Below are 48254 nucleotides of genomic sequence, written 5' to 3'. Positions count from 1 at the left end.
GCCGGGCGACAAATGGCCCCGATGGGCGTCACAGACGACCGCCTGCTTCTCGCTCTCGGAATGGGACGACCATGTGTTGCAGGACCTCGAGGAGGCCATCAAGGAAGCCAGGCGGCATAGCGAGGCAACCTAGCCGTCCATGGCTTTCGCGTCAAGCGGACGGGCGCCAGTGGCCCTGGGTCCGTTACGGTGTTAAAACTCTTCGCCGGGAGAGGACCCCATGAAGGCGAACCCCCCACTCGCTCTTCTGCTGGTCGCGGCTCTGCTGGCACCTGCCCCGGCCTCAACCCAAGGCGAAGGCTACGGCGAGACGCACTGGGGGATGACCCAGCAGGAAGTCAAGACCCTCTATCCCCAGGCCCAGCCCCTGCCGCGTAAGGTCGACGGCCTGACGCTGCTGACGAGCAAGGGGGCTCGCGTGGCGGGGCGTGAGGCGGACCTGGGGTTCTTCTTTCTCGACGATGATCGCCTCGCCCGGGTCATGGTGCGGTTCCCGAAGAAGCCCGCCCACGATAGCCAGTACATCACCGACTACGAAGAACTTCAGAAACTGCTCACGGAGAAGTACGGCCCTCCCGTGAAGGAGCGGACCATCTGGAAGGAAGACCTCTTTCGTGACGACCGCTCGCGGTGGCACATGGCGGTCGCCGCGGGCCATCTCGTCATGGGATCAGAATACGCGACCGCGGGCTCGAAGATCACGGTCCTGCTGTTCGGTCGGGAATTCAAGATCACCCTCACCCTCTCGTACGAGAGCAAGGAACTGGGCAAACTGATCGAAGCGGCCAGGGACGCTGAGAAGAGAAAGGGTCTGTAACGCGGGCGGACGCGTCTCCCTCCGGTGGACGAGCACGTTCGTGTTCTTCTTCGTGTTGTTCGACGCCGTCGAGGCTGTACGGGGATGTCTCCCACGCGCTCGCCGATCAGCCCAGCGGTATCCGCTTCAACAGGCGCTTGAGCGCCTCGACGTGGACCGGGCACAGGACCATGCCGCGGTCGGCGTGGAGCACCCCAGAGGGCTCCAGCAGCGAGTACTTCGACAGCCCCAGCGCCCGCCAGCCCGAGGGGAGCGGGATGTCGGCCCCGGTGTCGGGGTCTCGGATCGGCGCCGTTTCGTTGCAGTCCGACCATCCGCACATGGGGCCCGTGAGGTCAGGCATCGTACGATAGTCCGAGGTCAAGCAACGCTTGGTCCAGGGCTTGCTGAAACCGCTCCACATTGGGGATCGCCAACTCTAGCGTCACATGGAGGACCTTCACCCCTTCGCTGGACGGCTGTGCCAACGCCTCGTCAATGCCAGCGAGGACGCGGGGGCCCAGGCTTTCAATCTGTCCGATGATGCCATCTGCGAATCCAGCAAGTTCCGTGACGACGGCGGTGAGTCTCTCATCCACAGCCGCGCGTCGCACCATTTGCGCCCACTCCAACAGATGGCGATAGACGTCCCCAATGCGCCGGGCAACGAACACGATGGTCTCGGGATCTCCGTGTGTCCCCAGTGGGCCAAAGGCCTGCGGCGCGACCTCATTGACGAGGGTGACTGCGGCCGCGACCGTTCGCTTAAGCTCGGCCATTCGCGCCTGCATCCAAGGATGAAAATCCTCAAGCGCGAGATACTCTCCGAGACCGAGGACCACACCAAGCTGATAGTCCCGCTTGAGATCACACCAATTTTCAACTTCGTCGGCCAAGACCTGGCTGAAGAGGCGGTACTCCCAAGCCAGTGGACGTTCAAGGGCCAGGCGAAGCGATTCGCTCTTGAGCCGTTCGAGGATCCGCGATTCGCGAGAGCGCTGTCGCAGCTGTTGGCGCCATGAGAGGCCTTCGGTCATCAGGTACGCTAGCTGCATGCGCAGGGTGTCGATGATCTCCTGGGCGGTTTCGAACTCATGAGTCCACACTTGATCGACCGATCGAACCTGATCGATAAAGTGGAGAACGCGAGGATCGTCGACGATCCCGGTAAAGTTAGCATCGGGATTCTGGCGCCACACAGGTACCACGGCGAGCACTTTCTTCTCAACGAAGGCGTAGACGGGAATGCCCTTCGCGCGAGCGGTCAGATACTCAAGGTTGGTGACCGATCGGGCAGACTTGGAATCGACGGAGCCATATCGGCCTCCGACGATGAGAACCAAGATGTCGGCGTCTTCCTCGACCCTGCGGCGGCAGTTCTCGATCGTCGCGGCATCGGGGTCGACAGGAAACGAGTTGAGTTCAGACAGCAAGGGGACATACCCAAGGTCATCGACGATGAACGTGGTCAGGTCCGCCCTAATCTGCCGTAAGTCGTAGAATGTGGAACTCACCATGACCGCGGGCGCTCGGCTCGGCATGCTTCGCCCCTTGAGACCTGGAGGGTTTGGGCCCGCATCAAACTAACAAATCCGAGATGCGGGCGCCATCGCGCCGGATGCCGCCGGCCAGGGGAGGAGACGGGTCGGGGGCGTCGGCGACTCTCAGAGTCACTCTCAGAGGTCCCGTCCCAACGTCCCCCAATGAGCCCCAAAGGGGAGGGGACGTTAGGCGTACGATTTCAGGCAGTTCGTTGGGGGACGTTGGCAGGGGTCAGGGGCCCCGACCGATGTCAAACCGATTCGCTCGCTCGCCCGCTGGTGTTCGGGCTCAGCGGGCCAGGGAAACCACCACAGCCCGAACTTCGGCGGTGGGAACCTCGTACACCAGCCGGAATTCGCCGAGGCTCGGGGCCAGGACGAAGGGGACCCTCCCGTCCCGGGCCTTCTTGTCCCGTCCGATGGCGGCCAACACGGCATCGGCGTCGATGCCGGCGGCACGTGTCGGAAGCCCGACGGCGGCGAGCAGCTTTTCCTGGCGCTCCACCGTGGCCGGCTCGGCCATCCCGAGCCGCTCGGCCAGTCGAGCTTCGGCGACGATACCGAGCGCCACGGCCTCGCCGTGCGTCCAGCGCTCGTAGCTGGTCACCGCCTCCAGGGCGTGGCCGATGGTGTGTCCACAATTCAGCACATGGCGTAACTCCGCTTCGCGCTCGTCGCGCTCGACGATGGCGGCCTTGAGACGACAGGAGCCCCCGATGACGCGCTCTAGCGTCGGGAGATCACGGGCCAACAGCCCCGCGGCGCTGGCCTCGACCTCGTCGAAGTAGGCCGCGTCCAGGACCACGCCGTGTTTGACGATCTCGGCGAGGCCCGACCTGAATTCCCGCTCCGGCAGTGTAGCCAGCGTGGTGGGGTCGCTCAGCACGAGCCTCGGTTGGTGGAAGGCGCCGATCAGATTCTTGGCTCGGGGGTGGTCGATCGCCGTCTTGCCGCCGATGGAGGCGTCCACCTGGGCGAGCACCGTCGTGGGGAGGTGAACCAGGTGGATCCCCCGCATGTAGGTCGCCGCCACGAACCCGGCCAGGTCGCCCACCGCTCCTCCGCCCAACGCCACGACCGTCGAGGTGCGATCGAGCCCGGCCTCCAGGAGAGCGTTCCAACAATGCTCGGCGACTCCGAGCGTCTTGGCGGCCTCACCGTCGGGGACTTCGACCGGGACGGTCGTCAAGCCTGCCGCGTCGAGGCTCTCCACCGCCTGCTTGCCGTGCAGGCGGAGCACGCTGGAGGAGCTGACCAGCGCCACTCGTGATCCGACCCGGAGGCTGCGCAGGCGGACGCCCAGGGTCCCGAGCGCCCCCCGTTCGACGACCACGTCGTAAGCTCGTGCGCCGAGACGGACGGGGATGATCATGCGACCGTCGGTCCGGTTACCAGGTCTGGAGAGCGTCCAGATAGGCGCGGTAGTTGCGGCGAATCTCCTCCACGCTGTCGCCACCGAACTTCTCCAGGAAGACCTGGGCGATCACGATGGCCATCATGGCCTCACCGACGACGGCCGCCGCCGGCACCGCGCACACGTCGCTGCGTTCGACGACCGCCTCCACCGCTTGCTTGGTCGCCAGGTCCACGGACCTGAGCGGCGTGCGCAGCGTGGACAACGGCTTCATGGCCGCGCGAACGATCACCGGCTGCCCGTTGGTGACGCCGCCTTCCAGCCCGCCGGCGTTGTTGGATGACCGGCGAAAGCCACTGGCCGTGTCGAAGAGGATCTCGTCGTGCACGACGGAGCCTGGCCGGCGGGCAGTCTCGAAGCCGAGTCCCAGCTCGCAGCCCTTGATGGCCTGGATCGAGCAGAACGCCTGGGCAAGCCTGCCATCGAGGCGCCGGTCCCACTGCACGTACGAGCCGAGGCCGACGGGACAGCCGAGGGCCACGACCTCGAAGACACCGCCGAGCGTGTCTCCCTTGGTCTTGGCGTGGTCGATGGCCGCGATGATGGCGGCCTCGGTCTCGGGGTCCGCGCAGCGCACCTCAGACGCCTCCGCCCGCTGGGTCAGGTCGGCCCAGGGCAGGTCCAGGGTTTCCGGCACCCGCACGCCGCCGATCTCGACCACGTGGCTCAAGACCGTGATGCCGAATTCGCTCAGCAGGCGCTTGGCCACGCCGGCCACGGCCACCCGGGCCGTAGTCTCGCGGGCGCTGGAGCGCTCCAGCACGTTCCGGATGTCCCGGTGGTTGTATTTCATGGCCCCGGCCAGGTCCGCGTGTCCCGGGCGCGGCCGGGTGACTTCCTTCGGAGGGGAGGCCGGATCCGGAGGCGCCACCGACATCGTCCCCTTCCAGTTTTCCCAGTCCCGGTTGAGGATCTGCAGCGTGATGGGACTACCCAGCGTGACGCCCCAGCGGACGCCGGAAACGATGTGGACCTGGTCGCGCTCGATCTTCATCCGCCCGCCACGACCGTACCCGCGCTGGCGCCGAGCCAGATCCTCATTGATATCCGTCTCACGCAGGAGCAACCCGGCGGGCACGCCGTCGATGACGGCGGTGAGCGCCTCGCCGTGAGACTCGCCCGCAGTGAGGAAACGGAAGGCCTCGGGCATGGGCATCAGGGTATCACGACCGGGTCGGGACCCGGGGCCCGGTGCTGGCCCCCGGCCCCCGGGGGCTACTTGCGGGTGGGGACGGCGGAGGTGGCGCGCTCGGTGTTGTTACGGAAAACGGTGGGGGTCAGGAACACCACCAGCTCGCGGCCCGTTTCCGAGCGCTCACGCTGCTTGAAGAGCCAACCCAGCAACGGTATGTCTCCGAAGATCGGGACCTTGCGCGTCTCCTCGATGTCGACGTTCGTGGTGACTCCGCCGATGATCAGCCGTTCTCCCTCCCGCATCAGCACCTGGGTTTCGGCCTTTCGGCGGTTGATGGCAGGCGGAGCACCGGCGCTTCCCAGGTTCACCACCGCCCCCCGCGAATTGTTCTCGACCACGACGACCATCTTGATTTTGGTGATGTCGCCCTCGCGGATGACCGTTGGGGTGACCTCGAGCTTCAGCAACGCCTCTTTGAACTGGATCTGGGTGCCGGCCGAGCTGACCGTGGCGTAGGGAATCTCTTCACCCAGCGATATCACGGCCTTGGCATTCTCGACCGTCACCACCTCCGGACGGGCCAGCGTCCGGGTCTTGTTCTGCGTCGCCAACGCCTGCAGCGCGAGGTTGACGTTGAACCGGGTTCCGACGATACCGAAAGCGAGTCCGGCCGCGGGCAGCGCTCCGGTCGTAGGCAGGGCGCTGATAGGAAGATTCACCAGATTTCCACCGAGCGGGAGGCCCGTTGCGGCACTCACTGGAAGGGCGTTGGCAAGGGTCAGCCCCGTGTTGCCCGGCGTAAAGCCCTGAACAGGGATGCCGCCTGGGATCAGGGGTAACGCACCTGCCGTCTCCAGACCCCGGCCGACGACCGTCGTGGAATTCAGTGGCGCTGCAAAGGCCCCGCCCCACTGGATGCCGATCTGCTCCAGCGCGCTGCGATCGAGGATCTCCATGCGCGCCTCGATCTTGACCTGGGGTAGGGGGATGTCGAGGGACTCACGGATGAGCTGCTTCACTCGCTCGAGATCGGCCTGGTAGAGACGAAGGAACAGAGTGTTCGTCGGTTTGTGAGCCCTGATCGTCAACCCCTTGAAGAGCACTTCAGGGGGCGCCTGTGGCGCTGTCGCCCCCGGCGGGGGTGGCGGCGGTGGCGGGCCGTAGAGTTGTGAGAAGGGTGGCTCGGCAATGGGCCCGGCGATGGGGCCTCCGAGCCGGGCTACCCGAGCCCCTTCGGCCTCGATCCCGAGAATGCCTTGCAGGGTCTTGGCAACTTCTTCCGCGTCGGTGTAGTAGAGGCGGATCGTCTCTTCGCGCAGCGGCCCCCGCAGCTCGGGCTTTGCCGTGGACTCGGCAAGCTTGGCGGAAACGTCGCGCATCCTGATGGTCGCTTCGGCTTCCTTCGTCAGCTGCTCGCGGGTCGCGATCCGTAGAATGCCATCGCGTTGAATCGCCTCCAGGCCCCGGGCTTCGAGGATCGTCTGCAGTGCCAGCTCCCAGGGGACGTTCCGGAGCGAAATCGACATCTTGCCCTTGACGTCCTCTCCGATGACGATGTTCCGACCGGCTTCGGTGGCCAGAACGCGCAGCAAGCTGACGATGTCGGCGTCCTTGAACTCGAGCGTCACAGGAGGCCGCGTCGCGGGCCGCGCTGTGGCGGTCTGGGCAATCCGGACGGGGTTTGGGACGATGGGCGCCGGCACTTTGGCTGGCTCGGCGCTCGGTTGGGGGCGTGGGGCGACCGTCGGTTCCGGTTTGTCGGCCGTCTGTGGCTTGACTGCTTGCGGCTTGGCTGCTTCCTCGGTCGGCGGCTCCTGGACGCTGGGTCCCGGCTCTGGTGCGGCCGGCGCCGCTGCGTTGATCACGCGGAGGCCGTTCACGGATCCGTTGATAGGTACGATTCGCCCGATGCCGGCCGGTGCTGAGGAGACCGTGGGTACGACGATCACCAGGCCATCGTCATCCGCACGGACCACGTACCCCACCTTGCGCGTGAGCTCCACCACGACCCGCGCCACATCTTCTTGATACTGGCCCCCACGGACCCGACGAACCGGCTCCCGACCGACATTCAGCGGTGTCTTGCGCCAGGCGTAGATCGTGTCCTCGAGATCCACGACGAGACGATAAGGAGACTCGACCAGCTCCGCCCGGAACTTCGCCGGTCCCGCAGTTTTGACGCGGACGAGGACGGCGTCTTGCCGATCTACCACCGTCACGTCGTGAAGCCGCGGAGCGGGCGCCACTCGCGGGGCAGATAGGTCGGCCGCACCGAGAGTGACACCGGGGAACAGCACCATGGCCATCACCACCGCTGCGTGCACGATCCCCTCCGCCGTTCGTCGAGTCATTGTCACCCGCCAAGCTTCAAGACGACACGATGGTTGGTTGGCGCGTGTCGCGAGACGACGGTGAACACCGCCGTGCCCTGGCCGATCTCGACCAGGCGTCCATCGCCGAACGCGTCTCCGGGTTGCAATATGTAACCGAGTCCGTCCGGGGTCTCGATCAGAACCACGACGCGGCCGCCAGTACGAATGATGCCGGTGAGCTTCACCGATGCCACGGTGGTGCCGACAGAACCCTCGACCGCCTCGGGCAGCTCGAATGGGTCCCGCCGTCCCCCGGGCTCGTATTGCCGTTCGCCGCGAGGCGGAGACATCGCGTCCTTGCCACTCACGGCGGTAGCCACTTGCGGACCGGCGGTCGGCGGCTGCACGGGAGCGGCGATGGGCGTCCGGGGCGCCGAGGTTCCCGGAGCGGGCAGGGTTCCCGGTGTTGCCGACGTAGTGGGAGCCGTGGGGGGCGAGCCTCCACAGGCCGACAGGAGCACGACAAGACCCAGGCAACCGAGCGGGCCGATCTGCCTCATCGATTACCTCGGTGCTGCGGGCCGGGCGGCCGGCGCCGCGGGTTTCGCCGGCGCCGGCGAGCCCACAGGGCGGTACATGTACGTCGCAAGGATCAGGTCACCTTTGACATTCACGATCTCGCCCTTCTGCAGTCCGCTGAGCCGCCATTCGACGACGTTGACCACTCGCGGAAGGCCGGCCACCCGCTCGAAGAACTCGCCCAATTGGTGGTAGCCCCCCTCGACGTTCACCGCGATGGGAATCTCGGTGAAGTACTCACCGACCTTCAGATCTCTCGGCTGGAAGAGAGCGACGCCAAGCCCCGACTGAAAGGCGGCGTCCGAGAGCGTTCGGTAGAGGGGGGGGATGTCCTTCTCGGTCGGCAGCTTTTCCTTGGCGACGTCGATCTGTTGCTGCAGCTCAGCGATTTCGCGGCGGAAACGCTCCAGGTCGGCGACGATGCGGCGGCTTTCGACCAGCTCGCGCTGGAGCGAGGCCTGCTCGGCGCTAAGGAGGTCGATCCGATGTTCGATGGGAGAGATCAGGAACACGTAGGCGGCGCCCACGAGGGCGGCCACGCCCATAGCTCCCAGCAGCACCCGCTGCCAGCGAGGCGCGTTGAGGATCGGGTCGAAGTAGGGGGGGAGAGTCATTGGTCAGATCTCGAATCGACAGGTGACTTCGAAGGTCACCGGCCGAGGGTTCTTGGCGAGATCCTGCTTGGCGATGAGGATGTCGATGTCCTTGAAGCGTCCAGACCGGCGCAGGTTCGACATGAAGTCAGAGATCGCCGTAGGCGAGTGGGCGGTTCCCGAGACCCTCAGCGCCGCGCCCTTGTCCTCCAACGTGTTGATCCAGAGGTCCGGAGGGACCGTGTTGACGAAGGCATCGAGGAGCGCGATCGACCGGTGCTGATTCTTGCTCAGTTCGTCGATCGCCTGGAGGCGGGCCTTCAGCGCGGCGTGCTGCTCCTTGATCTTCGTTCCCTGACCGATCGTGGCCTTCAAGACGGATAGCTCCACCTTGTCCTTTTGCACCTGAGCCGTCAACCGGGACTCCGTCGCCGACCGCCACAGCCAGGTCACACCGATCCCAACGATGGCCAGAAGGTAGACGACCGCGAAGAGTACACCGAGGTTGAAGCTGGGCAGCTCAAGGGAGAGGCCGGCGCGACGGCGCCGTCTCTCAGGGGGGACCAGGTTAATCTTGATCACTGGTCTTTGTCTCCGGCGCGCCTCAACCCCAGTCCAACGGCGACGGCGAGCCCCGGCCCGGCCGTGGCCACGGTATCGGCGTAGGCGGAACCGACGTGGATGCGGTCGAAAGGCCGGGCGACCTCGACCCGGATGCCCCACGTCGACGAGAGGTAATCGACAAGGCCCGGCAATTGAGCGCAGCCGCCCGCCAAAACGATCTTGCCGATACGCTCGGATTCGGCGGTCGAGGCGAAGTAATCGAAGGTGCGCTGGATCTCGAGCGACAGCTCCCGAGAGACCGCCTCCAGAGCGCCGACGATCGAGTCCCAGGGGATCCCCACGTCCTTGCCGAGCTTGGCCGCTTCCGCCTGCTCAATCGAGACCCGCAACTGCTGGGCGATGGCCTGGGTGTAGTTCTTTCCCCCGAACGGGATGTCGCGGGCGAAGATCGAGGTTCCGTCCCGGACGACGTTGGTCTTCATCGCCGAGGCGCCGATGTCTACCAGGGCCACGGCCTCACCGTGCTCGTCGGGCTGATTCAGCTCGAACTGGTTGCCCAGCGCGAAGCCATCCACGTCGACGACCACAGGGTTGAGCCCCGCCGCCTCCACGACCGAGACGTACTCCGTTACCTTGGACTTTTTGACGGCGACGAGAATGAGATCCATCGTCTCCTCGGGCTTGCCCACGACGTGGTAGTCGAGATAGACCTCATCGATCGCGAAAGGGATGTGATGCTCGGCCTCGAGCTGCATGGCATCCTGGAGTTCCTTGGCCGGCACCGTCGGGATCTGAATCTTCTTGATGATAAGCTCACGGCCAGAGAGCGCGATGGCCGCGTCCTTCGTGCTGATACCCGCGCGGCTCACGGCCTCTTGGATGGCTTCGGTGACTACAGCCGGCTCCCTGATCGTGCCTTCCACGATCACGTCGGGCGGCAACGACGCGATGCCGAGCGCGGCCAGCTTGAACCCCCCACCATTCTGGCTGAGTTGAAGTGCCTTGATGGTGCTGGACCCAACGTCCAAGCCGAACGTGTTCCGCCGCTTCTGCAAGAACGGCATCTTGAACATGGCGTGGCTCCGCGTGCCCTCCGTCTTGAAACTAGTATAGAAAGCATCATGCCCTGGACCTAAGTTTTACGGAACGCCAATCCGGCCGCAGATATCCATTCCTGCTGTCTCCGGGTGCCCGATCCGGCGCGCTCGCACCCGTCGCCGTGGCCAGGCTGCCGGCCCCCCGGCGACCTGGCGCTCGGGAGGCGGTGTCATCAGCGCTCCCGCCAGCTGACGATCCGGGGCCGGCCCAGAATCCCCGGGCTTTCGGAGCCGCCCGCCAGGCTCACGGGGACGGGGCTCAGAGCGACCTCAACGATCCGCTGGGCGCCGTTCACCGTCCCGGTGCTCGTGAGGATGACGACCCCAGGGGTGGCGGCCGACGTAGCGGTAATCAAGGCCGTTCCCCAGGGCAGCAGCCCGGGAGGCGGCGCCAGGTTGACAACTTCGCCGGGGTCCGCCGTATCGACCAGCAGAGCAAACGCCCACTCAATCCCGGCCTCGGCGACATAAAGGGCCCTGGTCGCGTCGACCAGATTCCGAGCGATCAGGGGTTCGAGCGCGCTCACCGAGAGGAGCGCCAGCATGGGCGCAGTGAGCGCCACAAGCACGATGAGGGTCAAGCTGAGGGCCATTCGGTGCTCATCTCCTGGACAGTACCGTCGCAAGGGTCACCATTCGCGGGCCGGTGGTCATCGACTGGTACTCGACGGTGACCTGGACGCGCACCGCGCCAGTGAGCCCCTGAGGACCGGGCGTGAAATCTACACGGCGGCGATACTGGGGATAGCCGACCACCGAGGCCTCCCCCGGGAAGCTGCCGGCCGTCAGCCCATCGAAATCGACTAGCGCCATCGCCTTGACCTGCTCAAGCCGCTGCTCGGCTAGGAAGAGCGCCGTGGTCTGCAGTCTTCCGACCTCCGCGGAGTTGAGGGCGTGCTGGAACCCCGCGGCGACCGCTGTCAAGCCGACGACGCTCATCGCCGAGGCGATGAGGACCTCGACGAGCGTGAACCCGCGCCGGCTCGCCGTACCCCGAGCGTCGGAGGACGCCGTATTCATCCCGCTCCCATGGTGACGTCGAAGAGACCCAAAGGGCAATGCCGCAAAATGCTGACGGTGGGGCGCCCTGGCATCCGGCGCTACCCCGGCTGTTCGCTTGGGGCCGACCGCCGCGCGAACTTCGGGAAGCGGGGATCCTTCCGGAGCCAGACGAGTGCCGGATCGATGGTCACGTAGGTCCTCGCTGTTGTCCACGCCAGGCTCCATGGCCTGGCACCACTGCGACCCCAACCGCCAGGGTCGCCGGTGGATCCGTGCCGGCTGCGAGCGAGGTGCGACCACGCACGCTTATGGGCACGCTCCTGCAAGCGCGATCCGAATGCGGCCGGCCGGACTGACGACCACGTCCAGGCATGAGGAACCCTCGGCATTCTGAACCCGTAGCGTGCCGGCCGAGGAGGCAGCGCCCAGCGAGCTGAACGTGATTTGCGGGCTGAAGACGATTCGGTCGCCGTTGGCCATTCCCATCCAGCCGTTGGCCCCAGTTCCAGGTCCTGCCCAGACATTGGCTCCTGGACACGGTGTCGTCATGCCCGAGCAATAGCGCAGCTGACTTCCTCGCGGAGTCGCCCGGACCTCGATGCTGAAGGCCGTGTTGCGGGTAACGGCAAGGTGGCGCGCCTGATTCAGCATGGCGACGAGCTCCCGGGCCGCGCTTTTCGTTCGCTGAGCCTGCATGAAACCGATGAACGTCGGGAGGCAGAAGACGGCGACCACGCCGATCATCGCCATGACCACGATGACCTCGATGAACGAGAACCCGTCCGCACGCGCGATCAAGGCCTGCGGTCTCCTCACGTTGACTCCCTCCGAAAGCAACAGAAGACACTGTGGCCAGTTTTCGTCGCGCTGATACTCCCATCTTCGGGTCCAAGCCGAGGCGCCACAGAGAACCTCGACATCGACCGTCCCCGCATGTACCGGCCAATCGGCGACCCGACCGCTTTACGGAGTGAAACTGCTCCAGTACCACCCGAGCAGCGCATTTCCCCAGAGCAGACAGATCACACCGCTCCCGGCGAGAAATGGACCGAACGGGATCCGATCCTTGCGGCCCTTGCGCCCGGCAACGAGGAGCGCGGTGGCGACGACGCCTCCGAGCAGGACGGCCATGAACAACGACAGTAGCGCCAACTGCCATCCGAGGAAGGCGCCGATCAACGCCCCGAGCCTCATATCGCCGCCGCCCATTCCGCCGCGGCTGAGGATGATGACGGCGAAAGGAATACCGGCGCCGACTGTAATGCCGAGCAGGGAGTCGACCCAGACGCGCGAGGGAGTCACGAACGACAGCGCCAGGCCGGCGGCGATCGCTGGCAGACTGATCGAATCAGGGATGACCTGGTGCTCCAGGTCGATGGCTGCGATCGCCACCAGCACGGCGACGAAGAGCCAGGCCCCGACCAGCTCGACGCCCCAGCCTACACGGGGGGCGGCCAGCGCGAAGAGGATGGCCGTGGTGGCCTCGATCACCGGATAGCGCCAGGAGATTCGAGTCTGACAGAGGCGGCAGCGGCCGCGCAGCCAGAGAAAGCTCAGCAGGGGAATGTTGTCAAACCAGCGGATCGGCTTCCCGCAAACACCACAGTGCGACGGGGGCCTCACGAGGCTCTGGCCACGGGGAATTCGCACAACGACGACATTGAGGAAGCTACCGACCACCGCGCCGAGAACGAGCGCCACCCCCATCATTGCTCGGATGCCTGTCGACCTGTCGGAGGCGGCTGGCTCAGCGCCCTGCGTACTGTCCAGGCTCGATAGCTCGCTGGTTCAAGCCGCAGGTATCGTTCGAAATGCCGGCGGGCGGACACCGGGTCACCGAGCCGTTCGTAGACGCGGGCCAGACCGTAGTGCGCCTGGGCCAGCTTGGGATCGAGCCCGAGCGCTGCTCGTTGTCGGTTGACTGCGTCATCCAGTCGTCCCTGCTCGAGGTAGACCTCGCCCAGCTGGCTGAGCGCCTCGGAATTACGGGGGTTGAGACGGAGCGACGTCTCCAGTTCGACAGCCGCCTCGTGGAACTTTCTTTCGCGCGCCAGCCGCCGCGCGGCCTGCACATGGGACTCCGCCTGCCCGTGGGCGAGCGCCGTGGCATGACCGCGCGCCAGAGCCTCGGCTCGGTCGCTACGCCCGAGGCGGTGATAGGAGTGCATGAGCACGGGGTACACGGCTGCGAATTGCGGATCGTGCCGGCGTGCCCGCTCGAGGTGGGAAGCTGCCTCACCGTACTCTCCGACGTGGGTCAGAGCCAACCCCAAATTGTACAGCATGATCGGGGTGGGGTACGCCGAGACCAGACGCCGGTAGTGGTTGACCGCTTCCACGACATCGCCCTTTCGCCAGTGTGCCATGGCGAGGCCCTGCGCGGCGTCGACGATGGTGCTGTAGCCGCGAACGCGAGCGAACTCCTCGATCGCCTCGTCATACGCTCCAGCCTGCAGTCTGACGAAACCCAGGAGCATGTGAGCGATGCTCGAGGGAGTCTGGCTGAGGCTGCGTCGGATCTCAGCTTCAATGGAGGCGGCTCCGCCGGGTAGCCTGGGCACCACCCCGTCGACGCCCCTTGTCGGGTCGACCGAGCGATACTCGTCGCGCTCGATGAGCGCGGCCAGCTCGGTCGAGCGCCGCACATAGACGAGGGCGACGTCGTCCCAGTAGACCAACGCCCAGTGTGGCGACGCGAACGCGTTAGGCTCGGCCTTGTCGCGGGCGGGATAGGCGATTAGTGCTACGTCGAATCTGTATCGCGAACGCAACTGCTCGAGAAGGTCGGAGTCCTGCCGGGCGAATCGGATCTCCCACAGAAGCGCCGGTTCGACATGCGCGCGCCCGTCGATGATCGGCAGTCGGTTGGGGAAGTCTCGCCAAGCCACGTAGCCACCCCAGTGGAAGGTATTGAAGATCCGTCCCTTGATCCCGGCCTCGTCCAGATAACGGAGGGCACGCTCGGGCAGGAAGAGCTCGTTGACCCCGAAGCCGGGCAGCCTTCTCGAATCGGCGAACGGTCCGGTGTTCACCAGCGCCAGCACTATCGAGGCGATTGCGGTGAGGGCGCCCCCGGCCGCCAGCGCCTGAAGGCCACGCCGGCCGACACGGCTTTCGAGCTGGTCGGCGAACGCCACCAGGCTCCTGGCCAGCAGGGGAGCGGCGACGACGGCCAGGATGTAGCTGAACCGTCGGGCGGACAGAGCGAGCACGACGAATGGTGCCACGAGAAGGACCGCCATGACCGGGACGCGACGGCCACTGGCGATGAGCGCCCCCGCGATCAGTGCGGTCACCACGAACGGCCAGGGTTGCTGGATGGGGTCCGGAGGCTGAAGCTCGACGATGTACTGTGAATGCCACACCGACGTGGCGAATCGAAGCGGCGGCGTCAGCGCCTCGGGACCGTACGGATTGACCAGGGACGCGGCGAGGACGGCGCCGAACACCGCGGCCACGGTCTTGAGCTGCGTCACAGACGGACACCCGGCGACCTCCAGGCCGCGTAAGCGCTGGACCAGGCGGAGGATGAGGCCCCCCCCTAGCACCGCAACAAAGGGCACCATGCCGACGAGCATGCTGGGCTGAACATTGGCCCAGAGCACCTGGAGCGCCGGTAGCCAGTAGAGGTGCCGGCTGCCCCGGTGGAGATAGGCGTTCAAGGCGTAGATGGTGAAGCTCAGGAAGACCATGAGGGCGAGGTCGGGCCGCTCGACCAGCCGGGGTCTGATCAGAAGGAGGCAACCGAGCAGCACTCCCGTCCTGATCATCAGCGCGGCGGCGTCGTCTCGGCCCGGCAGCCGAGAATCTTTCCAGAGGATCAACAGGACGAGCGCGGCGAGGGCCGCCTTCACGAGAATGACCGCGCCGACGCCACCGGTAGCATAGCCGAGGTAGAGCACAATCTGAAAGAGCCACTCCATGTTGTAAAACGGCATCCCGGCGCTCGGGAACGTGAAGGGTTCGTGCGGCGGGAACCCGCCGTGCCGGATGATTTCGCGCCCCAGAGCCAGATGTGTCCACGCGTCCGAGTCCTCGATCTTCGTGATTCCAAGGGCGAACGCGGCCGCGACCAGGAGACAGGCGCAGAGCTTACCGGCAACCTCGACCGCTCGGCCACCGTCGGTGCCGGCCCCGCTGGAACGGAGCTTTCCGAGGGTCAACCTCAGCCAGGCGATGACGGGACCCCTCGCTACAGGGCCTGGGCCAGAACGGTCTCGACGGGTAGCGCCGGCCCTGTTGGAGCGCTGCCCGTCTCGGATGGTTGATGTCCTGCCGAACGCACGGCCGCCGAGGGTCTCCCTCGGCGGCCGGCTGTATCGACGTCAGAACTTAGGGGTACTGGATGTTGCCGCTCGGCAGATCGCCCGGGCTCGCGCCGACGAGCGTGAACGTCCCGGCGCTGGCTCCCCGCGTGTACGTGTACGTCCAGCCCACAGGAGCCGTCATCGAGCCCTGGTAGAAGGGGCCGGCCGGGGTGCCGTTGCTATCGCTCAGGATGCCGCCAAGCACCGAGAGGTCGCCGGCGTTGTTGACGCCGCCGACACAGTTCGCGCCCGCCGGGGAGAACGAGACCGAGGTCGGCGGGCCAGCGACGGGGAAGCCGCCAGACGGCACATCGCCGCAGTGGGCGGCTACCGCCGTGAGCGCGGAATACAGTCCGCGCAGGTCGGACTGCGCCTTGGCCACGCGGGCGCGGGCCTGCATGTTGGCGTACATCGGAATCGCGATGGCCGCCAGGATGCCGATGATCGCGATGACGATCATCAGCTCGATCAGGGTGAAGCCTCGTGTGTTTCCGATTCGTCTCTGCCAGAACCGCATCATAGCTTTGCCCCTCCCTGGGTGACGGGGTTACCGCACTATTGCGGCCCACCCGCTTGTTTGCCCTTGCGGTAGGCGAGGTGCACAGCCGATGCCAGAGCATTCAATCGATGGAGCCCAAGCAATCCGCTACGTTAGGCACCATCCCACGTCTCAGGCCGGGGTCCGACTGACGCGCGAAGCTGGCAGAGGTGACGAAACGTGTCAGACGAACGATGGCAGACGGCTCAGTCCTGGACTGTCGACCGGGCACTGTCGCGCGGCTCTGTCAGATGGTCAGTCTGCAGGCCATGTTTGCGGACCTTGTAGCGGAGCTGACGGAAGCTAAGCCCGAGCAGGGCTGCGGCCCGTGTCTGGTTGCCCCCCGTGCGGTGCAGTGCCTGCTGGATGTACTGGCGTTCCAAACGATCGAGCATGCCCTCGAGATTGAGCCCGTCGTCAGGCACGTCCAGGGGGATCTCGGGCCCCTCGGCTGGATGCAAAAGGTTGGGCGGGAACGATTCCGGCGTGATCTGCCCACCATTCCCGAGGACGATGGCCCGCTCGATGATGTTCTCCAGCTCCCGAACGTTGCCAGGCCAGTGATACGCCTCCAGGAGAGCGAGACCCTCCGGCGAGATGCCGTGTACAGGCTTGGCGGTGGCAGCGCCGATCTTATCGATGAAGTGCGCGACCAGCAGCGGAATGTCCTCCTTCCGCTCGCGAAGTGCCGGCAGGTGGATGGGAATCACGTTCAGCCGGTAGAACAGATCCTCGCGGAGCAGGCCCTCGGCGACGGCCCGCGAGAGGTCCCGGTTGGACGCCGCAATGAGGCGTACGTCGACCCTGATGTCGCGGGTGTCGCCGACACGGCGGACCTCTCGTTCCTGGATCGCGCGGAGCAGCTTCACCTGAACGGAATGCGGGACCTCGGTCACCTCGTCGAGGAAGAGCGTGCCCCCGTCGGCCGCCGAGAAGAGGCCGGGCGAGTTGGCAACGGCGCCAGTGAACGCCCCCTTGACGTGCCCGAACAGCTCGGACTCCATGAGCCCTTCCGGGATGGCCCCACAGTTCACCGAGACGAAGGCTGCGTTGCGGCGACCGCTCTCGTGATGGACGGCCAGGGCCGCCAGTTCCTTGCCGGTTCCGCTCTCGCCGGTAATCATCACCGTGGACGTAGAATCCGCGGTCTTGCGAATCGTGCCGAAGACCTCGAGCATGGCGCGGCTTCGCCCGATAAAGTTGTCGAAGCCCTGGTGCTTGCGGAGCTGCCGCTTGAGGGCAACGTTCTCGTCCTGGAGCCGCTTGCGCTCCAGGGCCTTATCCACGGTCAGCCGAATCTCCTCGAGCTTGAATGGCTTGGTGATGTAGTCATAAGCGCCGAGCTTCATCGCCTCCACGGCGGTGTCGGTGGAGGCGAAGGCCGTGACGACGAGGACGACCGTCTCTGGCGACAGTTCCTTGGCGGCCTTGAGCACGGCCAGCCCGTCGAGCTTACGCATCCGGAGGTCGGTGATCACGAGGTCGAAGTCGCCGGCCTTCAGTGCGGCGAGCGCGGCCTCACCGCCGTCGGCTACCGCGACATCGTAGCTGTGTTGCCGCAGGGTGATGGCGAGCAGATCCCGCATGCTCCGCTCGTCGTCGACGACGAGGACTCGAGGCTCAGGCATGCGTCGGCTCCGGGATCGCGGGATGCCGAGCCGGTAAGGTCATCACGAACGTGGTCCTCAGCCCGGGGGCGCTCTGGACCTGGATATCGCCGCCGTGCTCGTGAACGATGCGGTGCACGAGCGCCAGCCCAAGCCCGCTCCCACCGGGCTTGGTCGAGAAGAAGGGCTCGAACACGTTGCTGAGGTCGGCCGGCGCTATCCCCTCGCCGGTGTCGCTGACGGTGATCCTCAAGGTGCGATCGTCGGCGCTGGCGCTCACGTTCAGCTCACCGCCGGCGGGCATGGCTTGGACGGCATTGAGGCACAGATTCCAGAGCGCTTGCCGCAGACGATGTTGGTCGATATCCCACGGCAGCATGGGAGGGAAGCTCCGAACGATCTTGAGTCCGGGCGGCAACTCGCGGTGCTCGAGAAGGAGGAGCACATCGTCCAGGACGCTGGCAACGTCTACCACGGCCCTCGACAGCGGCGTCGGCCGCGCATAGTCAAGAAAGGCCTTGATCATGTCGTCGAGTCGCTCCGACTCGCGCAACACGATCTGGGTCAGCCGTTCCCGCTCTTCTCGGCTGCCGCCCGTGGCTAGGGCCTCGATGGCGCCGGTCAGCGAGGCCAGTGGATTGCGGATCTCGTGCGCGATGTTCGCGGCCAGGCGACCGAGGGCGGCCAGACGATCGGCCCGACGCATGTGGGCTTCCATCTCCCGGATCCGCGAGAGGTCCTCGCATGCCGCGATGACCCCGATGCGGGTTCCGTCGCTCGAGAGCAGGGGCGAGGTAGTGACCCGGATGGGCGTTCGCGTGCCGTCCGGACGGTTGAGCTCGAGCTCGTGCCGGGTTGACGCCGGCGCGCCGAGAGTCGTCAACGCCCGTGGGGACAGCCCCCCGAAGAGCTCTGCCCACCGTCGCCCGACGGCGACCGTGGCGGGGACGCCGCTGATGGCCTCGGCGGCCCGGTTGAAGGCGGTGATCCGCTCGTCTCGATCAAGCGCGATCAGTCCGGTGCCTACGGATTGGAAGATGAGGTCCTTAAAGGCCTGAAGGTCCTTCAGGTCTCGGCCGCGAGTCTCCAGTTCGTGCTGGGCGGCCAGGATCCGCTCGGCGAGGCTACCCGCAGTGATGCCGACGACGAGTAGCGTCCCAGCGTTGACGAAGATGGTCAGGATCTCGAGCGCCATCCCTTCCCCAATCGGCTCCCAGAAGTGGGTGACGGGGACGACGGTGCGCACGAAAACGAGCGCCGTGTACATGCCGCTGGACAGGACCGCGATCATGAGGCCGCCGGGGCGGGACAGCACCATGCCGGCGGCGGTCACCAGTAGCACGTAGAGAAACGCGAGGATCGACTTGGCGCCGCCGGTGGTCGCGACCACGCCGGTGACGAGGACGATGTCGAGCAGGCAGACCCACCACGCTGTCCGTTGCGGCCTCACCGTCGAGTGGAGCAGCAATACCGCCGCCGAGGACGCTACCACCGTAAAAAAGGCCGCCAGCAACAAGCCGGCGTTCGTCCTGGGCAGGAGGTCGGACGGAATGAAGGGCGCGGTGATGCCGAGGAGCACAGCCACGACCAGTCGGCCCCATGCGAAGACACGGAGCATGCGGTCGAGGTCGAGACGCTCGTGAGGGGATCCGATCAATGCGCCGCGCCTTTTTCCCAGGGTCCTGTTTCGGCGCGATACTTGTCAAGAATTTTCGCGGCTCGCGGCCATCATGCGATTCTGAGATGGTCGGCGATGAACCGCGATGATCGGATACCGCCTAGCAGTGCGAGACCCCGTCCAGCCGTGGAGTTCGGGGGCAAACTGCTCGTCCGGAACACCGGCCTCAACGTTCTGAGTCAGGCGACGCCGTTCGTGGCCGCGTTGCTCGCCATCCCGCTCCTCGTTCCCGCCCTGGGTGTGGAGCGCTTCGGCGTGCTCTCCCTGGTCTGGGTCCTGCTGGCCAACGTCGCGATCTTCGACGTCGGCCTCGGCCGGGCCACGACCAGGACGGTGGCCGAGGCGCTCGGCGGCGGGAACCAGGAGGACATTCCCCGGCTCGTGTGGACGGCGGCTGCCGTGCAGTTGCTTGTAGGAGCGACGAGCGGCCTGCTCGGCGCGGGCCTCGCGCCGGTGGTCGTCGGTCGCGTTCTGAGCGTCTCGCCGGATCTCGCCGGCGACGCCCAGGTCGCCTTCGTGCTCGTCGCGCTGACCATTCCAGTGATCGCAGTGTCCACTTCGTTCGCCGGGGCGCTGGAAGCGGCCCAGCGCTTCGATCTGGTGATGGCGGTGCGGCTGCCCACGGGCGTGCTCACGTTCCTGATGCCGTTGATCGGGGTGCTCTTGGGGTTCGGGCTGCCCGGCATCGTCGGGCTACTCCTGCTGGCGCGGGCTGGGGCGCTGCTGGCCTGGCTCGTGTTGAGCATGCGGATCTTTCCCGACTTGAAGCGACTGCAACGGCCCCGGCGGGCGCTCATGGCGCGGCTCTGGTCCTTTGGGGGATGGATCGCCATGTGCCAGATCGCGGCTCCCTGCCTGCGTTACGTGGATCGCTATGTTATCGGGGCGCTGCTGTCCATGTCGGCGCTCGCCTATTACGCCGCCCCCTTTGATCTGATCGAGCGGGTGTGGATGCTGCCGACGAGCTTGGTCCTGACCCTCTTTCCCGCCTTCACCGCATTGAGCGGCAGGCCCGATCTGGCCCGCGCTCGTCAGCTTTTCGTGCGCAGCGTGAGCTATCTGGTCCTGGCCATGAGCCCGATCGCCCTGGTGCTCACGGTTTATGCCGGGCCACTGCTCGGCCTGTGGCTGGGTGAGGATTTCGCGAGGCACGGGACCTTGCCGCTGCAGCTGTTCGCCCTGACCTCGATGTTCGCGGCGATCGCGCCAGTTTCGGGAAGCGTCATCGAAGGCTATGGTCGTCCTCGCGTCATCGCGACGCTGTACCTGTGCGCCCTTCCCCTCAATGCCGCCTTGACCTGGGCGCTGGTGAACGCGATTGGCCTTCCCGGCGCCGCCTTGTCGTTCGGGATCCGGGCCCTCGCGGAGACCGCCGTGCTGTCGGTGGTTGCCAGCCGGATCGTCCATCTTCGCTTCACGTTGGCAGTGCGCGACCTAGGCCGACCGCTGGCGATCATCGTTTCGCTGGGGGCGGCGGGGGTGATGCTGGACGGCCTCGCCGAAGACCATCTATTGCGGGCGGTGGCGGTATGCGCCATGGTCGTCGGCGCGGCGACGGCGTCGTGGCACTGGGTGCTGACTCGCGACGACCGGAACAGCGTGCTGGCGGTCTTCGGAGGACGCATGCCATGAACTATCAGGAGCGACTCGTCCAGCGGTACTGGTCCACGCACTACCATCGAGTGATGCCGCAGAGCGCGGCCGCCTGGGAGTGGGCGATCAGGAGGATCGACGTGAACTTTGGCCCTTACTTCTCAGCCCTGCCAAAGGAAGCCCCGATCCTGGATCTGCCGTGCGGCGTCGGGTACCTCGAGCACTATCTGTTGCGGCGGGGGTTCCGCAATCTCCACGCGGTGGATGTATCCGAGGAGCAGCTGGTCATCGCCCGGGGCAAGCTCGCGGAGCACGGACTCGACGCCGCTGCGAAGGTCGTCTTCGAGCTCGCCGATGTTTTCGAGTATGTGCGGCGGGGAGGGGCGTTCGCGGCCATCGCCGTGATCGACCTCCTGGACCATTTGTCGAAGGATCGAGTGCTCGAGCTGCTTGATCGGTGCCACGCCGCGCTGGATCGTGAGGGGCTCATCGTGATCCGCGTGACCAACGCCGACAATCCGACGTGGGGTCGGGTCTTTTACAGGGACTTCACGCACGAGACTCCATTTGCGCCGGACGGCCTGCGGCAGTGCTTGGCTCTGACCGGATTCGCACCGGTGATGCTGGACTACGAGCGCGTCCCCCGCCTGGACGCGTGGGTCATCGGCCAGACGAGGGCAGCCGTCCGCGGGGTGGGGTTGTGGGTGCTCGGCAAGTTCCTCGGCGTGTGCCCGGCGGCGTTCAGCCACGACCTGGTCGCGGTTGCGCGAAAGATATGAGACTCGCGGTCTTTCACAACCTGCCGGCGGGTGGCGCGAAACGGGCCCTCTACGGCCTGGTCAAGCAGCTCCACCGCGCGGGGTGTGCGATCGATGTGCTCATCCCGGTGGGAGCGGACGAAGCGTATTTGAGCTTGCGGGACTTGGCCAGGCGCGTCGAGGTCTTTCCGGTTGGCGCGACATGGTCCGGGGTTGTCACCTCTGCGCTCCGCTATCTGCCGCCGATCGCGCCGCTGTCCGTGTCGCTGGCGGATCTGGAACGTACCCAGCGGCGGATCGCGGCGGTGATCGATGAGGGCGACTATGAGGCGGTGTTCGTGGAGCAAGACCGCTACACGATGTCGCCCTTCATCCTCAAGTACCTGGTCACGCCGCACGTCTACTACTGTCAGCAGCCCTGCCGGCAACAGGAGCGCGTGAACGAGACCGTCCGCCGGGAGGGCAACGTGCACCGCGCGCCGTTGTTGCGGATCGACTTGGCCCGCCGCTACGCCGAGGCCCGGCTGGTCCAGATCGACCGCGGCAATGCTTCGGCAGCCCGGTCGATCCTTGCGAACTCCTACTTCTCACGAGAGGCGATCCTTCGGGTCTACGGTATGAACGCGTCGGTCTGCTACCTCGGCGTGGACCACGAGCTCTTCGCGCACCAGGACGAGGACGAGGACGATTATGTGATGTCGGTGGGCTACATGGGGCCGATGAAGGGCCACGACTTCATCGTGCGAGCCCTCGCCCGCATCGAGGAGCGACGCCGGCCTCGACTCGTGCTGGTGGCGAATGGGATAGATCACGACTGGCAGCGCTACATCGAGACGCTGGCGGCCCGCCAGGGCGTCGTGCTGGACATCCGAGTTCTCGTCTCGGATCCCCAGCTGGTTCAGCTGTACAACCGCGCCCGGGTGTTCGTCTACGGTGCGTATCTGGAGCCCTTTGGCCTGGCGCCCCTGGAAGCCATGGCCTGCGGGACGCCGGTGGTGGCCGTGAAGGAGGGTGGCCTGCGGGAAAGCATCGTCGACGGCGACACCGGCATCCTCGTCGAGCGGGACGAAGGGCTGTTCGCCGCCGCGGTGTCCGAGCTGCTGGCGGATGACGGCAAGCGGCGGAAGATCGGCCGCGCCGCGGCCGCGGCCGTCAGCGAGCGCTGGACCATGGAGCAGGCCGGCCTCCGACTCCTCGCTCACCTCCAACGTGCTGCGAAAGCCGACGCGACGACAGCGGGGGGCCCTCGTGGCGCAGGCCGCGAGTAGTCGCTCGGCGCCGCCCGGCGCCACCTCCGGACCGACGGTGGCCGTCGTCGTAGTCAACTGGAAGGGCTGGGCCGATACCATCGAGTGTCTGGAGAGCCTGCTCCGGAGCAATTGGCCGTCCTTCCGCGTCATCGTGTGCGACAACGGCTCAGCGGACCGATCGTTCGAGCACCTCCAGGCGTGGGCGGCCGGGCTTCTCGATGTGGTCGTGGCGCCCGGGAATCCGTTGCGCGGCCTCTTGGCGCCTCCGGTGGCCAAGCCCGTTGCCCACACCAGCTATGATCGGACGGCTGCTGAAGCAGGGGGCGGCCCCCAGGATCGCGATACCCGCCTGGTTTTCATCCAAACGGGCAGCAATCTTGGCTTTGCCGGCGGGGTCAACGTCGGCCTGCGCTACGTCCTGGCCCGGGACGAGTTCGCGTACGCCTGGGTGCTCAACAACGATACGGTCGTCCGTCCGGACACCCTCGGTCATCTCGTCCGGCGGATGGAAGAGCGACCGGACGCCGGCATGTGCGGCTCGACACTCTTGTCATATGACCCGCCGCACCTCGTCCAGGCCCTGGCCGGTGCCCGCTACAACAAGTGGCTAGGGGGCACGTGGCACATCGGTGCACGCCGGCCTGCAAGCGCGGCGGTTGCGGAGGAAGCGCGGGTCGAGCGGCGCCTGTCCTACATCATGGGCGCCTCCATGCTCGTCTCGCGGCGGGTGCTCGAGGACATCGGCTTGATGAGCGAGGACTACTTTCTCTTTTTCGAAGAGGTGGACTGGGCCTTTCGAATCCGCGGCCGGTATGCCCTCACCTATGCGCCGGGCAGCGTGCTGTACCACAAGGGAGGGGCGAGTACCGGGGCGAACATGGATGCCAGAAAACGAAGTCTCATGGCCGAGCGTTTGTTGATCAGGAACCGGCTGCGGATCACCCGAAAGTTCTATCCCTTTGCTCTTCCCACCGTTTATCTCGGGGTGCTCGCGAGCATGCTGTTGCGACTGGCTGAGCGCGAGTGGCGCAAGGCAGGCACGATCGCGGCCATCGCCCTCGGCCTCGGGCGGACGGCTCCGGTGACGCCGGTGAAGCCCCGCGGCGGACACCCCACTGGCGGTGCCCTGGACGATCGTCTGGACGGAGCTACCCCCGATCGGCGGCGAAGGTCGGCCGTCCTGAACCCTTTGGTCGTGATTCCCGCGTTCAACGAGGCGGCTTCCATTGCCGCGGTAGTCCGGCGCGCTGCGGCCATCGGACCCGGTCTGCCCGTGTTGGTCGTGGATGACGGTTCAACCGACGGCACGGCGGCCGTTGCGCGGACCGCGGGCGCCCGGGTTGTTCGGTTGCCGTTCAACATGGGCTACGGGGTGGCGCTGCAGACCGGCTACAAGCACGCCCTTCGGGAAGGCTACGACTGCGTCGTTCAGCTGGACGGCGATGGGCAGCACGAGCCAGCGGACGTCCCGCTGCTCCTCAGCGTCATCGACCGCGAGGAGGCGGATGTCGCCCTGGGATCCCGCTTCATCAACGCCACGGCGTACCGCCCGTCCATCGCCCGGCGGATCGGGATGCGACTGTTTTCCTTCCTGGCGTTCGCGCTGACAGGGATGCGCTTCTCCGACGTGACGTCGGGCTTTCAAGCGCTCAGCCGGGACGTCCTCCGCTTCTACACGACAGAACGCTACCCCGTCGACTATCCCGACGCCGACGTGCTGATTATGCTGAAGCGGGCTGGCTTCCGGGTGAAGGAGGTGCCGGTCCGCATGTACCCAACGCACCGACCGCTCTCGATGCACTCCGGGCTGCGGCCGATCTATTACGTCTTCAAGATGCTGCTGTCAATTGCGCTGGTCCCGCTCCGCCGTGACATGAGCGAGCCGAAGGAGATCTGATATGGATCATCTCTTGATGACGCCCCACCAGCAATTCTTCGCGATCGTCACCTCGGTGCTGGTGTTCGTCTTCATCCTGGAGCTGGTGCGCCGCAGGCGGCTTCGTGAGGAGTACTCTTGGCTCTGGCTTCTCACCGGCGGACTCATGATCGTCCTCGTGGTGTGGCAGCGCCTCCTGGTGCTCATAACGTGGGTCATCGGCGCCGTGTCGCCGATCACGACCCTCCTGCTCTTCTCGTTGCTGTTCCTTTTGGCCATCGTCATCCATTACTCGGTGATCATCTCCCGACTGACGACGGAAGTGAAGAACCTGGTCCAGGAGCTGGCGCTCCTGGCGAGTCAGCTCGATAGGCCTGGGCGCGGATAAGACGTCAGCTGGTGTCGCCCGGCGATCCCGCTGTTGCCATCGTCCTCGTCACCTACTTCGGCGCGGACAATCTCGACCGACTCTATGCCAGCGTTCAGGCCCTCCGCTATCGGTCCGAGCGTCAGTCTCTGATCGTCGTGGAGAACGGGCCGGACCGCGACGCTTGGCGATGGTTTCGCGCGCGCGCGCCCCAGGTGCGTGTCCTCGTGCCCGGGGACAACATTGGGTACGCCGGCGGAGCGGCCGCCGGCATGCGCGAAGCGCTGGCGGCCGGGGTCGACTACGTGGCCGTCATCACCCAGGACACGGTCCTCGACCCCGATTGGCTGCGGGAGCTGGTGGCGATTGCCGAGCGACACCCGCAGGCCGGGGCCGTGCAGCCAAAGATCTTGAGAACAGATCGAAACGGCCGGATGGTCATCAACACGTGGGGAAATGAGCTCCATTTCCTCGGCGTTGGCTTCTCCGGCGGGGACGGTCGTCCGGACGGGCCGCTCGAGCCCAGGCCAGTGGGGTATGCGAGCGGGGCCGGTGTGCTCTTTCGGGCGAGCGCCCTGCGGACCGTCGGCCTCTTCGACCCCGCATTTTTCATGTACCACGAGGACAGCGACCTCTCGTGGCGCATGCGCCTGGCCGGGTACGACGTGCTGCTGGCGCCGCGTGCGCGCATGCACCACGACTACGACTTCGGTCGGAACCCCGACAAGCTCTACTACATCGAGCGGAACCGACTCATCAACGTCCTCACCCACTATCGGTTGAGCACGCTGGCGCTGCTCGCGCCCGCGCTTCTGCTATTCGAGGTGCTGATGCTCGGCTATGCGTTCACTGGCGGCTGGCTGGGGCGACGTCTCGCCGTGTACCGCTTCTTCATGCGGCGGTCGACCTGGCAATACCTGAGACAGAAGCGACGCGCTGTCCAGTCCATTCGCCGGGTTCCCGATCGGGCGATCACCGTGCATTGGACGGCGCGAATCGAGTTTCCGGCCGTGGATAGCTGGCTCCTGCGCCGCGTGATGAATCCGCTGCTCCGAGGCTACTGGCTGTTGGCCCGTCCCCTGCTCCGCTGGTAGCCGGCGCTATGGCCCCCGGCCCCGGGGACCCTCAGCGTGGAGTTCCGGCGAGCTCCTCGCGGACTTTCCACGACAGGTAACTGTCGCGGTCGAGGCGGATGTACGCGTCGAGGTGGGCTCGGGCGGCGGTCGCGTCCCCGCGTTGCTGATACAGGCGTCCCAGGGCGTAGTGGGCCGGAGCGAAGCGGGGATCTGCCTCGAGGGCGGCCTGCTGCTGGACGATCGCCGCGTCGAACCGGCCCTGGGCCTGATAGATATTGCCGAGCACGTGTCGGGTCGCCGCGTTCCGGTGGTCGAGGCGAAGAGACACCTGGAGCTCGCCCACGGCGGCCTCGGCGTTCCCCGCGCGGGCGAGCCGAACGGCGTTCCGGATGTGTTCGTGCACGCGGGCGCGCAGGCGCGCCTGCTCGTACGCGGCAGCCACCTGCCGTTCTCGCTCTCGCTCTCCCAGGCGACGATAGGCGTCGATGAGCAGCGGGTAGGTCGCGGTGAAGCCGGGGTCACGGGCGCGGGCGCGTTCGAGATACTGGACCGCGTCGCGATCGTTTCCCAGCCGCGTCAACCCGAGGCCGACGTTGTAGAAGAAGACCGGATCCTCGAACACGGCTGCCGCCGCCTTGTAGTACTCGACGGCCTGAGCGAGATCGCCTTGCCCCCAGTAGGCGAGTGCCAGCCCCTGGTAGGCGTGCCAGCGGGAGCTATAATCGCGCACTCGGCGGAACGCCTGTAGGGCCGCGTCGTAGCGGCGAGCCTGGAGGTCGACGAAGCCGAGGAATGTGTAGCCCAGCGACGATCCCGTTTCGGCCACGTTTCGGCGGATCTCCTGCTCGAGCGCAGGAGACGGCGCGCCGTTGTCTAGCATCCAGCGCAGGTGCGGGACTCCGTGGGCCGGCTTCACATGGCGGTACTCGTCCCGCGCGATCACTCCAGCGAACGCGGTCGACCGGCGCAGATAGACTAGCGCGACGTCATCCCAGTAGACGAGGGCCCACTGAGGCGAGATGAATTCGGTGCTGCTCCCGGCGTCGACCCGGGGATAGGCCACGACCACTATATCGAACGCATACGCTGCCTGGAGACGGTCGAGGACCCCGGCGTTCGTCGTGGCGAAGTGAACGTCGGCGAGTACCGCCTCCGGGAGGTGCCCGCGGCCATCGACGATCGCCAGGCGACGGGGGAAGTCCCGCCAGGCGAGGTAGCCACCCCAATGGACGGTGTTGAACACGCGTCCGTGCGCGCCGACCCGGTCGAGGTACTGGAGCGCGCGTTCGGGGAGGAAGCGATCCTGGATCCCGAGGCCAGTCGTCAAGGCCGGTGCGGCAAAGGGCCCGAGGCCGGCCAGGGCCAGTCCCGTGGACGCGACGCCGAGCACGACGGCCGCTGATGCCGTGACGATGGCAACCCGACGCGCGACGCTTGCCGGAGCGCCCACGATCGCCAGGGCGTTTCGGCCGAGCACGGGCGCAGCGACGAGGCCGAGGAGGAACATGAACCGCAGCGCAGAAAGCCCGAGATAGACGAACGGTGCGACGAGGAGGAGCGGGATGACCGGCAACCGTCGAGCGAGGAAGATGAACGTGATCGCGAGCACCCCGGCTGCGACGAAGGGGCCCGGCTGCAGGCCAAGGCGGGGCGGCTGGAGCTCGGCGACGTACTGGGTCAACCACGGTGCGGCGACGATGCGGAACGGCTGGGTCAGCGCATGGGTGCCATAGGGATTCAGCGTGGAGGCGACGAGAACCCCGGCGAACACCAGCGCTACCGTCCGCAGCTGGGCCGGCGACGGGGTGCCCAGAATGGGCGTCCCGCGCCGGCGCTCGAGCACACGCAAGAGAACGCCGCCCGCCAGGATGGCCATGAACGGCACGACGGCGACGATCGTGCTCGGATGCATGTTGGCCCAGACGACCTGGGTCCCCGGAAGAAGGTAGAGGTAACGCCGGCCGTCGGTGAGATACGCGTTGAGCGCGTAGATGGTGAAGCTGAGAAAGACCATGAGAACCAGGTCCGGCCGCTCCACGATCCGATAGCGGATCATGAGGAGAAAAGGAACGAGGACGGCCGCCCGGATCGTCACCCCCAGCACCCTATCCGACGACAGTGGGGAGCCGAGCCCGGAGTCCTTCCACAGGATGAGCGCGGTCAACGATGCGAGCGCCGCCTTCAGGAGGATCAGGCCCGTGTAACCACCGAGGACATAGGCCAAATAGAGGACTACGTCGAACAGCCACTCCGGATTGTAGTAGGGCAGGGCGGCGGTCGGGAAAGTGAAGAGCTCGTGGTCGGGAAACCAGCGGCGGCCGACAATCTCCCGGCCGAGTGCGAGGTGGGTGAAGGCGTCCCAGTCCTCCACCTTGGTCACGCCGAGCGCGAATGCCGCGCCGACCAAGAGGGCGCCGGCCAGCCCCGGCGTGATCCGGACGCTCGCCAATTGCTTGCCGCGTCTTCCGCTTACTTGATCAGGGTCACGATCTTGAAGATCGGTAGATAAAGCGCGACGACCAGGCCGCCGATGATGACGCCGAGAATGACGATCATCGCCGGCTCCAGCAGTGACATGAGAGCACCCACCGCGGTATCAACCTCGTCGTCGTAGAAGTCGGCCACCTTGGCCAGCATCTGGTCGAGGGCTCCGGTCGACTCGCCGACGTTGATCATGTGAACGACCATGGGCGGGAAGACCGCCGCCGTTCGCAGTGGCTCGGCCAGCGTGCGCCCCGACGTGACCGCCGCCCGGGCCTGCATGACCGCCTTCTCCACCACCCGGTTACCGGCAGAGCGGGCCGTGATGCGGAGCGCTTCAAGAATCGGGACGCCGGACGAGATCATCGTCCCCAGTGTCCTGGTGAATCGCGCCACCGATACTTTCTGGATGAGGACGCCAATGACTGGCACCTTGAGAAGAAGCGAATCGATGACCATGCTACCCGACTCGGTAGCATAGTACTTCTTGAGGACGAACACGAAGGCGGCCATGGCGGCGAAGATGTAGAGGATGTACTTGCGGGTGAAGTCCGACGCCCAGAGCACGACCTTGGTCGGCAGCGGCAAATCGGCCCCCAACCCCGTAAACATGGTTTTGAAGGTCGGGATGACGAACGTCATCATGAAGATCACCACGAGGACGGCCACGGAGATAATAGTCGCGGGGTACACCATGGCGCCCTTGACCTTACGCTTCAGCGAAGCGGCCTTTTCGATGTAGGCCGCCAACCGCTGGAGGACCACGTCAAGCACGCCGGCCGATTCGCCGGCCTGCAGCATGTTGGTGAACAGATCGTTGAAGACTCGGGGAAACTTGCGGAAAGAGTCAGCCAGGGCGGCGCCCGCCTCTACTTCCTTGACGATCTGCTGGGTGACGTTGCGGAGGTGTTTGGATTCCGTCTGCTCGGCCAGGATCGAGAGGCACTGGGTGATCGGCAGGCCGGCGTCGATCATCGCCGAGAACTGACGGGTGTACACGGCGAGCTCTCGGTCCTTGACCTTGCCTCCGCCACCACGTCGAGCGGATGTCGCGGCCCTGGTCCGCCGCTCGGTGACGGCGGTAACCAGAATGCCCCGGGAACGGAGCTCGCCGACAGCGTTGGCCCGGTCGGTTGCCTCAACCTCGCCGGCCACAGCGCCGGCGATCGTCCTCCCTCGGTAGACGAAGTTCGGCAAGATGGCCTCCTACGACCGCCGGGAGAACGGCGACGCGCTGCCCGCGCCTGCCGTCGCGGGGGAAGCCCCGCCCCCATCGCTCTGGAGCAGCTGGGCGAGCTCCTCGGGAAGGGTCGACCGGTTCATGCCATCCTCGCGGGTGATCTGGTGGCGACGGACGAGATCGGCCAGGGACTGGTTCATCGTCTGCATGCCAAACTTGGCGCCGGACTGCAGCGCAGAATAGATCTGGTGGATCTTCTCCTCCCGGATGAGGTTCCGGATGGCAGGCGTCGCCACCATGATTTCCATGCTCATCGTCCGCCCGCCCCCGATCTTGGGGATGAGCGTCTGCGAGAGCACCCCCTCGAGTACCAGTGAGAGTTGGGCTCGGACCTGTGCCTGTTGCGTCGTCGGGAACACGTCGATGATTCGGTTGATGGTCTGGGCGCAAGAGTTGGTGTGCAGCGTCCCGAAGGTGAGGTGACCCGTCTCCGCGATCGTGATAGCAGCGGCGATGGTTTCTAGATCGCGCATCTCGCCGACCAGCACGACGTCGGGATCTTGACGCAGGATCGACTTGAGCGCGTTCTTGAAGGAATGGGTGTCGGCGAAGACCTCCCGCTGGTTCACGACGCACCGCTTGTGCGGGTGCACGAACTCGATGGGATCCTCGATCGTGACGATGTGCTCGCTGCGCTCGTTGTTGATCTTGTCCACCATGGCGGCCAGCGTCGTGGACTTTCCCGAGCCGGTGGGACCGGTGACGAGGACGAGGCCCTTGGGCCGCTCGGCCAGCTCCTCGACGACTTTCGGCAGGCCGAGCTCCTCGAAGCTGCGGATCTTGTAGGGCACTACTCGGATAGCGGCGCCGACGGCGCCGCGTTGCCGGTAGACGTTACAGCGGAATCGGGCCAACCCCTGGATGCCGAAAGACAGGTCGAGCTCGCTCTCTTCCTCGAACTTCTGCTTCTGGGCCTCGTTCAGCACGCTGTAGGCCAATCGCTGCGTGTCCTGGGGCGTCAGCTGCTCGAACTCGGACAACGGCATTAGTTTGCCGGCGATACGGATCTGGGGGTGCGTGCCGGTCGTGATGTGGAGGTCGGAACCGCCTCGATCAACGAGGATCTGCAGCAGATCAGCCATCGTAGCCGCCATCGTTCCTCCCGGCCCGTTACTCGGCGACGGTGACTCGAAGCACCTCCTCCACCGTCGTAGCGCCGTCGAGCACCTTGGTGAGCCCCGCCTGGCGCAGCGTGCGCATGCCCAAGCGCTGCGCGGCTCGGCGCAACTCCGCCTCTTGTGCGCCTCTCAGGATCATATCGCGCAACTCCGCCGTCATCGGCATGACTTCGTAAAATGCCACTCGGCCTTTCAGGCCGGTGAAGTTGCAGACCGTACACCCCTTGCCCTTGTAGACTGTGACCCGCCTAGGTCCTGTCGGTTGGTGCCCGTAGGGTGTCAGGCTCTCCTGGTCGATCTCGTAAGATTCCCGGCACTCGTTGCACACTTTGCGGCCCAGGCGCTGGGCGACGATCAGGACGAGCGCGGATGCGACCAGGTACGGGGGGATGCCCATGTCGACCAGCCGCGCCACCGTGGAGGGACAGTCGTTGGTATGCAGCGTGGAGAACACGAGGTGGCCGGTCAAGGCCGCCCGGATGGCGATCTGGGCCGTCTCCAGATCGCGCGTTTCGCCGACCAATATCACATCGGGATCCTGGCGCAGGAATGAACGCAGGACCGCCGCGAAGGTGCGCCCCACGGCCTCGTTGATCTGGATCTGATTGACGCCCCGCAGGTTGTACTCGACGGGGTCCTCCGCGGTCAGGATGTTTTGCTCGGGCGAATTGATGGCCTGGATTGCCGAGTAGAGCGTCGTGGTCTTGCCCGAGCCGGTGGGGCCTGTGATGAGGACCATCCCATAAGGCTGGCGGATCGCCGCCTGGAACTGCTCGAGGCTCCCGGGATCGAACCCGAGCTCAGTGAGGTCGAGTCGCAGAGCCTCCTTGTCCAGGATCCGGAGGACGGCCTTCTCGCCATAGATCGTCGGCAGAATGGCCACCCGGAAATCGATCTCCCGGTCGTTGTAGCGAAGCTTGATGCGGCCGTCCTGGGGCAGCCGCCGCTCGGCGATGTCCAGGTTGGACATGATCTTGATCCGCGATGTGAGGGCTGGCTCCAGCCGCTTGGGTGGCGAGAGGATCTCGTGCAAGACGCCGTCGACACGAACGCGAATCCGGTACACCTTCTCGTAGGGCTCGAAATGGACGTCCGACGCGCCCTTCTGGATGGCGTCACCGAGCACCATGTTGACCAGCTTCACCACCGGCGCCTCGTCCGCCGACTCCTTCAGCTCGAAGATGTCGAGCTTGGGCGCTTCCTTGTCTTCCACGACCTCCACGGCCGCTGCGGTGACGTCACTGGCCAGGTCGGTAAGGCTCTCGGTGGCCGCACCGCCGTGACCCTCATAGTTGCGCTCGATAGCCTTGCGGATGGCTGCCTGAGAGGCCACAACCGGCAGAACCTGGAGGTTCGTCATGAAGGCGATGTCGTCGAGCGCGAAGACGTTGGTGGGGTCGACCATGGCGAGTGTCAGCGAGTTGCTGACCCGTTTCACGGGTAGAACCTCGTACTTCTTGGCGATGGCCGCCGGCACGAGACGCAGCACATCCGCATCGACGTCGAACTGAGCGAGCGTCATGGAAGGGATGCCATACTGCCGGGACAGGAAGCCGATCAGCTGTTCCTCGGTGAGGAGCTTGAGGCTGAGGAGAACGGATCCGAGCTTTTCGGCGGTGCCCTTCTGGGCCGCCAAGGCCCGGGTCAGATCTTGCGGCGAAATCAGGCCTTCGGCAACGAGAAGATCGCCGAGGCGGCGGTTGACGGACTGCCCGAGCTTCGAATAAGCCATTAAAGCATTCTTACGTTACTTCCCCCAACCGCTTCAATGTCTCTGAAAAGATCTTGTTGGCGTCGTCCTGGTGAGGGCCGCTTCCCCCACATCGATCGGTCCGTGGCCACTCCAGCCTGCCAGCTCGCCTTTTTACCCATCCTGTCGATCGAGCGCTGTTTCGCCCTTCCTCGCCAGTGGAACGCTACGCCGCACGTCAACACCTGGGGGTGGGCGACGGGACGCCCCAAAGAGCTCGTCATCGGTCGGTTGACGCCGGAGAAAGGCGTTCCACTCCTGGTGAGAGCAACCGGTGCTCGATACCACCTAGTCTTCTGGGGTTCAGAGGCCGTATCCCGGCGACGATGTCTGCTCGCGCCGGGCGTGTACCAGGAAGGCGGCAATTCTCGTCGCCCCTGGGTACAAGCTGGCACTGATGGCGAATTTTTCCGTGGCGGTGTTTGAAGGCTCAGCGGTTCGGCTGCTTCCGGCGACACGATTTAGGCGACACAACCAGCTTGGTCCATTCCTTGCTGCAAAGGCTTGGGTCATGTGTAGGGAAGGAAACCGTCCAATGCTCCATCGGGTCGTTCGGCGACCGACAAGCGGTGGATTTACCACTGGCGAAGTGCTCGTTGTTCTCGCCATCCTCGGCACTTTGGCATTGGCATCAATGCCGACCCTCATCGGCTACTGGCGGGCGTCGACGGTAAAGGCAGCAGCCGAAGAACTGGTCGCTGGGCTGAACAACGCCCGCCACCTCGCCCTTGCTCGGAACCGCAACGTCTGTGTGGAGCTGGTCGACGGCACCAAGCGGTACCGATTCTGGCTGGGTACCTGCGGGGGTGGGACAGTCTGGAACGGCCCCGGAACGGCGACGAACGGCTTCTACACGCTGGCCGGCGATGTAACCGTGACCAAGAACCCCCCCGGTAATAATCCGGTGTTCGATCGGCTCGGCGCGGCGCCGGCGCAAGCGGTCTTCAGGATCGCCGACGCGCAGGGGCTGACCCGTGACGTCGTCGTCGCGCCCTCTGGACGCGTGACGAAATAGGAACCGTAGCGACATGAGGCGAATGCTGACGATTGTAAGGAACGACGAGGCCGGGCTGACTCTCGTCGAGGTCCTGATCGCTATGTCGGTCATCCTGATCGGATTGATCGCCCTCGCGGGGCTGGTCCCTCTCTCGCTGGGCCACATCGGTCAGGCGAACTTTCGGACCACAGCTGTGTTCCTGGCCCAGCAGCGCCTCGAGCAGGTCAAGAACGGTGTGTGGACCTGCTTTCCGAACTATAGTGACTCAGTCGGACGCTCGAATCCCACGACGAGTGCGCCAACGGTGACCACTGCAACCTGCGCCTCGCCGGCACCGCTGAACATCACCGGCAACACCGGCACCGTTACCTTTGCTGACGAAGGCTACGGGACGATTGCCGGACATCCCCTCTATCGCCGCGAGGTGCGCATCGAGGATTGTGGCGTCCCCCCCGGATGCAGCGGCGGCGTGCTGGACAGCGGTATCCGTCAGGTAACCGTTTCCGTGTTCTTCCGACCACAGACGGGCGTCGGCACGCTCAATAACACGACCGAGGAGGCTGCGAAGATGACGACTTTCGTGGCCCTGCGGCAATAGGCCTGGCCATGACACCCTGGGCCTGCCAGAAAGGATTCACCCTCGCCGAGCTGCTGGTCGGCTTGGCGGTTCTGGGCCTGGCGCTCGCCGGCCTGGCGACGGTTCACGAGAGCGGCCTGCGGGCTTACCTCTACGGATCCAATCGGGTCGAGGTCCAGCAGAACGCCCGCGTAGCGCTGGAACGCATGGCCCGCGAGATCCGCGAGGCGCAGGCGCTGGCCAATCAGACGGCGACCCAGCTGACCGTCCAGACCGATTGGAATGGCAACGGGGTTGTCGGCGAGGCCATCGCGGTCGCCGTGGATGGGGTGCTCCGGGGCGAGCGGGTGACGTATCGTCTGAGTGGCGGCGCGCTGCAGCGGCAGGAAACCGGCGTGGATCTACAATTCCTGACGCTGATCGGCGGCGTCGAGCAGTTGACCCTGACCTACCCGACCGCGAAGACCGTCTCCATCACGATCCGGACCCGCACCGAGGAGACCGCTCCGGCGGGGACTGTGGCCGACACAAAGTCTCAGGTCACGACAACCGTCCGGCTCCGCAACTCGTAGGGGAGGGGGAAGAGACATGCCGGTTCTGAAAACAACAGTCCTGAAGGTCCTGCGCGATGAACGCGGAATGGCACTTCCCATAGCCCTGATGGTGCTGGCTGTTCTCGGGTCGCTCACCGCGGCCCTGGCCATGCTCGGCACGACGGAGCCCTTGAGCTCCACGAACCTGAAGCGGGCGGACCAGGCCCTGACGCTGGCCGAGGCGGGAGTGGAACGATCCATCTGGACGCTGAGCCCGGCGCCGACGGGCCCGGTCACCTATGGCGTCGCCACACCACTGGCCGGCCCGCAGGGCGCGCCCTGGGACGGCAGCTCCCTGTTCAGCCTGACCGCCTCCAATGATCCGGTGGCGGTGGGTGGCTACACGGTGCAGCTCATGCCAGGGGCGAGGCCCAACGAGGTGCAGGTGGCGAGTACCGGCTGGATTCCCAACAACGCCAACCCCTCCGCGACTCGCGCCGTGCGCGTCACGCTGATGTCGCTCAACCACCGCTTCCGGCCGCCTGGAGCCCTGAACGTCGACGGCGAGACGCTCGTGTCCGGCAACGCGGCCATCGCCGCCTATGGCAACATCTGTAACGGCAGCGGACCCGCGAGTGGGAGCTATTCGTCGAATGCCACGGAAGTGGATGGCGCGGCACAGATCTGCGCGGGCGTCGACTGCAGCAGCAATCAAACGGACTGCCAGAGCCCGAGCTGTCTCGAGAGCCAGCCGAACGCCCCGACGACGTTCAATGACCTGACGCTGACGCGGGACGAGCTGAACATGCTCAAGGACATGGCCAAGCAAGCCGGGACGTACTGGGGACCGCCGAACTACAACGGGCCGTCAACCGGCGGAACCTGGAACGGAGCGGTCAACTTCGGCACGAGCGTCCCCCTGCCCAACGGCATCGTGTTCGTGGATACCATCAGCGGGAATCCGCCCACGGCGAGCAATGTCGCCGATATGGCCGATGTCCGGATCGCCGGTAGCGGTGGCACCTATTCCGGCTGGATGATCGTCATGGGCTCGATCGATCTCAGCGGTGACGCCACCTACAACGGCCTGGTCTACGCCGCCGACGACCTGACCGCGGGGAACGGCACGGCCGTCGTCAACGGGGCGGTCATCGCTCACAACGAAAATGGCGCGAACGATACCCAGATCGATACCACGACGAACGGTACGATCTCGATCAACTACGACTGCAACAATATCAACAACGCTGGCGGCAGAATTCCGCAGGGCTTCATGGTGAAGCCCGGGACCTGGCGCGAGGTCTCGAGCTGATGTTCACCGTCACCCGTCTCACGCTCCTGGCGGTGGGCATACTCACCCTGACCGTTGCCTGCCAGGACGCGCCGCGGTTGCAGCCCAGCGCGACGCCGCCGCCAGATCTGCTCGCCCAGGCGCGCGAGGCAATTGCGCGGCGCGACTATGACACCAGCGCACGGCTTCTCCGTCAGGTCGTTGCCGAAACCCCGGACAGCGTCGAGGCTCATCACCTGCTCGCGGTCAGTGCGAGTTGGCTCGACCTCAGCGACGAGGCCGAAGCCCAGTTCGAGTGGGTCGTCGCAAATGGGGTGGCAGATTCGCAGGAGGTCAAGGACGCCCGCGAGTGGCTCCGCGCCTTCCGCTCCAAGGCACAGGCGGCGCCATCCTCCGAGCCGGCGCCCACGCGCCCGGACCGCGCCAGCCTCTCAGGGCAGGTCCTGTGGAGCAAGGACGGCAGCGTGCGTCCCCAGCCTCACCTTCGGCTGTTCCTCAAAGGTATTAAGGGCACGTCTATCGAGGACGAGTTCTATCGAGTGCAGACGGACGAGCGCGGGATGTTCCGCATCGCCGATGTTCCGCCCGGAGAGTATTCCCTCACGAACCGCGTGGCCGGTCCTCCCATCTGGCGCCTCAAGGTGGCGCTCAAGGCCGGGGAGGATCTCAAGCTCGACCTCACGCCTCAGAACAGCGTCAAAGTCCGGGACGACTTTCCGGACAGCCGTTAGCGCCCGCACTCCTTGCTGTCGTAGCGCGCCTCACCCGAACGACCAATCGGTGCCGTCTTTTGTCAGTCTGGATGCCAGTCCTGGTCACCTGTCTCGTCCCGGCGTTGTAGGTCACCCATAAGTATGCGGATACACGACGGTTGATCTGGAGGGTGTGGCATCCCCCCTGCATTCAACTTCCTTACGGGAACTGGTCGAAGCTGGACCAGGGCGACAAGGGGGGACACGTTATGAGCTGGTGGCCAGGACAAACTCGCCAGATTGCATGTCAATGGGTGGTAGTCCTGATCGTCTCTGTCGCGGGCGTCGTCGCGCCCTCGCTGCTGTCGGCACAGACCGTGATTATCACGGATACCACGCTCACCGCTGACAACGTCGGGGGAATCACGATCGGTGCGCATGGCATCGTGCTGGATTGCAACGGCCATCGTATCAGCGGCGCCGCCACGGGGATCACCCTCAACGGGAAAACGTCGGTGACCGTGAGGAACTGTGTCGTCACCAATAACGGAAACGGGATTGTCGTTTCCTCGTCCTCAGGTAACACATTCGAGGCCAACACGGTCGAGGGTAACGCCGGGGGTATTCAACTGACCGCAGCCGGCGGGAACATGCTCAGACGGAATACCGTGCGGCGCAACAGCCAGTTCGGCGTGCGAATCGACACCTTCAGCAATGGCAACAACCTCAGGGAAAATACGATCTCCAACAACGCACGCGGTCTGGACGTCCTGTCCTCAGTGGGGAATACCGTCGTCAACAACAATTTCTTCGACAACCAGGTCCAGGCTGCTGTCGTGGGCACGACGTGGTTCTCCCTCGCCCTGCCGACTGGCGGCAACTACTGGACTGACTTCGACACCCCCGCCGAGGGCTGCAGCGACCAGGACGGTGACGGCTTCTGCGACGCACCAAGGGTCGTAGTGAGTCCATGGGGGCAGGACAACCTGCCGTGGACCAGGCCGTTTGGCGAGGCGACCGTGGTGTCCATCGACATCAAGCCGGCGTCGCTCAACCCTGGTGCTCAAGGGACCATCCCTGTCGCGATTTACAGTACGTCGAGCTTTGACGTGTCGTCGGTGGACCTCAGTACGGTCAAGCTCGCGGGTATGTCGGTCGCTCTGCTGGGCAACGGCTCTCCCCAAGCGTCGCTCGTGGATCTGAATGGCGATGGCCTCCTGGACCTCCTGGTGCATATCAGCACCGAGGCGTTGGACGTCGCGGCACGCAGCACCAACCAGACCGGTACGCTGACGTTGGAGGGCCGTACGTTGAACGGTGGGGCGATCCGCGGGACCGATTCGGTCAAGATCGTCGGGGACTGACGGTTGCAGCCGCCGGGCCAGTCAGCGGATAGTGTCGAACACCGCGGTGCGGCCGCTCGCTGTGAAGTGTGTCCCCGATGGTAAGGCGGGTGTTCGGCGGACGCCGAGCGAGACTGATGTGGAGGCGATGCAGTTGTCGTAGGTCAGCGACGGCGGTAGCGCGCAGGGGCCGGGCACTCGACGAGGCGTACGGCCCCTGCGCACCAGTCGGGTCGAATGGGCGGGTAATGGTGTCCACGTCGGCGTAGTCAACGCCGACGCACTTTTGACCAGTAGGGCAGCTGCTTCTTGGCCGCGGCCTCGAGGCGACTGTCTTCCTGCGAAATCAGGCCTTCGGCAACGAGAAGGTCGCCGATGCGGCGGTTGAACGGACTGCCCGAGTTTGTCTTACGCCACTCCCCCCAACCGCTTCAATGTCTCTGAAAAGATCTTGTAGGCGTCGTCCTGGTACAGCACGAAGAGCACCCGTTTGAGGCTGCTCTGGCCGCTCTTGAGGTGGCCGATAACCTCTTTCAGCATCGCCTCGGCCGAGAGGGCCGGGGGCACATGGCCGACCCCGGTTCCCAGGGCCGGTAAGGCCAGCGAAGTGATACGGTGCTTGTTGGCCAGGGCCAGGAGTGCCCGGGTGGCTAAGGCCACCTTATCGGGGTCGGTCTTCAGGTCGGCACCCATCACCGCGGCATGGATCACGTGGGTTGCCATCAGGTTGCCACCGGTGGTGAGGACCGCTTCCCCGACCTCGATGGGCCCCTGGCGTATGGCTTCCTCTTCGATGATGACCCCACCTTTGCGCTTGATCGCGCCCGCCACACCGGTTCCCATTGCCAGCGTCGTGTTCGCGGCATTGACGATGGCGTCGACGTCCCGGTCGGTGATGTCGCCGCGCTCGATGGCAACCGTGGCTGCTCCTATCTTGACCTTCATCTCCACCCCTGCTCCGGCTCCTCCTGGGCTTTGGCTGCCTGCCAGCACCGCTCCAACTCCTCCAGCGGAACGCTGTCCACCGACTTGCCCTCGGCATGGAGACGGCGCTCCATGTCGGCAAAGCGCCGGCGGAACTTGTCGCTGGCCTGCCCGAGCGCGCCTTCGGCGTCGATGCCGGCCAGGCGGGCGACGTTGACCAGGGAAAAGAGCAGGTCCCCCAGTTCTTCGGTGAGCCGCGCATTGTCGGCGAGCACGGCGGCGGCCTCGCGCACCTCTTCTTCGACCTTCCCCCAGGCCGCGCGCGCATGGGGCCAATCGAAGCCAACGCGCGAGGCCTTTCCCTGCAGGCGCTGGGCGCGGAGCAGGGCCGGCAGGGCTCGAGGCACGCCGTCCAGCACCGAACGATGATGACCGGCCGCCAACGCTTCCCGCCGCTTCAGGCGCTCCCACTGCGTGAGCGCCTCCTGCGCGGTGCTCACCGATGCCTCGCCGAAGACGTGGGGATGGCGGCTGACCATCTTGTCGACCAGTCCCGTGAGCACGTCGGCAATGGTGAACTCGCCGAGCTCGCTGGCTATCTGAGCGTGGATCATCACCTGGAAGAGCAGATCGCCCAGCTCCTCGGCCAGGTGACGGGGATCGCTGGACTCCAGCGCGTCCAGAACTTCGTAGGCTTCTTCGATGAGATGGGGCTTCAACGACGTTCGGGTTTGCTCGCGATCCCACGGACAGCCATCGGGGGCGCGAAGACGCGCCAGGATTTCAACGAGGCGGTTGAAGACGTGTCCGGGGGACTCGGCCATGTCCGTTCCTGAAGGGTGGAATTGATTATACCGTAAGGCTTTTTTCGTATGCTACGTTCGCGGACATGGCGCAGGACGACTCCGAGCGGGGCTTTGAAATCCGGGATCGGCGGCATCGCCCCGAGGAGCCCCGCTCCGCACCTGGAGAGGAGCGGAGGCAGGCCGAGGCCGGCCGACCGGCGCCGCCGCCACCGACGACGGGTGGCCCCTCGGCGCCTCAGGAGCGCAGCTTGACCGGCCTCTTCATGATGCTGGGAAGCCTGGCCCTGGCTGGTCTCGAGGGTGTCCACGACCCGTCCACCGGCCAGGCCGAGCGCAATCCCGCACATGCCGCGGAAGCCATCGACACGTTGATGCTGCTTCGGGACAAGACCGAGGGTCACCGGACGCCGGAAGAGAGCCAGGTCCTGGAGGAGCTGATCTACGACCTCCAGCTGCGGTACGTCAGGGCTTCTCGACCCTGACGACGTCGATACGCCCGGCCTGAAGGGAGACCTCCGCCACCGAATCCGGTAGGCGGAAGTGCAGAACTCTAAGCGTCGCCGGGCTCAGCATCAAGCGCGGCAGGATGGCCGGCAGACGCCGCCGCCCCAGCCAGAATCGCTCGATCCGAAGCCGCATGTAGCGGCGGCGACCGTCGTCCATCGGCTCCACGCTGGCTCGGACCCGGAACCTGACCCAGACAGGGGTTTGCTGCCACCCCGCTGGTAAGAGATTCACCAACCGATTGAATGGTTGTTCACCGAGCAGGGCGGCGACCGGAACTCGGCCGGCGACTTCGGCGGTTCCAAGGCCAGGCAGACGAAGCTGGACCCGCGTCAGGGGGAACTCTGCAAGCTCTGGGAGCCTTCGGGACAGGAGGGCGTTCAGCTCCCCCTCAGTGAAGCTCACGAGGCGCGACTGCTGTGGCCGGTTACGGGCAGTGGCCAGGACCTGGGAGAGCTTTTGTCGGGCGAGCGCCTCGTCGCCGGAGAGGACGGGCGCCAGCTCTGCTTCGGCGAGGATTCCCGTGGCGAGCCAGCCTACTGAGGCAAGAGCGCCGGCGATGATGCCCCAGACAACAAGAGTTGTTAAGCAGCCGCCGCATCCAAGCCGCACCGGGCCACACGCTAGCACGGCACACACAAATCAGCGAAAGATAAGCGTTTACCGGCTAGTTAGTGTCAAAAGACCAGAGCAATTTGACAATGACACACTCACTTGATATAAGGTTTATGCACTCAATCAGGAGCCGGCGGTTGCCGGCAGAAGGCGAGGAAGGAGGACAAGGAGATGGCAATCGAGCGTTGGCGTTCCTTCGCGAGTCCGCTGAGCCGGTGGGAGCCGTTTCGCGATCTCGGGGATATCCAGCAGGAAGTGAACCGGCTGTTCGACAATTTCTACGGTCGTCCGGCTACGGTGGCGGCTGGTGAGCGGACCTGGGTTCCCCTGTGCGACATGCACGAAACGACAGACGACCTCTATGTGACCCTGGAAGTTCCTGGCGTGAAAGAAAAGGACGTCCACGTCTCCATCACGGGTGACCTGCTTACCGTGAAGGGCGAGCGGAAGTGGGACAAGGAGCTGAAGGAGGACGGCGTCCACCGCCTGGAGCGGGTCTACGGCAAGTTCGAGCGGACCATCTCGCTGCCGGTGCCCGTGCAGGCCGACAAGGTCACGGCGAGTTACCGGGACGGGGTGCTGGAGATCAAGCTGCCCAAGGTGGAAGAGGTCCGGCCCAAGGAGATCAAGGTCGACATTCGCTAGGCGCCCAGGGTGTGGGAGGCGAGGCGGGTGTTCGGCTCCGCTTCGCCTCCCTGCCATTTGAGGAAGAGAAGGAGAACAGGACATGGCGAAGGTAATCGGTATCGACCTCGGGACGACGAACTCCGTGGTGGCGGTCGTCGAAGGCGGCAACCCGACGGTGATCGCGAATCAGGAGGGCAGTCGCCTGACGCCGTCCGTCGTCGGTTTCACCAAGGATGAAGAGATCCTCGTCGGACAGGTCGCCAAGCGGCAAGCGATCACGAACCCCGAGAATACCGTCTTCTCGATCAAACGGTTCATGGGGCGCCGCTACGACGAGGTCCTGGGAGAGATCAAGCTCGTCCCGTTCAAGGTCGTCAAAGCAGCGAACGGCGATGTCCGCGCGGAGATTCGGGGCAAGCAGTACGCGCCTCCGGAGATCTCGGCCATGATCCTGCGCAAGCTGAAGGAAGCCGCCGAAGCGTACCTGGGTGAGAAGGTCAGCCAGGCGGTGATCACGGTGCCGGCCTACTTCAACGATAGCCAGCGCCAGGCCACCAAGGACGCGGGCAAGATTGCCGGCCTGGAGGTTCTCCGCATCATCAACGAGCCGACCGCCGCGGCCCTCGCCTACGGCATGGACAAGAAGAAGGATCAGACGATCGTGGTGTACGACCTGGGCGGTGGCACCTTCGACGTATCCATCCTGGAGATCGGCGAGGGCGTCTTCGAGGTGAAGGCCACCAACGGGGATACCCATCTCGGGGGCGACGATTTCGACCAGCGCGTCATCGACTGGATCGCCGGTGAGTTCAAGAAGGAGCACGGGATCGATCTGCAGAAGGACCGCATGGCCTTGCAGCGCCTCAAGGAGGCTGCCGAGAAGGCCAAGTGCGAGCTCTCGACGACCGTGCAGACGGAAGTCAACCTTCCCTTCATCACCGCGGACGCCAGTGGGCCGAAGCACCTCGTCCTGACGCTGACGCGCGCCAAGCTCGAGGCGCTGGTGGCCGATCTGGTCGACCGGACTCTGGGGCCCTGCCGTCAGGCGATGCAGGACGCTGGAGTGACGCCGAAGGACATCGACGAGGTGATCCTGGTCGGTGGGCAGACGCGCATGCCGAAAGTGCGGGAGGTCGTCAAGCAGTTGTTCGGCAAAGAACCCCACATGGGCGTCAACCCCGACGAGGTGGTGGCGGTCGGAGCGGCGGTCCAGGCGGCGGTCCTCACCGGCGAGGTGAAGGATCTGCTGCTGCTGGATGTCACGCCACTGTCTCTCGGCATCGAGACCCTCGGGGGCGTCATGACCACGCTCATCCAGCGCAACACGACGATCCCCACCAAGAAGAGCGAGATCTTCACGACCGCGGCCGACAACCAGACCTCGGTGGAGGTCCACGTCCTTCAAGGCGAGCGGCCGATGGCCCGGGATAACCGGACGCTTGGCAAGTTCCACCTGGTCGGGATCCCCCCGGCGCCGAGGGGGGTTCCGCAGGTCGAAGTCGCGTTCGACATCGACGCCAACGGCATCCTCAACGTCTCGGCCAAAGATACCGCCACCGGCCGGCAGCAGAACATCACGATCACCGCCTCCTCGGGGCTGACCAAGGAGGAGGTCGAACGCATGGTGAGAGACGCCGAGACGAATGCCGCCGAGGACGTCAAGCGCAAGCAGGAGATCGAGATCCGCAACCAGGCCGATTCGCTGGTGTACTCCACGGAGCGTACGCTCGCCGAGCACGGGTCCAAGCTGGAGGAGGCCGACCGCAAAGCGATCGAGGAAGCGCTGGGGGAGGCCAAGGAGGCCCTCAAGGGTGAGGACAGCCAGCGCATCAAACAGGCGCAGGAGAATCTCACGCGAGTCTCACACAAGCTGGCCGAGGTGATGTACCGGCAGGCGCAGAGCGGGACCGCCGGTGGGGGTCAGCCGGGGGGACCGACCACCGAGGGCGAGGCCGCCGGCGGCGCCAAGGAGGGCGAGGTCGTGGACGCCGATTTCGAGGATCTAGGCGACAAGAAATCTTAGGCCATGAGACGGGACTACTATGCCGTCCTGGGAATCGCCGACACGGCGGACCCTCGCGAGATCCGGCGGGCGTTTCAGCGGCTGGCCCGGCAGTACTCGCCCGACGTCAACTTCTGGGAAGAGGGCGCCCGCCCCCTCTTCGAGGAGATCTCCGAGGCGTACCGTGTGCTGAGCGATCCGACGGCCCGGGCCATCTACGATCGCTATGGCCCGACCGGTGTGGCGGTGGAGGGCGGCCGGACAGGCGAGGATGTCCACGTGGCCGTGGACCTCTCGTTTGGCCAGGCCGCCCGCGACACCACCGTACGCCTGGACGTACCGCGGTTCTCGCCCTGTGACGCCTGTGGCGGGTCCGGGCTCACCTCCGCTGGAGCCTGCGGGTTCTGTCGGGGGCGAGGGGTCCGGCGGGTCGTGGATGCCGTCAGGGTGAGGCTTCCCGCCGGCGTGGACTCCGGTACCCAGGTGCGGGTGCGCGGCGAGGGAAGCGCCGGAGCGTTCGGCGGGCCTCGGGGAGATCTGGTCGTCAGCACGCGGGTCCGCGAGCATCCGTTCTTCAAGCGTCAGGGAGACGGCATGTACTGCGACGTGGCGATCAGCGTGTGGGAAGCCATCCGGGGCGTCCGCATGCGAGTGCCAACACCTACCGGCGAAGCGGTTCTCGTGGTGCCTCCGGGGACGACGGCCGGTGAGGTATTCCGCTTGCGGGGCCACGGGCTGCCGAAGCTGACTGGTGAGGGTCGCGGAGATCTCTACGTCACCATCCGCGTGGAGGTCCCCCGGGGGCTCGACGCGCGCACCGACGAGCTGGTCCGGGAGCTCGAGCGGCTGATTCCACTGACGCCTCGGGCCGATCTCGACCGCTACGCGGGAGGGGCGGAGTGAACGACCGGAGCAAGCCGCTTTACACGATCGGTGTCGTGGCCAGCATGTTGAAGGTGCACCCCCAGACCCTGCGGTTCTACGAGAGGAAGGGGTTGTTGCGGCCGAGCCGTACCCAGGGCCGCACGCGGATGTATTCGCCGGAGGACGTGGAAGAACTGGCCCGACTCATCCGCTTGACCCGGGATCTGGGCGTGAATCTTGCCGGCGTCGAGATCATCCTAAGGATGAGGCGTCGAATGCTGGAAATGCAGCGGCAGATCGAGGATCTCCTCGCCTATGTGCGGGAAAGCGGCGAAGAAGGCGCGCCGGTCAGCCGGCCGCGCCGAGAGGCCAAGGAGGCGCTGGTCCGATCGGCCTCCGGGCACCTGCAGCCAGTCGATCTGTTCTGAGTGACGCGGATCACAGAAAGGCTGAGAGCGTACGATGGCGTCTGACACGAGGGAGCAGGCCCACGACCGTCCGATCCCCGACGTGATCGGGATCCTGCCCCTGCGTGGGGCGGTGGTGTTCCCGAATGCCGTCGTTCCGCTCGCAGCCGGGCGCCCATCGTCTGTCCAGGCGATCGAGGAGGCCGTGCAGCACGGTCGCCTGGTGGCGGCCGTGACCCAGCGCGACGCCGCCGAAGAGGTCCCGCGGGCCGAGGGGCTGCATCAACTCGGGACACTCGCCATGATCCATCGCGTGCTCAAGCAACCGGACGGCACGTTGCGACTGGTCGTGCAGGGTCTCAGCCGGCTGCGCGTGCTCGAGATCGTCGCCACCGAGCCTTACCTGCGAGCCCGCATCGAGCCCCTGACCGAGGAAGTGCCCGCGCCCGAGGACATCGAGGCCGAAGCCCTGGGGCGGAGCGCCACGTCGCTGTTCCAACGGGTGGTGGCCCTGTCCCCCACGCTGCCCGACGAGCTGGCCACGGTCGTCACCGGCACCACGAGTGGCGGTGTTCTCGCCGACGTGGTCGCCTCATCGCTGCCCACGCTGCCGCTGGCCCTGAAGCAGGACCTGCTGGAAACGACCAACGTCAAGGAGCGGCTGCAAAAGCTGGTCACCGCCCTGACCAAAGAGGTCGAGGTCCTCACCCTGGGCTCGAAGATCCAGTCGGAGATCGAGTCCGAGATGTCCAAGACCCAGCGCGAGTACTACCTGCGTGAGCAGCTCAAGGCCATCCAGAAGGAGCTGGGGGACGGAGACGAGCGCAGTCGGGAGATCGAGTCGCTGCGGGAGCAGATCGCGGCCGCCGGTATGCCACAGGAAGCGCACGACGAGGCGCTGCGCGAGCTCGACCGGCTGGCCAAGATGCCGGCCGCTGCGGCGGAATACACCGTGGCCCGGACCTACATCGACTGGCTGCTGGCCATGCCCTGGAGGGTCGAGACGACCGACACCGTCGATATCGATCGGGCGCAGGCGATCCTGGACGAGGACCACGAGGGCCTGGCCAAGGTCAAGGAGCGCATTCTCGAGCACCTGGCCGTCAAGAAGATCCGCCCTCAGGGCAAGGATCCGATCCTCTGTTTCGTCGGGCCTCCTGGAGTGGGCAAGACCTCGCTGGGACGCTCGATCGCGCGGGCTCTCGGCCGGAAGTTCCACCGGATCTCACTGGGCGGCATCCGGGACGAAGCGGAGATCCGGGGCCACCGCCGGACCTACATCGGGGCGCTGCCCGGACAGATCGTGCAGGGTCTGCGTCGAGCGGGCACGAAGAATCCCGTCTTCATGCTGGACGAGATCGACAAGCTCGGCGCCGACTTCCGCGGAGATCCGGCCTCGGCGCTGCTCGAGGTGCTCGACCCCGAGCAGAACGCCGCGTTCCGAGACCACTATCTCGATGTGCCCGTCGACCTCTCGCGCGTGCTGTTCATCACCACGGCCAACGTGATCGATACGGTGCCGACTCCGCTGCGGGACCGCATGGAGGTGATCCGATTGGCCGGATACACGGAGGAGGAGAAGGTCAAGATCGCGCAACGGCACCTCGTGCCCAAGCAGGCGCGAGAGCACGGGCTGGAGCCGGGGGTCGGCGTCGAGTTCACCCCGGAAGCGCTCCGCCTGCTTGCCCGCGGCTACACCCGCGAATCCGGCGTGCGGAACCTGGAGCGCGAACTCGCCGGGGTGTGTCGCAAGGTGGCGCGAGAACGGGCCTCGGGGCGTACGGATCGCGCGCAGGTCACGCCTGACGTCGTCACGGCCTATCTAGGGACGCCGCGGTTCGAGTTCGAGGAGCTCGAGGAGCGGACCCGGGTGCCCGGAGTGGCGGTGGGCCTCGCGTGGACGGCCGCGGGGGGCGACCTGCTCTTCATCGAGGCGACTCGTATGGACGGTAAACGAACGTTGACGTTGACGGGTCAGCTCGGCGACGTCATGAAGGAATCGGCCCAGGCGGCGCTGTCATGGGTCCGATCGCACGCCTCCGAGTTGGGCATCCGCGAGGACTTTTGGCAAGTGTCGGACATTCATGTCCATGTGCCGGCTGGCGCCATCCCCAAGGACGGCCCTTCGGCAGGTATCACGCTCGCCGTGGCCCTCACCTCACTCCTGGCTGGGCGCCGGCTGCGGCCCGGCCTGGCCATGACCGGTGAGATCAGCCTTTCGGGGCGGGTGCTCCCTGTCGGAGGAATCAAGGAGAAAGTCCTGGCCGCCCACCGAGCCGGTGTGCGTACCGTCATCCTGCCCCGGCGAAACGAGAACAGCTTCAACGAAGACCTGCCCCTCGAGGTCCGCCAGGTGATGACCATCCATCTGGTCGACGGCATCGGCGAGGCGGTGGACCTGGCGCTGGAGGAATCGTCCGAGCCAGCCACCGTCTAAGTGTCCTATTCTGAACAGATACCAGTTCTGACTCTTGACATTACAGTCACCGGATTCGCTAGAATTCTCGTGTGAAACATGTGGCCGCGGTAGCTGTCCTGCTGGCCACCGCCGGGGCTGCCGGGCCGGCCACGGCCCAGGTATTTCGGTTCGTCGCCCCTGACGGGACCGTCCACTTCACCAACGCCCCGACAGACCCGCGGTATCGACGACACGGTCTGGCCAGCAAAAGGCCGATCGTGCTCGTCGCGCGCCCAGCCGCTCCGCCGCGCCGGCTCTACGAACGGGAGATCAGCGAAGCCGCTGAGCGGTACGGCATCCCGGAGTCCCTCATCCGGGCGGTCATACGGGCCGAGTCGGGGTTCAACCCCAAAGCCGTTTCCCGCCGGGGCGCGCGAGGCCTCATGCAGCTCATGCCGGAAACGGCGGCGATCCTCGGAGTGCGGGATTCCTTCGATCCTCGGCAGAATATCGACGCCGGTGTTCGCCACCTCAAGGGTCTCAAGGAACGCTTCGGGGATGACCTGCGCATCGTCCTGGCCGCCTACAATGCCGGCGAGCAAGCGGTCCTCACATACCGGGGGGTGCCCCCTTATCCGGAGACGCGCGAGTATGTGAGCCGCGTCCTCTACCTGTACGGCGGCGCGGCGGCGACGCTACCCCGATCGACGTTTCGGACGGTCGATCGAAACGGCACGATCACCTACACGAATATCGCGCCCCAGGGCCGCCGCTTCTAGTTGTCAGCCCCGCCACTGGCGATCCAGGCCCCGGTACTGGATCGCTTCGGCGAGGTGTTCCACGGTGATCGCCTCAGCCTCTTCGAGATCGGCGATCGTGCGGGCGACCTTCAACAGCCGGGCGTGGCCTCGGGCCGAGAGTCCCAGGCGAGCCGCGGCCGTCGTCAGCAGGCGTTCGCCGTCTGCGGGCAGCAGGCAAAAGCGTCGCAACTGCCGGGCGCTC

General features: G+C 65.7%; 45 protein-coding genes and 1 pseudogene. 21 read left to right on the top strand and 25 right to left on the bottom strand.

Annotated elements, in window-relative coordinates:
• Positions 1-322 precede the first annotated feature (322 nt).
• Positions 323-817 (top strand): hypothetical protein, encoded by a 495-nt coding sequence (locus VFR64_20005; protein ID HET9492020.1) that lies wholly within the window; start codon positions 323-325, stop codon positions 815-817.
• A 106-nt stretch (positions 818-923) separates the two neighbouring features.
• Here VFR64_20005 and VFR64_20000 read toward each other — a convergent pair whose 3' ends face one another.
• The 17 genes and pseudogenes from VFR64_20000 to VFR64_19920 form a co-directional block, all read right to left on the bottom strand.
• Positions 924-1160, bottom strand: a complete 237-nt coding sequence (locus tag VFR64_20000; GenBank protein HET9492019.1) for a hypothetical protein — start codon at positions 1158-1160, stop codon at positions 924-926.
• On the bottom strand, positions 1153-2337 hold the full coding sequence (locus tag VFR64_19995) for a DUF4062 domain-containing protein (protein ID HET9492018.1): 1185 nt from the start codon (positions 2335-2337) through the stop codon (positions 1153-1155). The genes VFR64_20000 and VFR64_19995 overlap by 8 nt, the downstream gene beginning before the upstream one ends.
• Before the next feature lie 289 nt (positions 2338-2626).
• Positions 2627-3670, bottom strand: coding sequence for a 3-dehydroquinate synthase (gene aroB, locus VFR64_19990; GenBank protein HET9492017.1), 1044 nt, complete (start codon positions 3668-3670; stop codon positions 2627-2629).
• A 55-nt stretch (positions 3671-3725) separates the two neighbouring features.
• The gene (gene aroC / locus VFR64_19985; GenBank protein ID HET9492016.1) at positions 3726-4901 is read right to left on the bottom strand and encodes a chorismate synthase; all 1176 of its coding nucleotides are present in this window, start codon (positions 4899-4901) and stop codon (positions 3726-3728) included.
• A 65-nt stretch (positions 4902-4966) separates the two neighbouring features.
• Positions 4967-7210, bottom strand: coding sequence for a type IV pilus secretin PilQ (gene pilQ / locus VFR64_19980; protein HET9492015.1), 2244 nt, complete (start codon positions 7208-7210; stop codon positions 4967-4969).
• 29 nt (positions 7211-7239) lie between these two features.
• The gene (locus VFR64_19975; GenBank protein ID HET9492014.1) at positions 7240-7578 is read right to left on the bottom strand and encodes a hypothetical protein; all 339 of its coding nucleotides are present in this window, start codon (positions 7576-7578) and stop codon (positions 7240-7242) included.
• Positions 7579-7761: 183 nt separating this feature from the next.
• Positions 7762-8316, bottom strand: a complete 555-nt coding sequence (gene pilO / locus VFR64_19970; protein HET9492013.1) for a type 4a pilus biogenesis protein PilO — start codon at positions 8314-8316, stop codon at positions 7762-7764.
• Between the two features lie 78 nt (positions 8317-8394).
• A complete protein-coding gene (locus tag VFR64_19965) occupies positions 8395-8952 on the bottom strand; it encodes a PilN domain-containing protein (protein ID HET9492012.1) in 558 nt (185 codons plus the stop codon).
• On the bottom strand, positions 8949-10007 hold the full coding sequence (gene pilM / locus VFR64_19960; protein ID HET9492011.1) for a type IV pilus assembly protein PilM: 1059 nt from the start codon (positions 10005-10007) through the stop codon (positions 8949-8951). Before pilM ends, VFR64_19965 begins: the two co-directional genes overlap by 4 nt.
• A 197-nt stretch (positions 10008-10204) precedes the next feature.
• The gene (locus tag VFR64_19955; GenBank protein HET9492010.1) at positions 10205-10612 is read right to left on the bottom strand and encodes a hypothetical protein; all 408 of its coding nucleotides are present in this window, start codon (positions 10610-10612) and stop codon (positions 10205-10207) included.
• A 19-nt stretch (positions 10613-10631) separates the two neighbouring features.
• The gene (locus VFR64_19950) at positions 10632-11051 is read right to left on the bottom strand and encodes a prepilin-type N-terminal cleavage/methylation domain-containing protein (protein ID HET9492009.1); all 420 of its coding nucleotides are present in this window, start codon (positions 11049-11051) and stop codon (positions 10632-10634) included.
• Between the two features lie 288 nt (positions 11052-11339).
• Entirely contained in the window at positions 11340-11831 is a 492-nt protein-coding gene (locus VFR64_19945; protein ID HET9492008.1) for a GspH/FimT family pseudopilin, read from the bottom strand.
• A gap of 165 nt (positions 11832-11996) precedes the next feature.
• Entirely contained in the window at positions 11997-12740 is a 744-nt protein-coding gene (locus VFR64_19940; GenBank protein ID HET9492007.1) for a prepilin peptidase, read from the bottom strand.
• On the bottom strand, positions 12740-15196 hold the full coding sequence (locus tag VFR64_19935; protein ID HET9492006.1) for a tetratricopeptide repeat protein: 2457 nt from the start codon (positions 15194-15196) through the stop codon (positions 12740-12742). The genes VFR64_19940 and VFR64_19935 overlap by 1 nt, the downstream gene beginning before the upstream one ends.
• A 484-nt stretch (positions 15197-15680) precedes the next feature.
• A pseudogene (locus VFR64_19930) lies at positions 15681-15857 on the bottom strand (prepilin-type N-terminal cleavage/methylation domain-containing protein).
• A 227-nt stretch (positions 15858-16084) separates the two neighbouring features.
• The gene (locus VFR64_19925) at positions 16085-17506 is read right to left on the bottom strand and encodes a sigma-54 dependent transcriptional regulator (GenBank protein HET9492005.1); all 1422 of its coding nucleotides are present in this window, start codon (positions 17504-17506) and stop codon (positions 16085-16087) included.
• Positions 17499-19142, bottom strand: a complete 1644-nt coding sequence (locus tag VFR64_19920; protein ID HET9492004.1) for an ATP-binding protein — start codon at positions 19140-19142, stop codon at positions 17499-17501. Before VFR64_19920 ends, VFR64_19925 begins: the two co-directional genes overlap by 8 nt.
• A 147-nt stretch (positions 19143-19289) precedes the next feature.
• Between VFR64_19920 and VFR64_19915 the strand changes: the two genes are divergently transcribed.
• The 6 genes from VFR64_19915 to VFR64_19890 are packed head-to-tail and all read left to right on the top strand — an operon-like array spanning position 19290 to position 26101.
• Positions 19290-20795 carry a flippase gene (locus tag VFR64_19915; protein ID HET9492003.1) on the top strand — a complete coding sequence of 502 codons (1506 nt, stop codon included), beginning with the start codon at positions 19290-19292 and terminating at the stop codon, positions 20793-20795.
• A complete protein-coding gene (locus tag VFR64_19910) occupies positions 20792-21535 on the top strand; it encodes a class I SAM-dependent methyltransferase (protein ID HET9492002.1) in 744 nt (247 codons plus the stop codon). The genes VFR64_19915 and VFR64_19910 overlap by 4 nt, the downstream gene beginning before the upstream one ends.
• Positions 21532-22782 carry a glycosyltransferase family 4 protein gene (locus tag VFR64_19905; GenBank protein ID HET9492001.1) on the top strand — a complete coding sequence of 417 codons (1251 nt, stop codon included), beginning with the start codon at positions 21532-21534 and terminating at the stop codon, positions 22780-22782. Before VFR64_19910 ends, VFR64_19905 begins: the two co-directional genes overlap by 4 nt.
• Positions 22783-22819: 37 nt before the next feature.
• Positions 22820-24661, top strand: coding sequence for a glycosyltransferase (locus tag VFR64_19900; GenBank protein ID HET9492000.1), 1842 nt, complete (start codon positions 22820-22822; stop codon positions 24659-24661).
• Between the two features lies 1 nt (position 24662).
• Positions 24663-25028, top strand: a complete 366-nt coding sequence (locus tag VFR64_19895; GenBank protein HET9491999.1) for a DUF2304 domain-containing protein — start codon at positions 24663-24665, stop codon at positions 25026-25028.
• A gap of 11 nt (positions 25029-25039) precedes the next feature.
• The gene (locus tag VFR64_19890; protein HET9491998.1) at positions 25040-26101 is read left to right on the top strand and encodes a glycosyltransferase family 2 protein; all 1062 of its coding nucleotides are present in this window, start codon (positions 25040-25042) and stop codon (positions 26099-26101) included.
• A 31-nt stretch (positions 26102-26132) separates the two neighbouring features.
• Here the strand turns inward: VFR64_19890 and VFR64_19885 are convergent, their stop codons facing one another.
• Genes VFR64_19885 through pilB form a run of 4 tightly spaced genes read right to left on the bottom strand, consistent with a single transcriptional unit; the run spans position 26133 to position 32654 of the window.
• Positions 26133-28532 carry a tetratricopeptide repeat protein gene (locus VFR64_19885; GenBank protein ID HET9491997.1) on the bottom strand — a complete coding sequence of 800 codons (2400 nt, stop codon included), beginning with the start codon at positions 28530-28532 and terminating at the stop codon, positions 26133-26135.
• Between the two features lie 20 nt (positions 28533-28552).
• Positions 28553-29761 (bottom strand): type II secretion system F family protein, encoded by a 1209-nt coding sequence (locus tag VFR64_19880; protein HET9491996.1) that lies wholly within the window; start codon positions 29759-29761, stop codon positions 28553-28555.
• 9 nt (positions 29762-29770) lie between these two features.
• Positions 29771-30886, bottom strand: coding sequence for a type IV pilus twitching motility protein PilT (locus VFR64_19875; protein HET9491995.1), 1116 nt, complete (start codon positions 30884-30886; stop codon positions 29771-29773).
• A gap of 28 nt (positions 30887-30914) precedes the next feature.
• Positions 30915-32654: a type IV-A pilus assembly ATPase PilB gene (gene pilB / locus VFR64_19870; GenBank protein HET9491994.1), complete on the bottom strand. Its 1740-nt coding sequence runs from the start codon at positions 32652-32654 to the stop codon at positions 30915-30917.
• Between the two features lie 553 nt (positions 32655-33207).
• On the opposite strand from pilB, the gene VFR64_19865 reads away from it, so the two are divergent.
• From VFR64_19865 to VFR64_19840, 6 genes are all read left to right on the top strand, one after another.
• Positions 33208-33687, top strand: coding sequence for a GspH/FimT family pseudopilin (locus VFR64_19865; protein HET9491993.1), 480 nt, complete (start codon positions 33208-33210; stop codon positions 33685-33687).
• Positions 33688-33709: 22 nt separating this feature from the next.
• A complete protein-coding gene (locus VFR64_19860; protein HET9491992.1) occupies positions 33710-34267 on the top strand; it encodes a prepilin-type N-terminal cleavage/methylation domain-containing protein in 558 nt (185 codons plus the stop codon).
• An 8-nt stretch (positions 34268-34275) separates the two neighbouring features.
• A complete protein-coding gene (locus tag VFR64_19855) occupies positions 34276-34818 on the top strand; it encodes a prepilin-type N-terminal cleavage/methylation domain-containing protein (protein ID HET9491991.1) in 543 nt (180 codons plus the stop codon).
• Positions 34819-34834: 16 nt separating this feature from the next.
• Positions 34835-36091 (top strand): hypothetical protein, encoded by a 1257-nt coding sequence (locus VFR64_19850; GenBank protein ID HET9491990.1) that lies wholly within the window; start codon positions 34835-34837, stop codon positions 36089-36091.
• Complete coding sequence (locus tag VFR64_19845) at positions 36091-36801, top strand: hypothetical protein (GenBank protein HET9491989.1); 711 nt, start codon at positions 36091-36093, stop codon at positions 36799-36801. The genes VFR64_19850 and VFR64_19845 overlap by 1 nt, the downstream gene beginning before the upstream one ends.
• A gap of 275 nt (positions 36802-37076) precedes the next feature.
• Positions 37077-38126: a NosD domain-containing protein gene (locus VFR64_19840; GenBank protein ID HET9491988.1), complete on the top strand. Its 1050-nt coding sequence runs from the start codon at positions 37077-37079 to the stop codon at positions 38124-38126.
• Between the two features lie 387 nt (positions 38127-38513).
• On the opposite strand, the gene VFR64_19835 is transcribed toward VFR64_19840, so the two are convergent.
• Both VFR64_19835 and mazG read right to left on the bottom strand, forming a co-directional pair.
• Positions 38514-39050 carry a macro domain-containing protein gene (locus VFR64_19835; GenBank protein HET9491987.1) on the bottom strand — a complete coding sequence of 179 codons (537 nt, stop codon included), beginning with the start codon at positions 39048-39050 and terminating at the stop codon, positions 38514-38516.
• Positions 39047-39853, bottom strand: coding sequence for a nucleoside triphosphate pyrophosphohydrolase (gene mazG / locus VFR64_19830; protein ID HET9491986.1), 807 nt, complete (start codon positions 39851-39853; stop codon positions 39047-39049). Before mazG ends, VFR64_19835 begins: the two co-directional genes overlap by 4 nt.
• A gap of 230 nt (positions 39854-40083) precedes the next feature.
• Between mazG and VFR64_19825 the strand changes: the two genes are divergently transcribed.
• On the top strand, positions 40084-40317 hold the full coding sequence (locus tag VFR64_19825; GenBank protein HET9491985.1) for a DUF1844 domain-containing protein: 234 nt from the start codon (positions 40084-40086) through the stop codon (positions 40315-40317).
• Here the strand turns inward: VFR64_19825 and VFR64_19820 are convergent.
• Positions 40298-40498 carry a hypothetical protein gene (locus VFR64_19820; GenBank protein HET9491984.1) on the bottom strand — a complete coding sequence of 67 codons (201 nt, stop codon included), beginning with the start codon at positions 40496-40498 and terminating at the stop codon, positions 40298-40300. The two genes, VFR64_19825 and VFR64_19820, sit on opposite strands and share 20 nt — an antisense overlap.
• A 90-nt stretch (positions 40499-40588) precedes the next feature.
• On the opposite strand from VFR64_19820, the gene VFR64_19815 reads away from it, so the two are divergent.
• From VFR64_19815 to VFR64_19785, 7 genes are all read left to right on the top strand, one after another.
• Positions 40589-40882: a hypothetical protein gene (locus VFR64_19815; GenBank protein ID HET9491983.1), complete on the top strand. Its 294-nt coding sequence runs from the start codon at positions 40589-40591 to the stop codon at positions 40880-40882.
• A 243-nt stretch (positions 40883-41125) separates the two neighbouring features.
• Positions 41126-41599, top strand: coding sequence for an Hsp20/alpha crystallin family protein (locus VFR64_19810; GenBank protein ID HET9491982.1), 474 nt, complete (start codon positions 41126-41128; stop codon positions 41597-41599).
• Between the two features lie 82 nt (positions 41600-41681).
• On the top strand, positions 41682-43604 hold the full coding sequence (gene dnaK / locus VFR64_19805) for a molecular chaperone DnaK (protein HET9491981.1): 1923 nt from the start codon (positions 41682-41684) through the stop codon (positions 43602-43604).
• A 3-nt stretch (positions 43605-43607) separates the two neighbouring features.
• Positions 43608-44486, top strand: coding sequence for a J domain-containing protein (locus tag VFR64_19800; GenBank protein ID HET9491980.1), 879 nt, complete (start codon positions 43608-43610; stop codon positions 44484-44486).
• On the top strand, positions 44483-44875 hold the full coding sequence (locus VFR64_19795; GenBank protein HET9491979.1) for a MerR family transcriptional regulator: 393 nt from the start codon (positions 44483-44485) through the stop codon (positions 44873-44875). Before VFR64_19800 ends, VFR64_19795 begins: the two co-directional genes overlap by 4 nt.
• A gap of 34 nt (positions 44876-44909) precedes the next feature.
• Entirely contained in the window at positions 44910-47291 is a 2382-nt protein-coding gene (lon, locus tag VFR64_19790; GenBank protein ID HET9491978.1) for an endopeptidase La, read from the top strand.
• Positions 47292-47362: 71 nt separating this feature from the next.
• A complete protein-coding gene (locus tag VFR64_19785; GenBank protein HET9491977.1) occupies positions 47363-48031 on the top strand; it encodes a lytic transglycosylase domain-containing protein in 669 nt (222 codons plus the stop codon).
• Positions 48032-48034: 3 nt separating this feature from the next.
• Here the strand turns inward: VFR64_19785 and VFR64_19780 are convergent.
• Positions 48035-48254, bottom strand: a 220-nt coding sequence (locus tag VFR64_19780) for a magnesium chelatase (protein ID HET9491976.1), incomplete at its 5' end; no start/stop codon positions are given.

It is taken from the genome of Candidatus Methylomirabilota bacterium (genome assembly GCA_035709005.1).
In the GTDB taxonomy this organism is placed as follows: domain Bacteria; phylum Methylomirabilota; class Methylomirabilia; order Rokubacteriales; family CSP1-6; genus 40CM-4-69-5.
The sequence above is the reverse complement of the archived record's forward strand: the minus strand, read 5'-3'. Positions and strand labels throughout refer to the sequence as shown.

What these genes read in the sequence shown, in the direction of transcription:
- VFR64_20005 (HET9492020.1), top strand. Translation starts at nt 323, where the DNA reads ATGACCCAGCAGGAAGTCAAGACCCTCTATCCCCAGGCCCAGCCCCTG.
- VFR64_20000 (HET9492019.1), bottom strand. Translation starts at nt 1,160, where the DNA reads ATGCCTGACCTCACGGGCCCCATGTGCGGATGGTCGGACTGCAACGAA.
- VFR64_19995 (HET9492018.1), bottom strand. Translation starts at nt 2,337, where the DNA reads ATGCCGAGCCGAGCGCCCGCGGTCATGGTGAGTTCCACATTCTACGAC.
- aroC (HET9492016.1), bottom strand. Translation starts at nt 4,901, where the DNA reads ATGCCCGAGGCCTTCCGTTTCCTCACTGCGGGCGAGTCTCACGGCGAG.
- pilM (HET9492011.1), bottom strand. Translation starts at nt 10,007, where the DNA reads ATGTTCAAGATGCCGTTCTTGCAGAAGCGGCGGAACACGTTCGGCTTG.
- VFR64_19950 (HET9492009.1), bottom strand. Translation starts at nt 11,051, where the DNA reads ATGAATACGGCGTCCTCCGACGCTCGGGGTACGGCGAGCCGGCGCGGG.
- VFR64_19940 (HET9492007.1), bottom strand. Translation starts at nt 12,740, where the DNA reads ATGGGGGTGGCGCTCGTTCTCGGCGCGGTGGTCGGTAGCTTCCTCAAT.
- VFR64_19925 (HET9492005.1), bottom strand. Translation starts at nt 17,506, where the DNA reads ATGCCTGAGCCTCGAGTCCTCGTCGTCGACGACGAGCGGAGCATGCGG.
- VFR64_19910 (HET9492002.1), top strand. Translation starts at nt 20,792, where the DNA reads ATGAACTATCAGGAGCGACTCGTCCAGCGGTACTGGTCCACGCACTAC.
- VFR64_19905 (HET9492001.1), top strand. Translation starts at nt 21,532, where the DNA reads ATGAGACTCGCGGTCTTTCACAACCTGCCGGCGGGTGGCGCGAAACGG.
- VFR64_19895 (HET9491999.1), top strand. Translation starts at nt 24,663, where the DNA reads ATGGATCATCTCTTGATGACGCCCCACCAGCAATTCTTCGCGATCGTC.
- VFR64_19875 (HET9491995.1), bottom strand. Translation starts at nt 30,886, where the DNA reads ATGGCTGATCTGCTGCAGATCCTCGTTGATCGAGGCGGTTCCGACCTC.
- pilB (HET9491994.1), bottom strand. Translation starts at nt 32,654, where the DNA reads ATGGCTTATTCGAAGCTCGGGCAGTCCGTCAACCGCCGCCTCGGCGAT.
- VFR64_19865 (HET9491993.1), top strand. Translation starts at nt 33,208, where the DNA reads ATGCTCCATCGGGTCGTTCGGCGACCGACAAGCGGTGGATTTACCACT.
- VFR64_19860 (HET9491992.1), top strand. Translation starts at nt 33,710, where the DNA reads ATGCTGACGATTGTAAGGAACGACGAGGCCGGGCTGACTCTCGTCGAG.
- VFR64_19855 (HET9491991.1), top strand. Translation starts at nt 34,276, where the DNA reads ATGACACCCTGGGCCTGCCAGAAAGGATTCACCCTCGCCGAGCTGCTG.
- VFR64_19850 (HET9491990.1), top strand. Translation starts at nt 34,835, where the DNA reads ATGCCGGTTCTGAAAACAACAGTCCTGAAGGTCCTGCGCGATGAACGC.
- VFR64_19845 (HET9491989.1), top strand. Translation starts at nt 36,091, where the DNA reads ATGTTCACCGTCACCCGTCTCACGCTCCTGGCGGTGGGCATACTCACC.
- VFR64_19835 (HET9491987.1), bottom strand. Translation starts at nt 39,050, where the DNA reads ATGAAGGTCAAGATAGGAGCAGCCACGGTTGCCATCGAGCGCGGCGAC.
- mazG (HET9491986.1), bottom strand. Translation starts at nt 39,853, where the DNA reads ATGGCCGAGTCCCCCGGACACGTCTTCAACCGCCTCGTTGAAATCCTG.
- VFR64_19820 (HET9491984.1), bottom strand. Translation starts at nt 40,498, where the DNA reads ATGGACGACGGTCGCCGCCGCTACATGCGGCTTCGGATCGAGCGATTC.
- VFR64_19810 (HET9491982.1), top strand. Translation starts at nt 41,126, where the DNA reads ATGGCAATCGAGCGTTGGCGTTCCTTCGCGAGTCCGCTGAGCCGGTGG.
- dnaK (HET9491981.1), top strand. Translation starts at nt 41,682, where the DNA reads ATGGCGAAGGTAATCGGTATCGACCTCGGGACGACGAACTCCGTGGTG.
- VFR64_19800 (HET9491980.1), top strand. Translation starts at nt 43,608, where the DNA reads ATGAGACGGGACTACTATGCCGTCCTGGGAATCGCCGACACGGCGGAC.
- lon (HET9491978.1), top strand. Translation starts at nt 44,910, where the DNA reads ATGGCGTCTGACACGAGGGAGCAGGCCCACGACCGTCCGATCCCCGAC.